Source organism: Agrobacterium sp. 22-221-1, assembly GCF_053522445.1.
Genome location: NZ_JBNWCL010000017.1, coordinates 57,672 through 100,242 on the forward strand (window position 1 = coordinate 57,672; position 42,571 = coordinate 100,242).

37 protein-coding genes and 1 riboswitch (1 of these 38 running past the window's edge) are annotated in these 42,571 nt (G+C 61.0%); of the genes, 22 read left to right on the top strand and 15 right to left on the bottom strand.

Annotation, left to right across the window (positions count from 1 at the left end; genetic code table 11):
• The 7 genes from uca to ACQZ5N_RS21255 form a co-directional block, all read right to left on the bottom strand.
• A protein-coding gene (uca, locus tag ACQZ5N_RS21225) for an urea carboxylase (protein WP_448734019.1) crosses the window boundary here: on the bottom strand, nucleotides 1-984 show its 5' end (the start). The gene continues 2,553 nt to the left of window position 1, outside the view; only the first 984 of its 3,537 coding nucleotides appear in the window; the start codon lies at nucleotides 982-984; the stop codon falls past the left edge of the window.
• A gap of 4 nt (nucleotides 985-988) precedes the next feature.
• Nucleotides 989-1,639, bottom strand: a complete 651-nt coding sequence (locus tag ACQZ5N_RS21230) for an urea amidolyase associated protein UAAP2 (RefSeq protein ID WP_448734020.1) — start codon at nucleotides 1,637-1,639, stop codon at nucleotides 989-991.
• A gap of 16 nt (nucleotides 1,640-1,655) precedes the next feature.
• Nucleotides 1,656-2,471 (bottom strand): urea amidolyase associated protein UAAP1, encoded by an 816-nt coding sequence (locus tag ACQZ5N_RS21235; RefSeq protein ID WP_448734021.1) that lies wholly within the window; start codon nucleotides 2,469-2,471, stop codon nucleotides 1,656-1,658.
• 163 nt (nucleotides 2,472-2,634) lie between these two features.
• Nucleotides 2,635-3,381, bottom strand: a complete 747-nt coding sequence (locus ACQZ5N_RS21240) for an ABC transporter ATP-binding protein (protein WP_004432675.1) — start codon at nucleotides 3,379-3,381, stop codon at nucleotides 2,635-2,637.
• Nucleotides 3,378-4,196 carry an ABC transporter permease gene (locus tag ACQZ5N_RS21245; RefSeq protein ID WP_269828158.1) on the bottom strand — a complete coding sequence of 273 codons (819 nt, stop codon included), beginning with the start codon at nucleotides 4,194-4,196 and terminating at the stop codon, nucleotides 3,378-3,380. The genes ACQZ5N_RS21240 and ACQZ5N_RS21245 overlap by 4 nt, the downstream gene beginning before the upstream one ends.
• A gap of 60 nt (nucleotides 4,197-4,256) precedes the next feature.
• On the bottom strand, nucleotides 4,257-5,330 hold the full coding sequence (locus tag ACQZ5N_RS21250; RefSeq protein ID WP_059760649.1) for a putative urea ABC transporter substrate-binding protein: 1,074 nt from the start codon (nucleotides 5,328-5,330) through the stop codon (nucleotides 4,257-4,259).
• Nucleotides 5,331-5,403: 73 nt separating this feature from the next.
• Nucleotides 5,404-5,513, bottom strand: a riboswitch (guanidine-I (ykkC/yxkD leader).
• Nucleotides 5,514-5,778: 265 nt separating this feature from the next.
• Nucleotides 5,779-6,498, bottom strand: a complete 720-nt coding sequence (locus ACQZ5N_RS21255; protein WP_448734022.1) for a FadR/GntR family transcriptional regulator — start codon at nucleotides 6,496-6,498, stop codon at nucleotides 5,779-5,781.
• Between the two features lie 217 nt (nucleotides 6,499-6,715).
• Here ACQZ5N_RS21255 and ACQZ5N_RS21260 point away from each other — a divergent pair, with 217 nt between their 5' ends.
• The 4 genes from ACQZ5N_RS21260 (at nucleotide 6,716) to ACQZ5N_RS21275 (ending at nucleotide 11,276) form a co-directional block, all read left to right on the top strand.
• Nucleotides 6,716-7,915: a mandelate racemase/muconate lactonizing enzyme family protein gene (locus tag ACQZ5N_RS21260; protein WP_035236078.1), complete on the top strand. Its 1,200-nt coding sequence runs from the start codon at nucleotides 6,716-6,718 to the stop codon at nucleotides 7,913-7,915.
• An 11-nt stretch (nucleotides 7,916-7,926) separates the two neighbouring features.
• Entirely contained in the window at nucleotides 7,927-8,694 is a 768-nt protein-coding gene (locus ACQZ5N_RS21265) for an SDR family oxidoreductase (protein WP_448734023.1), read from the top strand.
• A 216-nt stretch (nucleotides 8,695-8,910) separates the two neighbouring features.
• Nucleotides 8,911-10,539, top strand: coding sequence for a Ppx/GppA phosphatase family protein (locus tag ACQZ5N_RS21270; protein ID WP_448734024.1), 1,629 nt, complete (start codon nucleotides 8,911-8,913; stop codon nucleotides 10,537-10,539).
• Complete coding sequence (locus ACQZ5N_RS21275; RefSeq protein WP_304982201.1) at nucleotides 10,536-11,276, top strand: RlmE family RNA methyltransferase; 741 nt, start codon at nucleotides 10,536-10,538, stop codon at nucleotides 11,274-11,276. The genes ACQZ5N_RS21270 and ACQZ5N_RS21275 overlap by 4 nt, the downstream gene beginning before the upstream one ends.
• On the opposite strand, the gene ACQZ5N_RS21280 is transcribed toward ACQZ5N_RS21275, so the two are convergent.
• Nucleotides 11,277-12,674 carry an MDR family MFS transporter gene (locus ACQZ5N_RS21280; RefSeq protein ID WP_448734025.1) on the bottom strand — a complete coding sequence of 466 codons (1,398 nt, stop codon included), beginning with the start codon at nucleotides 12,672-12,674 and terminating at the stop codon, nucleotides 11,277-11,279. It abuts the gene before it with no gap.
• 209 nt (nucleotides 12,675-12,883) lie between these two features.
• Here ACQZ5N_RS21280 and ACQZ5N_RS21285 point away from each other — a divergent pair, with 209 nt between their 5' ends.
• From ACQZ5N_RS21285 to ACQZ5N_RS21305, 5 genes are all read left to right on the top strand, one after another.
• Nucleotides 12,884-13,885, top strand: a complete 1,002-nt coding sequence (locus ACQZ5N_RS21285) for an MBL fold metallo-hydrolase (protein ID WP_448734026.1) — start codon at nucleotides 12,884-12,886, stop codon at nucleotides 13,883-13,885.
• Nucleotides 13,886-14,169: 284 nt separating this feature from the next.
• Complete coding sequence (guaB, locus tag ACQZ5N_RS21290) at nucleotides 14,170-15,675, top strand: IMP dehydrogenase (protein ID WP_448734027.1); 1,506 nt, start codon at nucleotides 14,170-14,172, stop codon at nucleotides 15,673-15,675.
• Between the two features lie 112 nt (nucleotides 15,676-15,787).
• Nucleotides 15,788-16,189 carry an MAPEG family protein gene (locus ACQZ5N_RS21295; protein WP_448734041.1) on the top strand — a complete coding sequence of 134 codons (402 nt, stop codon included), beginning with the start codon at nucleotides 15,788-15,790 and terminating at the stop codon, nucleotides 16,187-16,189.
• A 149-nt stretch (nucleotides 16,190-16,338) separates the two neighbouring features.
• Nucleotides 16,339-17,367 (top strand): alcohol dehydrogenase AdhP, encoded by a 1,029-nt coding sequence (adhP, locus tag ACQZ5N_RS21300; protein ID WP_004440101.1) that lies wholly within the window; start codon nucleotides 16,339-16,341, stop codon nucleotides 17,365-17,367.
• 118 nt (nucleotides 17,368-17,485) lie between these two features.
• A complete protein-coding gene (locus ACQZ5N_RS21305; RefSeq protein ID WP_448734028.1) occupies nucleotides 17,486-18,361 on the top strand; it encodes a dienelactone hydrolase family protein in 876 nt (291 codons plus the stop codon).
• A 218-nt stretch (nucleotides 18,362-18,579) separates the two neighbouring features.
• Here the strand turns inward: ACQZ5N_RS21305 and moaB are convergent, their stop codons facing one another.
• The 4 genes from moaB to ACQZ5N_RS21325 form a co-directional block, all read right to left on the bottom strand.
• On the bottom strand, nucleotides 18,580-19,125 hold the full coding sequence (gene moaB / locus ACQZ5N_RS21310; RefSeq protein ID WP_448734029.1) for a molybdenum cofactor biosynthesis protein B: 546 nt from the start codon (nucleotides 19,123-19,125) through the stop codon (nucleotides 18,580-18,582).
• Between the two features lie 108 nt (nucleotides 19,126-19,233).
• Nucleotides 19,234-20,118, bottom strand: coding sequence for a 4-(cytidine 5'-diphospho)-2-C-methyl-D-erythritol kinase (locus ACQZ5N_RS21315; RefSeq protein ID WP_448734030.1), 885 nt, complete (start codon nucleotides 20,116-20,118; stop codon nucleotides 19,234-19,236).
• Nucleotides 20,119-20,124: 6 nt separating this feature from the next.
• On the bottom strand, nucleotides 20,125-22,020 hold the full coding sequence (locus ACQZ5N_RS21320; RefSeq protein ID WP_448734031.1) for a tetratricopeptide repeat protein: 1,896 nt from the start codon (nucleotides 22,018-22,020) through the stop codon (nucleotides 20,125-20,127).
• A gap of 142 nt (nucleotides 22,021-22,162) precedes the next feature.
• Nucleotides 22,163-23,179 (bottom strand): polyprenyl synthetase family protein, encoded by a 1,017-nt coding sequence (locus ACQZ5N_RS21325; RefSeq protein ID WP_035261923.1) that lies wholly within the window; start codon nucleotides 23,177-23,179, stop codon nucleotides 22,163-22,165.
• A 111-nt stretch (nucleotides 23,180-23,290) separates the two neighbouring features.
• On the opposite strand from ACQZ5N_RS21325, the gene ACQZ5N_RS21330 reads away from it, so the two are divergent.
• From ACQZ5N_RS21330 to ACQZ5N_RS21380, 11 genes are all read left to right on the top strand, one after another.
• Nucleotides 23,291-23,521 (top strand): putative signal transducing protein, encoded by a 231-nt coding sequence (locus tag ACQZ5N_RS21330; RefSeq protein ID WP_020813603.1) that lies wholly within the window; start codon nucleotides 23,291-23,293, stop codon nucleotides 23,519-23,521.
• 6 nt (nucleotides 23,522-23,527) lie between these two features.
• Entirely contained in the window at nucleotides 23,528-24,328 is an 801-nt protein-coding gene (locus ACQZ5N_RS21335) for a tRNA1(Val) (adenine(37)-N6)-methyltransferase (protein ID WP_448734032.1), read from the top strand.
• Nucleotides 24,329-24,419: 91 nt separating this feature from the next.
• Nucleotides 24,420-25,286 carry a S49 family peptidase gene (locus tag ACQZ5N_RS21340; protein WP_448734033.1) on the top strand — a complete coding sequence of 289 codons (867 nt, stop codon included), beginning with the start codon at nucleotides 24,420-24,422 and terminating at the stop codon, nucleotides 25,284-25,286.
• Between the two features lie 20 nt (nucleotides 25,287-25,306).
• Nucleotides 25,307-25,501: an NfeD family protein gene (locus ACQZ5N_RS21345; protein ID WP_020813606.1), complete on the top strand. Its 195-nt coding sequence runs from the start codon at nucleotides 25,307-25,309 to the stop codon at nucleotides 25,499-25,501.
• 100 nt (nucleotides 25,502-25,601) lie between these two features.
• A complete protein-coding gene (locus tag ACQZ5N_RS21350; RefSeq protein ID WP_035236061.1) occupies nucleotides 25,602-26,564 on the top strand; it encodes a glycine--tRNA ligase subunit alpha in 963 nt (320 codons plus the stop codon).
• Between the two features lie 98 nt (nucleotides 26,565-26,662).
• On the top strand, nucleotides 26,663-27,055 hold the full coding sequence (locus tag ACQZ5N_RS21355) for a hypothetical protein (protein ID WP_059760684.1): 393 nt from the start codon (nucleotides 26,663-26,665) through the stop codon (nucleotides 27,053-27,055).
• 119 nt (nucleotides 27,056-27,174) lie between these two features.
• A complete protein-coding gene (locus ACQZ5N_RS21360) occupies nucleotides 27,175-27,726 on the top strand; it encodes a LemA family protein (RefSeq protein ID WP_020813610.1) in 552 nt (183 codons plus the stop codon).
• Nucleotides 27,727-27,813: 87 nt separating this feature from the next.
• Nucleotides 27,814-29,091, top strand: a complete 1,278-nt coding sequence (aroA, locus tag ACQZ5N_RS21365) for a 3-phosphoshikimate 1-carboxyvinyltransferase (RefSeq protein WP_448734034.1) — start codon at nucleotides 27,814-27,816, stop codon at nucleotides 29,089-29,091.
• Nucleotides 29,092-29,113: 22 nt separating this feature from the next.
• Nucleotides 29,114-31,051, top strand: coding sequence for a DUF2207 domain-containing protein (locus tag ACQZ5N_RS21370; protein ID WP_448734035.1), 1,938 nt, complete (start codon nucleotides 29,114-29,116; stop codon nucleotides 31,049-31,051).
• A 100-nt stretch (nucleotides 31,052-31,151) separates the two neighbouring features.
• Nucleotides 31,152-33,518: a glycine--tRNA ligase subunit beta gene (glyS, locus tag ACQZ5N_RS21375; RefSeq protein ID WP_448734036.1), complete on the top strand. Its 2,367-nt coding sequence runs from the start codon at nucleotides 31,152-31,154 to the stop codon at nucleotides 33,516-33,518.
• Nucleotides 33,519-33,760: 242 nt separating this feature from the next.
• Nucleotides 33,761-34,246, top strand: a complete 486-nt coding sequence (locus tag ACQZ5N_RS21380) for a DUF523 domain-containing protein (RefSeq protein WP_448734037.1) — start codon at nucleotides 33,761-33,763, stop codon at nucleotides 34,244-34,246.
• A 117-nt stretch (nucleotides 34,247-34,363) separates the two neighbouring features.
• Here ACQZ5N_RS21380 and ACQZ5N_RS21385 read toward each other — a convergent pair whose 3' ends face one another.
• The 3 genes from ACQZ5N_RS21385 to purD all read right to left on the bottom strand — a co-directional run bounded on the left by ACQZ5N_RS21385 (nucleotide 34,364) and on the right by purD (nucleotide 38,451).
• Nucleotides 34,364-36,187: a methyl-accepting chemotaxis protein gene (locus tag ACQZ5N_RS21385; protein ID WP_448734038.1), complete on the bottom strand. Its 1,824-nt coding sequence runs from the start codon at nucleotides 36,185-36,187 to the stop codon at nucleotides 34,364-34,366.
• 325 nt (nucleotides 36,188-36,512) lie between these two features.
• Nucleotides 36,513-37,022: a plant virulence effector HPE1-like domain-containing protein gene (locus tag ACQZ5N_RS21390; RefSeq protein WP_142778740.1), complete on the bottom strand. Its 510-nt coding sequence runs from the start codon at nucleotides 37,020-37,022 to the stop codon at nucleotides 36,513-36,515.
• Between the two features lie 157 nt (nucleotides 37,023-37,179).
• Complete coding sequence (gene purD / locus ACQZ5N_RS21395) at nucleotides 37,180-38,451, bottom strand: phosphoribosylamine--glycine ligase (RefSeq protein ID WP_448734039.1); 1,272 nt, start codon at nucleotides 38,449-38,451, stop codon at nucleotides 37,180-37,182.
• A gap of 213 nt (nucleotides 38,452-38,664) precedes the next feature.
• Between purD and ACQZ5N_RS21400 the strand changes: the two genes are divergently transcribed.
• A complete protein-coding gene (locus ACQZ5N_RS21400) occupies nucleotides 38,665-40,983 on the top strand; it encodes a Tex family protein (protein WP_448734040.1) in 2,319 nt (772 codons plus the stop codon).
• Nucleotides 40,984-41,151: 168 nt separating this feature from the next.
• The gene (locus tag ACQZ5N_RS21405; protein WP_174022391.1) at nucleotides 41,152-42,408 is read left to right on the top strand and encodes an SAM-dependent methyltransferase; all 1,257 of its coding nucleotides are present in this window, start codon (nucleotides 41,152-41,154) and stop codon (nucleotides 42,406-42,408) included.
• Nucleotides 42,409-42,571 lie beyond the last annotated feature (163 nt).

Below are 42,571 nucleotides of genomic sequence, written 5' to 3' on the forward strand. Positions count from 1 at the left end.
CAGCTCCTCTGCACCGGTCAGAACATCGTCGCCGGCGGCCTGACGGATCATCCATTCCACCAGATCGATGCCGAAGACGGCTTCGGTCACCGGGTGCTCCACCTGCAGCCTCGTATTGACCTCCAGGAAATAGAATTCCTCGCGGGCCGGATCGTAAATGAACTCGACCGTGCCGGCGGAGCGATAATTCACCTGTTTTCCGAGCGAGACGGCCGCCGCGTGCAGGCGCGCCCGAACCTCATCGGAAAGCCCGGGGGCGGGTGTCTCCTCGATAACCTTCTGGTTGCGGCGCTGAAGCGAGCAGTCGCGTTCGCCAAGCGCGATCACGCGTCCCTTGCCGTCGCCGAATATCTGCACTTCGACATGGCGGGCCTTCGCCACGAACCGCTCCAGATAGACGCGGGCGTCGCCAAAGCTCGCTTTCGCCGTTCGCTGCACGCTCTCGAAGGCCGCTTTCAGCGCGGCATCGTCGGCGCAGAGCTGCATGCCGATGCCGCCGCCGCCGGCGGTGGATTTCAGCATGACCGGATAACCGACGGCTTCCGCGGCGGCGAGCGCCTCTTTGACCGAGCCAAGCAGCCCGGAGCCCGGAAGCAGCGGCACACCGCTTTTCTGCGCCAGTTCCCGGGCGGTGTGCTTCAGGCCGAAATCGGCGATGTTTTCCGGTGTCGGGCCGATGAAGACGATGCCTTCGGCCGCCAGCCTTTCGGCAAAGCCGATATTTTCGGAAAGAAAGCCATAACCGGGATGGACTGCTTCCGCCCCCGTCTTTTTGCAGGCGGCAATCACCGCTTCGACATCGAGATAACTTTCTGCGGAGGGCGCCGGCCCGAGGCGTATCGCTTCGTCGGCCGTCAATGCCGCCCTGGCGAAGCGGTCGGCATCGGAATAGACCGCCACGGAGGCAATACCCATGTCCCGGAGCGTCCTGATGACGCGGACGGCGATTTCGCCACGATTGGCGATGAGGACTTTCTTGAACATCGGCTCAATCCTCCCCGTTCCAAACGAGCACCCGGATCGGCGTCGGATCGAAACCATTGCAGGGATTGTTGATCTGCGGGCAGTTGGAAATGACCAGCAGCACATCCATCTCGGCTACCAGTTCGACGTAGTCGCCGGGCGAGGAAATGCCGTCCACGATGGTCATGCCGCCATTGGGCGAGATGGGCACATTCATGAAAAGGTTGATATTGGAAACGACATCGCGTTTGCCCATGCCGTATCTGGCGACCTCGGCGACGAAATTGTCCCGGCAGGCATGAAGATATTTCGTCCCGTGGCCGAAACGCACCGTGTTGCTTTCGCAGGAGCAGGCGCCGGCGGAGGTATCGTGACGGCCGCAGCTGTCGGCGGTCACGGTCAGCATCACACGGCCTTCGCTCGACATGATTTTCGTGCCGGTCGAAATATAGGCCGCGCCCTGCGCCCGCACCGTATCCTGACTGGAGTAGCGTTCGGAAAAGTCTCCAGCGTTGTAAAACAGCGTATCGATGGCCTGCTGGCCGTAAGTGTCTTCGATACGAACCGTGGCGCCCTTGCGGATGAAGGTGGAGAAGGGTTTTTTAGCCGGGACGTAGTGGTTTTGCGCTGCATTTTCACATGTGCGCGACGAAACGGTTTCAATGAAATCGGTCATGTTCGTTTCTCCCGGCTCAAAGGTTGGAAAGCGCGTTGTTCTCGAAACCGCGCACGGCCTCGGCGGTGGCGGTCCGGCACAGGTCGTCGGCGGCAACCGGAGCGGCCGCAAGGCGGGTGACCGTCACCGGGGTTGGCGCATAGGCCGGGTTGGGATCGAGCGGATGCGGGCAATTGGAAAAACCGACCAGCATGTCCATTTCCGCACGCAGTTCCACATAGTCCCCGCCGTTGAGGAGGGCCGGGTTCCAGAAAAAACGGCCTTCGGCATCAACACGCACGGGCGCGAAAAGCGTCAGCGCGGCGGGAATGTCACGGCGGTCGAGGCCGAGCTTCATCGCCAGCTTGATGAAATTATCGCGCGTGTCGCGCAGATGTGCGCCCTCATAACGGGCGTTGCTCTGCGCGTTCGAGCCGCCGACAAGGCAATCATGCGCGCCGGAACTGTCTTCGGTAATCGAAAACATCACACGCCCCATGTCGGAAAAGATGACGCGACCTTTGGAAAGCCCCGTCGTCCACTGCACCTTGATCGTGTCGGGCAGATTGATGCGTTCCGAGGTGTCGGCGGCATTCCAGGCGATGAGCGCAATCGAAGAGAAGCCGTGGCTGAGGCTGATGCGCAGCACCTCTTCCCTGCGCAGCCTGGTCGTCCAGTACCAGCCGCCGGGAATGATTTCGCGGTGAAGGATTTTCGTTTCGTCGAGCGTGGGTTCGGGCAGGAGGCTGAAGCCGGGCAGCGCCTTGGGCGCGAATTCCAGCCCCTTTTTCTGGTGATCTTCATAACGGGCGCGGTTGGCGGCGATTTCTTCGGGCGAACGTCTTTGGTGCATAAGGTGCTCCATGGCGGTTGAGTTCGGGTCGTCCCGGTGTCTGCCCTTGTTTGCCGGGTCGTCCCGGCGGGCCGTCGGAAGCAATTCCGGCAGGGGTTTTGAGCCGCCCCTCTATCCGCAACTGCGCAGTCGACATCAGGGCTTGGCCCTGATGCATATCGTTTCAGGCGGCGACGCCGCCGGCCCGGCGCGGCGGCCAGATCGAAATGTCGCGGGTGACCGTTGCGCCATAGCGCAGTTTTTCCTCCGGGCGGTCGCGTGGGCGCTCGAAAGCGATGACGCGAGTGGCAAGCGTGAAGGCCTCGCGCATGTCGTGCGTCACCATCACCACCGTCATCTGCGCTTCGTTCCACAGCCGTTTCATCAGCTGGTGGATTTCGGCGCGAATGCCCGGATCAAGTGCGCCGAAGGGTTCGTCGAGCAGCAGGATTTTCGGCCGCATCAGCAGCGTCTGGGCAAGCGCCAGGCGCTGCTGCATGCCGCCGGAAAGCTGGGCGGGATATTTGTCTTCCGACCCTGAAAGGCCGACATCGGCGATCATGGTGCGGGCCTCGTCGATCGCGGCCCGGCGGGCGGCGCCGAACAGCCTGCCGCTGACGGGCGAGGCGGCAAGTTCCTTGCCGATCAGGACGTTACCGAGCACGGTCAGATGCGGAAACACCGAATATTTCTGGAACACGACGCCGCGGTCCGGTCCCGGTTCGTCGGGCAGCGGTTTGCCGTCGAGAAGGATCGTGCCGCGGCTCGGCCGCTCCTGGCCGAGGATCATGCGCAGGAAGGTGGTCTTGCCGCAGCCGGACGGACCGACAAGCGCGACAAAAGCGCGGGATTCGATCTCGAGCGAAACATTCTCGAGCACGATCTGGTCGCCATATTCCTTCCAGACATTGTCGATGGTGAGCGTGCTCATGCCTTGTTCTCCGTTGCCGACCACGGAAAGACGGCAAGGCGCAGCCGGTCCAGCAGCCAGTCGGTCAGCACGGCGATAAGCGTGATCCAGATGACATAGGGAAAAATCACATCCATCGCGAGATAACGGCGAACGAGGAAGATGCGATAACCGAGCCCCGCATCGGACGAAATCGCTTCCGCCGCGATCAGGAAAAGCCAGGCCGGTCCGAGCTGGAGACGCAGACAGGTGATGAGCCGCGGCAGGACCTGCGGCAGCACCACGCGCAGCGCGATCTGCCATGAGTTTGCCCCGAGCGTCTCGGCCTTGATGATCTGCTCGCGCGGCAGTTCGATAGCCCTGAGCGCCAGATCGCGGATCATCACGGGCGCCACACCGATGACGATGAGTGCGATCTTGGAAATTTCGCCAAGGCCGAGCAGGATGAAAAGGATGGGCAAAAGCGCCAGCGGCGGCACCATGGAAATGGCGCTAACGAAAGGCGAAAGCAGCGACCGTGCGTAAGGCAGCATGCCGATAAGCATGCCGATGGCCAACGCCATCGCGGTCGCTATCCCCAGCCCCGAAAACAGGCGGACGAGGCTTGCGGCCGTATCCGTCCATAGAAGAATATCACCCGTGCGGGCATCGGGGATGACGGCCAGCCGGTTGATGGCGTCGGCAAGGCCGGCAAAGCCCGGCAGAAGCTTGTCATTGGCGTTTTCGGCAAGCCGTGCCGCCGAGCCGACCGTGTAAGCGATCAGCACGGCCGCAAAGGGCAGGACGGCAAGTCCAAGACGGGCGCCGTTCGAAGGACGCGAATTGATCCAGCGCATGGGAAACTCCGGGGTGATGGCAGGGTGGAAGACCGCGCCGGTGCGCGGTGCGGCTGGTCCTCAGAGCATTCCCTTGGCCGCTTCGGCCATGTAGTCCGTCGTGAAGCGGAACTTGACGTTGGACGTGTCGCCGCGGACGGCCCCATCCGGAAACGCGATGCCGATTGCGTCCGCCGATGACGCGCCGTTGCCAAGCAGGCCCTTGTCGAACAGGAAGTGCCGCACCCGGTCCATGGTCTTCGGCAGGTCCGGCGAAGCCGTGAAGGCGACCGCGTCCGCCGGCTTGTCGAACAGCTTGGTGGCCGCCATCTGGGCTTCGAAACCGGCAAGATCCGTGCCGGATGCCTTGCCCATCGCCTCACGCGCCGCCTTGCCTTCCGCGCTCTCGGCGGTCATCACCTTCATCGTATCGTACCAGATGCCCGCGAGCGCCTTGCCGAAATCGGGATTATCCTTCAGCACATCGGTATGGGCGACCATCAGATCGATGATCTCGCCGGGGACTTTGGAACTGTCGAAAACCTTGTTGGCCGAGGAATTCTGGAGAATGGTCGAAACCAGCGGATTCCACGTTACGACAGCGGAAACCTCCGGTGTCTGATAGGCGGCGACCATGTCCGCGTCGGACGTATTGACGACTTTCACATCGCGTTCGGATGAGCCGATGGTTTCGAGCGCCCGTGCAAGCAGATAATGCGACACAGAGAACTCTACGAGATTGATGTTCTGGCCCTTGATCTCGGCAAGGTCTTTTTTGTCCTTGAGGATGACGGCATCGTTTCCATTGGAGAAGTCGCCGACGATGACGGCGGTTGTATCGACGCCGCCGGCAGCGGGAATGGACAGGCCGTCCATGTTGGTCAGCGTCACGGCATCATAGGCGCCCGCTGTATACTGGTTCATCGATTCCACATAATCGTTGAACTGCGTGACCTCGATATTGATGCCGTATTTGTCGGCCCATTTCTTGACGATGCCATGGTCGGCGGCATAGCCCCAGGGCATCCAGCCGACATAGATCGACCAGGCGACCTTGAAATCCTTTTTGGGCGCAGCATCCGCTGTCGAAACCAGCGGGAGCGCAAGAAGGCCCCCCAGCGCGGAAATGGAAATGATTGTTCTGAAAGTCTGCATTGGTATTCCCCTTTTGCTTGTTCTCAAAAAGGGATCGGCATAGACCAACGCCGCCAATCCCTTGGCTAACGAGGTCTCCCGGGCTTTTGTCCCGCCGTGCATCCGTGCGAGATTTCTCCTCGCACAGTGGCTGCTCTCGGACCAGTCATGCAAACCTGCACCGGAACCCTAGCGGCCAACTCAGAATAAACGAAGCAAACCGCGTGCCAGATTGGATTTCGGGCTTTGCCGCGCGATTTCGTCAAAATGCGAAGAAGAGTGCCCGATTTGTGTTCTTGCCGATGGGCTTTCAAGCATATTTTTTAGGCGCAGCTTGGCGCAATCCACTCTGGCGTCATCACGATGGCAGTCTCGTCGGATGGTAACGCCTGTTTCGATCGCGCAGATGCGCGCCATGACTGGACGGCGTCCGGTCGCGGCGACAGGCGATGGCCATCGCATGGCTTCGTCAATTGACGCCCGCCCGAAGCAGGACGCCGACGGCCGAGTCGAAATGTTCGGTCATGGCGGCCTCCGCCATCTCCATATTCTGGAGGCTGATCGCTTCGGCGATCCTCTGATGGCAACGGATGTTTTCCGTGCGGTTCTCCAGAGTGGCGCGGCTGCGCCAGCCTATGTGCCAGGTCTGCTGGGTTACGACGCGGAAAGAGCCGACGATGATTCCATAAAGAGAGTTGCCCGAAGCCTGGGCGATCAGTTCGTGGAAGCGAATGTCGAGCTCCATCAACGCCTCGGGTGTTTCGAGCGCGTTGAACATGTCTTCCACGATCTGGAGAAGCTCCCGCGCCTGGGCATCCGTACGGCGCAGCGACGCAAGGCTTGCCGTGCGCAGCTCAAGCGTGCGCCGCACATCCAGAACCTGCTGAACGCTGAGCTGCTTCGTTGTCACGGTATGATCGAGAATCATGCTGAGCGGTATCGCATCCGGTGCCGCAACCCGCGCCCGGCGACCGGAGCTGACCTCGAGGATCCCGAGTGCAGCAAGGGCACGGAAGGCCTCCCGCGTCACGGATCGGGAAACATCGAGCCTGGCGGCCATGGCCGTTTCGCTGGGCATGGGGCTGCCCGGCCGAAGCTGGTTTTCGCGCATATAGGCGCGCACATCGACAATGGCCCGTTCAACGAGGCCTATATCTTCTTCGCAAACCTGTCCTACATCTTTTGTCATTTCGGAACATTACTTTCGCATTTTCAGTTGACAGGATTATACGAGACTGGCAGAAATTCTGCCATAAAAATCGGGCGGAAAGAAACGTCAGTCAGACTTCGATGGAGAAACAGGGCCGCATGCTCTCGTATGCGATCGATGGATTTCCTTTGCCTCTGCGGTTTTCCCGCTGAAATGGCGGCTTGGCGAAAGTCGGGCGGATTGAACGGAAGCAATGATGAAAATAACTGCGATCAAGACTTTTCGAGCAGAAGAGTTCTCCAACGTTCTCTGGGTGCATGTGGAGACCGATCAGGGCGTTACCGGTCTCGGCGAAACCTTTTATGGGGCGGCGGCCGTCGAGGCCCACATCCACGATACGCTGGCAAGCCGGCTGGTGGGCCGTAACCCGCTTCATATAGAAGCCCTTCACCGGGAAATGCTCAACCTGCCGATGGCCCATGCCTCGACGGGGGCGGAACATCGGGCGGCTTCCGCAGTCGACATCGCGCTGTGGGATATTTTCGGCAAGGTATGCGGGCAGCCTGTTCACCAGATGCTGGGCGGGCTCTGCGTGGAGAAGATGCGTGTCTACAATACCTGCGCCGGAAGCCGCTATGTGCGGACGAAGAAGATCAAGCCGGTCGATACATGGAATTTGGGTGAGGAAGCCGGTCCCTACGAAGACCTCGACGGTTTCATGAACCGGGCGGGCGAACTGGCGGAAGACCTCCTGTCGAACGGCATCACGGCCATGAAGATCTGGCCGTTCGATCCTCCGGCGATGGAAAACCGCGGTCTGTTCATCACGGCGGAACAGATGAAGACGGCGATCAAGCCGTTCGAGCTGATCCGCAAGGCCGTCGGCGACAAGATGGATATCATGGTCGAGTTCCACTCGCTGTGGAACCTGCCGGTTGCCAAGCAGATCGCGCGGGCGCTCGAGCCGTTCAAGCCCACATGGTACGAAGATCCGATACGGATGAATTCGCCGCAGGCGCTTGCCGAATACGCGCATTCCACCGATGTTTGGACCTGCGCCTCCGAAACGCTCGGCACCCGTTTTGCCTATAAGGACTATCTCGACCGCGACGCCGCCCATGTCGTCATGGCCGACCTGTGCTGGACGGGCGGCCTGACCGAGGGCCGCAAGATCGCGGCCATGGCGGAGACCTATCACCGGCCTTTTGCCCCGCATGACTGCATCGGCCCGGTCGGCTTCGCCGCCGCCATCCACATGAGCTTTTCGCAGCCCAACACGCTTATCCAGGAAAGCGTGCGCGCTTTTTACAAGGGCTGGTATCGCGAACTGGTGACGGAGGTTCCGCGTATCGAGGGCGGCTTCGTTTATCCGATGGAAGGCCCCGGTCTCGGCACTGAACTGCAACCATCCTTCTTCGAACGCTCGGATCTGTCCGTCCGCGTCTCTGAACTCTGAGGGGAATCGTCATGAGCGTTTCACTATTCGATCTCAGCGGCAAGACGGCGCTGATCACCGGTTCGTCCCGCGGTTTGGGGCGGGCCTTTGCCGAGGGGCTGGCGAATGCCGGCGCCCGGGTGATCCTCAATGGCGTCGATGCCAAGCGACTGGAAGAGGCGGCCACGGCGATGCGCTCGACAGGTCGTGAGGTGCTGACGGCGGCGTTCGACGTGACCGACGAAGCCGCTGTCATCGCAGCCTTCGAGCGGTTCGACCGGGACGGTATCCGGGTGGATATCCTCGTCAACAATGCCGGCATCCAGTTCCGCAAGCCTATGCTGGAGTTGGAGAGCGCCGACTGGCGAAGGGTGATCGACACCAATCTGACGTCGGCCTTCCTCGTCGGCCGGGAGGCGGCCAGGCGGATGGCGGAACGCGGTTCCGGCAAGATCATCAATATCGGATCGCTGACCTCCGAACTTGCCCGGGCAACGGTTGCGCCTTACACCGTGGCGAAAGGCGGCATCAAGATGCTGACCAAGGCCATGGCGGCCGAGTGGGCCGAAAAGGGCATTCAAGCCAATGCGATCGGCCCCGGCTACATGATCACCGATATGAACGAGGCCCTGCTCGCCAACCCGGAATTCGACGCCTGGGTCAAGGCGCGCACGCCGGCGCGACGTTGGGGCCGGCCCGAAGAACTGGCGGGAACCGTCATTTATTTTGCGTCCGCCGCATCCGACTACGTCAATGGCCAGATCGTCTATGCCGATGGCGGCATGATCTCCGTGTTGTAGGCGAGCGCCCGCAATTGGTTTCGTCACGCTTGGGGAGAGCGTGACGGGCTCAAGCAAACGAGCGGAGGAGCAACATGAAACTCCTATCGATGAAGCGTGCATTCGGCGCGGGCGTCACGCAACCTTGGTGACGTGTGAGCCTTTGCCACACGCCGCCCGGCAAAAACCATTTGGCTAAAATCGCTTGCGCTGGTATTGTCCGCCCAACGAAACCTTATGAAAGCCAGCAGCATAGCGTCTACGCTTGTGCGCGGCGAAATGGACAAGACAGTGATCGACCCCGGAAACGGCCCAAAGCCGTCGGAACAAGGGGCGTCGGTGGCGAACAAAGGGAAAGCGAAGCGATCCCGCCGTGGCAAGAAACACAAGCGTGACGGTCAGCCCCGTGACGCTGCTGTGCTGTCGCATGATGTTGCCGCGGATGTTCCGGCCGGTTCCTCCTATGTATCGGCTCTTGAGCCGGATGCCGAGCCGCGCAAGAGAAAGCGCCGCAGGCGCTCTCGCGGCAAGGGTGCGTCTCAGCAGGCTGCCCCAGCTTCCACCGTGCAGACGCAGGCTCCAGCCGCAACAGATGCTGCCAATCCATCCTCCGTGCCGCCGGGCGCAGGGCGAAAGTCGCGCCACCGCAAGCGTGGTCACCGCGATCCACGCGGTCGCGATCCACAGGGCCGTCCGCTGGTTCCCACGCATGCGCCGAAACACGTCGGCAAGCAGAATGGCCGCGCCAATGGGGCCGGACAGGAACCGCACCGGCAATCCGAAATATCCGCTCGCCACGCAGGCCGCCAGCATGAGCATGGCCAGGAGCCGCCGGCGGATATGTATGCCGCGCTCGATCTCGGCACCAATAATTGCCGCCTATTGATTGCGCAGCCGACGCGGCCCGGCCAGTTCCGGGTCGTCGATGCCTTTTCGCGCATCGTCCGGCTGGGCGAGGGGCTGGTGTCGAGCGGCCGGCTGTCCGACGACGCCATGGATCGAGCTGTCGAGGCGCTGAAAGTCTGCTCCGCGAAACTCTCCGGTCGTCCGATCAGGCGCATGCGGCTCATCGCCACCGAGGCCTGCCGCGCTGCGTCGAATGGCGAGGAATTTCTGGCGCGGGTTACGCGGGAAACGGGACTGAAGCTCGAAATCATCAGCCGCGAGACGGAAGCCCGCCTTGCGGTGTCTGGCTGTGCCTCTCTCGTCGGGCGCGAAGCACGCTCCGTCGTGCTGTTCGATATCGGTGGCGGATCGTCGGAAATCGCCGTCATCAAGGTCGGGGAAAACCGCTCGAACCGGCTCGCCAACCACATCACCCACTGGACCTCGTTGCCGGTCGGTGTCGTCACGCTTTCGGAACGCCATGGCGGGCGCGATGTGACGCCGGACGTCTTCGCCGCCATGGTGCGGGAAGTCGAAGGGCTGCTCGATGCCTTCCATTGCCCGCCTCTCGCACCGCAAACCCATCACGAGGATTTTCACCTGATCGGGACCTCGGGCACGGTGACGACGCTTGCCGGCGTCCATCTCGATCTGCCACGATACGATCGCCGCAAGGTGGATGGCCTGTGGTTGTCGGACGCCGAGGTGACGGCGATGCAGGACAAGCTTCTGGCCTGGGATTTCGCGGGTCGCGCCGCCAATGCCTGCATCGGGCCTGACAGGGCCGATTTGGTTCTGGCCGGCTGCGCCATTCTCGAGGCCATTCGCCGCCGCTGGCCGGCACGCCGCATGCGCGTGGCGGATCGCGGCCTTCGCGAAGGCCTTTTGACGGACATGATGGCGGATGACGGCGCATGGCGGCGCAACCGCATTAGGCGCATGCAGATGACACGGCAGGACAGGACGGAAGGTTTGACATGAGCAAGGCGCCGACAAGCAACAACCGCACCGGCCGCAAGATCGGCCAGAAGGTCAAGAAGACCAAGCTCAAGGCCTCGTCGCGCCGCTGGCTGGAACGTCATATCAACGACCCCTATGTGCAGCGCGCCAGGCTTGAAGGCTATCGCGCCCGCGCCGCCTTCAAGCTTTTGGAAATCAACGACAAGCACCAGATCCTGAAAGGCGCGCGCCGCATCATCGACCTTGGTGCCGCCCCCGGCAGCTGGTCGCAGATCGCTTCCAAGGTGACGGATTCCACCGAGGACGATATCCGCGTCGCGGCTATCGATTTCCTCGAGATCGATCCCATTCCCGGTGTGAAAATTCTGCAGCTCGACTTCCTCGATCCGAGCGCGCCGGAAAAGCTGATGGAGGCCGTTGGCGGCACGCCCGATCTGGTGCTGTCGGACATGGCCGCGCCCACCACCGGGCACCAGAAGACCGACCATATCCGCACCATGCATCTGTGCGAAGTCGCGGCCGATTTCGCCGTTCAGGTGCTGGCGGAAGGCGGTCACTTCCTTGCCAAGACCTTCCAGGGCGGCACGGAAAAGGCATTGCTGGATATGCTGAAGAAGAACTTCAAGCAGGTTCTGCACATCAAGCCGGCGTCCTCACGCTCGGAATCGGTGGAAATGTTCCTGCTTGCCAAGCACTTCAAGGGCCGCAAGAGCGAGCCGCACGTCGATGCGGAAGCCGAAGAGGTTTCCGAAGACTGATCACTCCGCCGGTTGTGAGACCTTGCCGTGGTGGCCGGAGACGGCCGCCCCGGCATTGCTGTCCATGCGGATGATCGGCACGATGGCGAACAGCGATACCAGTGCCACGATGGTGAAGGCGATGTGGAAATCGGCGAGCTGCAGATGCGTGCCGGACATCATGCTGCTGACTTCCAGAATGGAGGCGGCGAAAGCCACGCCCAGCGCCAGGCTGATCTGCTGCAGCACCGACGCCATCGAGGTCGCCTGGCTGGCCTGACTGTCCTCGATATCGGAATAGCTGAGCGCGTTCGATCCGGTGAAGAAGAAGGACCGGGCAAATCCCGCTGTCACAAGGAAGATCATGATCAGCGGATAGGGCGTTTCCGGGGTGAAGAAGCTGTTGGCGAGAGTAGTGCAGGCGCCGACGATGCCGGCCCCGATCAGTGTCGAGCGGAATCCGGTTGCCGCAAACACCCGCTTGGCCATGAACTTGGTGGTGATCGCGCCGATTGCGCCGGCAAAGGTGATCATGCCCGACTGGAACGGGTTAAGCCCGAAACCGATCTGCAGCATCAGCGGCATCAGGAAGGGTATGGCGCCCGTGGAAATGCGGAAAACGGTGCCGCCGACGGACGCCGCCCGAAAGGTCGCGTTCTGGAAAATGCGAAAATCCAGAATGGGGGCAGGGTGGCGCGCGGCGTGGCGCAGATAAAGAAAACCGCAGATAAAACCGATGATCGTCGAGGCGATGCCGATGGCCGGCGGCAGCGCCGGCAGGCTGACGACGGAGAGGCCGAACACCACGCCGGAGGCGGCGATGCCTGAAAGCACGAAGCCCTTGCCGTCCATCGGCGGCGGGTTGGTGGTTTCGATTTCGGGCAGGAAGATCGTTGAGAGCCAGATGCCGATGACGCCGATCGGCACATTGATCAGGAAAATCCAGTGCCATGAAAAATAGGTGGTGATGAAGCCGCCGATAGGCGGGCCGGTCAGCGGTCCCACCAGCCCCGGAATTGTCAGCAGCGCCATGGCGGAGACGAGTTCGCTGCGCTTGGTCGTGCGCAAAAGCACGAGGCGGCCAACGGGCGTCATCATCGCCCCGCCCATGCCCTGCAGGAAACGCGAGAGCACGAATTCGAACACCGAGGACGACACCGCGCAGCAGATCGATCCCACCACGAAGACGCCGATGGCGAAACGGAAGATTTTCTTCGCGCCATATTTATCGGCCATCCAGCCGCTGATGGGAATGAAGATCGCCAGCGCCACCATATAGGCCGTCAATGCGAGCTTGAGCGTGATCGGGCCGACATGAAGGTCGGCGGCAATTGCCGGCAGCGAGGTGGCGATGACGGTGGAGTCCATCTGCTCCATGAAGAGAGCGACTGCCAGTATGAGGGGAATGATGCGGTTCATGAGGCTGCCTGCGGCTTTCCGCTGCGACAAAGGATATCGCCGTTCCTCCTACGCCTGATAAGCGGGCTTGCCAACACGTTAATTATCAATTTCTCAAGTTCCGATCAAACCTGCGTGAGGCCGGTTTTCTTGCAACTTTCTCGCTCTATTGTCCGTTGGCATGGTTCAGTTGGCGATCACGGCCAGTTGGCGATATCGGGAGAAATATAATGACCCAATCCTTGAGCATGAGCAGACGTGGCCTCATCGGTGCGGCGGGCGCAAGCGTTCTCGGTGCGCCGCTGTTGATGGCGCGCACGGCAACGGCCCAGACCAGCCAGCCGCAAACCTCCATGGAGATAGAACACGCGATGCCGCCTGAAACCAACCGCTTCAAGCTCGGCAATTTCGAAGTGCTGGTGGTGAAGGATGGCGCGCGCGCGGCCCCCAATCCCGGCGAGACCTTCGGCACCGACCAGTCTGCGGAGACGGTCGGAAAATTGCTGGAAGACAATTTTCTGCCGAAGGAGCAATTCGTCAATTCCTTCTCGCCGGTCCTCGTCAATACCGGCACCGATCTCGTGCTGTTCGATACCGGTTTCGGTGAGGCCGGGCGCGGTGCGGGCAATGGCCGGTTGATCGAGGGCATGGCGGCCGCCGGCTATACGCCGGAAGATGTGACCGTGGTGGTGCTGACCCACATGCATGGCGACCACATTGGCGGGCTGATGGAAAAGGGTGCTCCGGCTTTTTCCAAGGCGCGCTACGTGTTCGGCCAGGCGGAATATGATTTCTGGACGGATGAGAAGCGCGTCGGCACGCCTGCCGAAGGCGGCCACAAGGGCGCTCTCACGAACGTCAAGCCGCTGGCGGAAAAGGCGACCTTCATTGGCGACGGCGCCAGTGTCGTATCCGGGATTACCGGTGTGGCGGCCTTCGGTCATTCGCCTGGTCACATGATTTTCCGTGTCGAATCGGAAGGCAAACAACTCATCCTGACGGCGGATACGGCCAACCATTTCGTCCTTTCCCTGCAGAAACCAGACTGGGAGGTGAAATTCGACATGGATAAGGCGGCGGCCGCCGCGACCCGTAAGAAGGTCTATGACATGATCGCCACCGACCGTTTGCCTTTCCTTGGGTATCACATGCCTTTCCCGGCGGTCGGTTACGCGGAAAAGCTGGATACCGGCTATCGTTTCGTGCCGAAATCCTATCAGTTCGACATCTGATGCATGTCGCGCAAAAGTGTTAAGCGGTTTTGCGATAACGACATGCATGAAAACAAGCAGTTAGAGCGCGTCGCATGGAACAGGAATCCACACGACGCGCTCTAACGTCTGCTGCAATGCAGCAACAGAAAAAGCCCGGAAGCCGATTCCGGGTTTTTTCTATTCCCTTCCTGTCATGAACGTGTTACCAGCCCTCGCCAACTTCCAAGCAATCCTTGCAGGGCGCCGGGGTGAACTTTTCGTTCCGGAACGGCCACGCATTTTCAGTATGAAGGAATTTGGTCATGGCACGCATCATTCAAACACCCACTGGTTTGGACGCTCTCACATTTGACGATGTGTTGCTGCAACCCGGACATTCCGAAGTCATGCCGGGACAGACGAATATCGCCACCCGCATCGCCCGCGATATCGATCTCAACCTGCCGATCCTGTCTTCCGCCATGGATACGGTTACCGAAGGCCGCCTCGCCATCGCCATGGCCCAGGCCGGTGGCATCGGCGTCATCCACCGCAACCTGACCCCCATCGAACAGGCCGAAGAAGTACGGCAGGTGAAGAAGTTCGAAAGCGGCATGGTCGTCAACCCGGTTACCATCGGCCCGGATGCGACGCTTGCTGAAGCACAGGCCTTGATGAAGGCGCATGGCATTTCCGGTATTCCGGTCGTGGAAAACGGCGGTTCCGGCGGCCACAAGAACGGCCGTCTCGTTGGCATTCTGACCAACCGCGACGTGCGCTTCGCCTCCGATCCGCAGCAGAAAATCTACGAACTGATGACCCGCGAAAACCTGGTCACGGTCAAGGAAAGCAGCGTCGATCAGCAGGAAGCGCGCCGCCTGCTGCACAAGCACCGCATCGAAAAGCTGCTGGTGGTGGATGGAAAGGGCAATTGCGTCGGCCTCATCACCGTCAAGGATATCGAGAAGTCGCAGCTCAATCCCAACGCCACCAAGGATGCGCAGGGTCGCCTTCGCGCCGCTGCCGCCATCAGCGTCGGTGCTGACGCCATCGAGCGCGCCGAGCGTCTCATCGATGCCGGCGTCGACCTTCTGGTTGTCGATACCGCGCATGGCCATTCGCAGCGCGTGCTGGATGCCGTTTCGCAGGTCAAGAAGATGTCGAACTCGGTTCGCATCATCGCCGGCAATGTCGCCACCGCCGACGGCACCAAGGCGCTGATCGATGCCGGCGCCGATGGCGTCAAGGTCGGTATCGGCCCCGGCTCCATCTGCACCACCCGCATCGTCGCCGGCGTCGGCGTTCCGCAGCTTGCGGCCATCATGTCGTCGGTCGAAGTGGCCAATGCGGCTGATATTCCTGTTATCGCCGATGGCGGCATCAAGTTCTCGGGCGATCTGGCCAAGGCAATCGCCGCCGGCGCTTCCGCCGTCATGATCGGCTCGCTGCTTGCCGGCACGGATGAAAGCCCAGGCGAAGTGTTCCTCTATCAGGGCCGTTCCTTCAAGGCCTATCGCGGCATGGGCTCCGTTGGCGCCATGGCGCGCGGTTCGGCTGACCGTTATTTCCAGGCCGAAGTGCGCGACACGCTGAAGCTCGTTCCGGAAGGCATCGAGGGCCAGGTTCCCTACAAGGGTCCGGTCTCCGGCGTCCTGCACCAGCTGGCAGGTGGCCTGAAGGCCGCCATGGGTTATGTCGGCGGCGGCAACATCAAGGAATTCCAGGAGCGCGCCACCTTCGTTCGCATCTCCAGCGCGGGCCTGCGCGAAAGCCACGCCCATGACGTGACGATCACCCGCGAAAGCCCGAACTACCCCGGCACGGTTTGATCTTTCGAGGCGAATCCGTAAAAGGATACTGAGTATTTGGCGCTCCCCGATTCATGCCGGATCGGGGAGCGTTTTCATGATTGGAGAAGAAAGCATGTCACCCACGACCGCAATGTTCTGGCCGATGATCGCCCATGTCTTTCTGGTCTTCTGGCTTTACGGGCTTCTGATCGTCCGGCGCAACAAATACACCTTCAAGGATCGCGAATCGGCGATCAAGCTGCGCGACCGGGGCGAGGAGGCGCGCGAAAGCCATCTGGTGAACCGCAACATCGCCAACCAGTTCGAACTGCCGGTGCTGTTCCACATCGCCTGCCTGCTGCTCTACATCACGGATGCGGACAATATCGTCACCGTCGTTCTGGCATGGCTGTTCGTGCTCTCGCGTTATACCCATTCCTATGTCCACGTCACCAGCAACCGCCTGCGTCAGCGTGGCGCATTGTTCGGCATCGGCTTTGCGCTGGTCGTCTGCCTGTGGGCATGGCTCGCCATATGGTTGGCGCTGGAGTAAATCAGCACCGTGAGGTTGCCTCATAACTGAGACAATCCCGCCTTGCAAAATGCTCCGATTTGCGATGGGTCAATTCCATGACGCCCCATCCCCGTTAATCTCTGCCTGCCGTCGAGGATTTCAGGCGAGCAGAGATTAGGGAGTATGTCATGGCTAAGACAATGAAGGCAGCCGTCGTCCGCGCGTTTGGAAAACCGCTGACCATCGAGGAAGTGGCGATACCGGATCCCGGCCCCGGTGAAATTCTCATCAACTACAAGGCGACGGGCATTTGCCACACCGACCTGCACGCCGCAACCGGCGACTGGCCGGTCAAACCCAATCCGCCTTTCATCCCCGGCCACGAAGGCGTGGGTTATGTCGCCAAGATCGGCGCTGGCGTCACCGGCATCAAGGAAGGCGACCGTGCCGGCACGCCCTGGCTCTACACCGCCTGCGGATGCTGCATTCCCTGCCGCACGGGCTGGGAAACGCTCTGCCCGAGCCAGAAGAATTCCGGCTATTCCGTCAATGGCAGCTTTGCCGAATACGGCCTCGCCGATCCGAAATTCGTCGGCCGCCTGCCGGATAATCTCGATTTCGGCCCGGCCGCACCGGTGCTCTGCGCCGGCGTCACCGTCTATAAGGGGCTGAAGGAAACCGAGGTCAGGCCCGGTGAGTGGGTGGTCATTTCAGGCATTGGCGGGCTTGGCCACATGGCCGTGCAATATGCCAAGGCCATGGGCATGCATGTCGTTGCCGCCGATATTTTTGACGACAAGCTGGCGCTTGCGAAAAAGCTCGGAGCCGATGTCGTCGTCAATGGTCGCGCGCCTGACGCGGTGGAGCAGGTGCAGAAGGCGACCGGCGGCGTCCATGGCGCGCTGGTGACGGCGGTGTCGCCCAAGGCCATGGAGCAGGCTTACGGCTTCCTGCGCTCCAAGGGCACCATGGCGCTTGTCGGCCTGCCGCCGGGCTTCATCTCCATTCCGGTGTTCGACACGGTGCTGAAGCGCATCACGGTGCGCGGCTCCATCGTCGGCACGCGGCAGGATCTGGAGGAAGCGCTGACCTTCGCCGGCGAAGGCAAGGTGGCGGCCCACTTCTCCTGGGACAAGCTCGAAAACATCAACGATATCTTCCACCGCATGGAAGAGGGCAAGATCGACGGCCGTATCGTCGTGGACCTCGCCGCCTGATGTGAAAACTGGCTGGCGGCGCTCACGCAAATGTGTGACGCCGCTTGCCCCCGCCTCGTTCCCCGCGGGGCGATCTGCGCTATCCTTCCGCATCCGTGCGTTCAAGGAGGATAGAGCGATGGACAAGCCCAAGATCACGCAGGCCATGATCGACGCTTACGATGAATATACCCATCTCAGCCTCGATCGCCGCAAATTCATGGAAAAGCTCACCGTGCTGGCCGGGTCGGGCGCAGCTGCGGCGGCCATCGCCCCGCTTCTTTCGGCCAACAGCGCCCGTGCGGCGGTCATCGCGGCCGATGACGACAGGATCGTCGCCGAGGAGGTGACCTATCCCGCCCCCGGCGGCGAGATGAAGGGTTACCTCGTTACGCCGAAATCCGTTTCCGGTTCCATCGGCTCGGTCATCGTCATCCACGAGAACCGTGGTCTGAACGACCATATTCGTGACGTGGCAAGACGGGTGGCGCTCGCCGGTTTCCGGGCGCTTGCTGTCGATTTCCTCTCACCGCAGGGCGGTACGCCTGCCGATGAGGACAAGGCGCGGGAAATGTTCAGCGGCCTCGACATGGACGCAACGGTCGCCAATGCCGAAGCGGGCCGGGTGTGGCTCGCGGCCCGGCAGGGGACGAATGGCAAGGTCGGTGCAGTCGGCTTCTGCTGGGGCGGCGGACTGGTCAACCGTTTCGCCACCAAATCGGCGGGCCTGAATGCCGGCGTCGCCTATTACGGCCAGCAGGCCCCGGCGGCCGATGTACCGGCCATCAAGGCGCCGCTGCTCTTGCACTATGCGGGTCTCGACGAGCGCATCAATGCTGGCATCGATGCCTATAAGAAGGCGCTGGAGGAAAACGGCAAGACCTTTGAAATCTTCGTCTATGACGGCGTCAACCACGCTTTCAACAATGACACGTCCTCGGCGCGCTACGACAAGGCGGCTGCCGATCTCGCCTGGGGCCGGACGACGGAGTTTTTCAAGAAGTATCTGGCGTGATGGGGGTTTTGGGCGGGCATTGTCTGCAAACCGGAGGTGCGTGGGGCTTCACCCCCCTCTGCCCCTCAAGGGGGGAGATCGATCTGCGGCGATGTCTCGTCCATCTTGAAGATTGAGAATGAAGCGACAAGAGGGCCTCTTGCCGATCTCCCCCCTTGAGGGGGAGATGCCCGGCAGGGCAGAGGGGGTGAAGCCCCACGCACCTCCGGTCCGCTGATCTAAACGCCCCCAGCCCCACGCTTCAAATGCTCGTCGAGCCTCGGCATGATCTCCACGAAATTGCAGGGCAGGTGGCGATAATCGAGCTGGGCTTTCAGAATACCGTCCCACGCATCCTTGCACGCACCCGGCGAGCCGGGCAGCACGAAGATGAAGGTCGCGTTCGCCACGCCGCCGGTCGCGCGTGACTGGATGGTGGCGGTGCCGATCTTGTCATAGGAGATGCGGTGGAAGAGGGCGGAAAACCCATCCATGCGCTTTTCGAACAGCGGCTCCAGCGCTTCGGGCGTCACATCGCGGCCGGTAAAACCGGTGCCGCCGGTGGTGATCACCACATCCACGCCTTCAGCGAGCGTCCAGTCGCGCACGGTACCGGCAATCGCTGCCCTGTCATCAGGCACGATGGCGCGGGCCGCGAGCCTGTGGCCCGCTTCCTCCAGCCTTGCGACGAGCGTATCGCCGGATTTGTCGTTCTCCATCGTGCGGCTGTCCGAAACGGTCAAAACCGCAATGCCAAGGGGAATGAAGGGTCTTTCGCCTGCCATGGCCTTATCCTCGAATGCCGGGAGCATCGGACCGAAAAGTGTGTTGCGGTTTTCGGAAAATCCGATGCTCAAACAAAACTGGGAGCGGCGGGCCCGCCGCTCTAATCCTCAAATGGTCCGCGTCGCCTGAAAATACCAGCCGGGGCGCTTCTTCCGAAGCGATGTTTCCGCTTTCCTGGCCGCTTCAAGGGAATGAAAAATCCCGAAACAGGTTGCCCCTGAACCGGACATGCGCACAAGCGCAGTCCCCTCTTGCGACAGCAACCCAATGATTTCCCCGATCTCCGGTAGAAGCGCCTGAGCCGGCGGTTGCAGATCGTTACGGCTTTGCGCGAGAAAATCCATCCAGCCGATTGTCGCAGAGGCGGGCAGGGGCGGATTGGTCTTGTTCTGCAATCGCCGGAAAATCTCCGGCGTCGAGACCGCCTTCAGCGGATTGGCCAGAACCATCGCCAGTTCCGGCAGATCGGTGAGCGGTTCGATGTCCTCGCCGATGCCGCGCGCGATCAGGGATCGGCGCTCAAGGCACATCGGCACATCCGCCCCGAGCGTGAGCGCCATGGATGCAAGCGTATCCGGTGCGATCCCGGCACGCCAGTGCCGCAAAAGCCCGCGCAGTGTCGCCGCCGCATCCGCCGAGCCGCCGCCGATACCGGAAGCCACCGGCAGGTTCTTTTCAAGATGAATGGCGACCGGGGGTACAGGTTGACCTGTCGATGCAAGCGCATCGCGCAACAGGTCCCTGGCGCGGGTGACGAGGTTATCGCCGCCATCGTCCGCGCGCAAAAGATCGCCGAAAGGGCCTGAGATGGAGAAACTGTCGGCATCGGCGTCGCGAATACGGATCGTGTCGCCGGCTTCGGTAAAGGTCACCAGCGTTTCGAGCAGATGATACCCATCCGCTCGCTGGCCGGTCACATGCAGCGCCAGATTGATCTTGGCCGGGGCCGCCTCGATGGTCTCGGTGGCCCCGAAAACGTCATGCCCGCGCATGCGGCGTCAGGATTTCTTGTCCGGAGTGGCAGCCGGTGCCGGTGCCGGAGGAGCCGGCGGCACCGGCGCGACGTCCTTCTTGGCGGTATTTTCGGCATCTTTTTCCACCGGCGGCAGGCCGTTGGCGATCTTTTCCTTCACCTTGGCCTTGTCCACGTCGTCGCTGTCGCCGATCAATGCGCGGTTCCACTGATAGACCGCCTCGATCTTGCGGCCGACCCGCCAATAGGCGTCGCCCAGATGGTCGTTGATGGTCGGATCGCCGGCTTTCAGTTCGATCGCCCGCTCCAGCTCGGTCACGGCTTCATCGAAAGCGCCGAGGCGATAATGTGCCCAGCCAAGCGAATCGACGATATAGCCGTCATTCGGCCGAAGCTCGACGGCGCGGCTGATCATCTTCATGCCTTCATCGAGATTGATGCCCTTGTCCACCCAGGAATAGCCCAGATAGTTCAGAACCTGCGGCTGCTCCGGGTTCAGCTCCAGCGCCCGCTTGAAATTCGGTTCGGCCTTGTCCCATTCCTTCAGCCGCTCATAGGCGATGCCGCGCTGGAAGAAGACGGACCAGTCGGATTTCTGCGGCACGGAGCCGATTACCTCAATGGCCTTGTCGTAGTTCTCGGCCATCGCCTGGTAGTCCTTGGCGTCCGAAAGCACGCTGCCATAGGCGAGATAGGAACGGATATCCTTCGGATCGGATTCGAGCAGGGATTTGAGATGCTTGCGCGCCTCGTCCACCTTGCCGGTCTGCGCAAGCGTCAGTCCGAGCTGCAACTCGGAGATGCGATACATCGGCGAATCCTTCGGGACCTCGCGGTAGAAGGCAATGGCGCGGTCAGGCTGTTTCAGCGCTTCGGAAAGGCCGCCGAGAAGGATGAGCGTATCCGGGCTCTTCGGATCGAGCGCGCGCGACGTCTGCAGATAAAGCGTCACGATCTCTTCGGCGCCTTCGCGGTTCAGCGCGCCGGCGATGGAGAACATGACGCTGGCAGCACCTTCCACGGCATTGGTGATCTGCTGTTCCGGCTTTTCACCATTTTCGATGGACTGGCGAAGCGCTTTCAGCGGCGCGTAATTCGGTGCGAAAGTGTCTCCGACCGCAATCGCATCCAGCGCCTTCTGCTTGTTGCCGGCGGAAGCCTCCAGCCGGGCAAGCGCCATCACAGCGCGCATATAGGTATCGGAGGCGGTTGCCCCGCCTTCGCGGTCCGTCACCGCTTCGTTCAGGCTCTTGCGGGCGGCCTCGTTGTTGCCGGAAACAAGGGCGATGGCCGCCGCATTGTATTTCTGGAAGATCGAAATCCAGCCCGGGCCCTTCATATTGTTGACCAGCGCCAGCGCTTCCTTCGGCTTGCCGGAGCCGGCGCGCGCCCAAGCGGTCAACAGCGTGTTGACCATGCGGTCGAGATCGTTCGGACCGGTATATTTCAGGATCTTCTCGGCCTTGGCGAATTCCTTGTCCTTGATGGCGTCGAGACCGCGCACGATGGTCGTCACGCGCTCCACCGAGGTATCGTCCTTCATCGAATCGGCGATCTTGGCGCCGGCCTCGAAATTGCCGCTCAGAAGTTCGGCGATCATCAGCCGCTGGCGGATTTCCGTATTGGCCGGGTCGAATTCCAGCGCCTTTTTGTAAAGCGAAATCGCGGTGGGATAATCCTGATCGACATCGGCATTGCGCCCGGCGAGGAAGGCGCCGGAGAAGGTGTTCACCTTGCCGGGATCGAACGTAACGGCCTTGTCTTCCGGTGTCGCCTTCGTCTCCGCAAAGCCGGGGCTTGCAGCCGCGCCGATTGCGAGAGCAGCGGCAAGAGCCGCGCTGCAGAGAAGACGGAGTGCTGGTTTACGCCGCATGAGGGAACCTTTGCCTTTGTGCAGAAGCACGGAAAAATCAGTTTCCATTGTTGGTCACGATAGAATGGCTTTTTTGAAGCAACGCCGCAAGAAATTATGGCCCCGGCCACAATCACGCCTTGCGGAGAAGCTGGCCCGGAACCCTGGGCGGATGGTCTTTATCCATCCGCCTTTCGCCCGGCCTGCGGCGTCAGTTCAGACGCTCGATGCAGAAGTCGATCACTTCCAGAAGCGCATCTTTCCACGGGCTCTGCGGCAGCGGTGCGAGCGCGTCGCGGGCGATGGTGCCGTAATGCGTGGCGCGGCCGATCGTATCGCCAAGACCGTTGTATTTGGTGATCAGGCCCAACGCCTTTTCAAGGTTCTCGTCGCTGCTTTCACCCTTTTCGATGGCGTTGCGCCAGAAGGCGCGCTCATCCTGCGTGCCGCGACGATAGGAGAGGATGACCGGCAGCGTGATCTTGCCTTCGCGGAAATCGTCGCCGGTATTCTTGCCGAGATCGGCGGACTTGCCGCCGTAGTCCAGCACGTCGTCGACAAGCTGGAAGGCGAGGCCGAGATTCATGCCGTAGGATTTCAGCGCGCTGCGGGTCGCCTTGTCGGTCTTGGCGACGATGGGGCCGACTTCCGCCGCCGCCGCAAAAAGGGCGGCCGTCTTGGCGCGAATCACCTGCAGATAATCGTCTTCCGTCGTTTCCATGTTCTTGGCGACCGAAAGCTGCAACACCTCGCCCTCGGCGATCACCGAGGCGGCGGTGGACAGCACGTCGAGCGCATCGAGAGAGCCGACATCCACCATCATGCGGAACGCCTGGCCGAGCAGGAAGTCGCCGACGAGAACGCTCGCCTGGTTGCCCCAGATGGTGCGGGCGGTGGATTTGCCGCGGCGCAGATCGCTTTCGTCCACCACATCGTCATGCAGAAGCGTCGCCGTGTGCATGAATTCGACGCTGGTGGCGAGCTTGATGTGGTTGTCGCCCTCGTAACCGAACATCGAGGCCGAGGCGAGCGTCAGCATCGGCCGCAGGCGCTTGCCGCCGGAAGAGATGAGGTGGTTGGCCACCTCGGGTATCATCTGGACATCGGAACCGGCCTTGGAAAGGATAAGCTGGTTCACCCGTTCCATATCGGGGCGGGTCAGGTCGACAAGCGGCTTGACGGATGCGAGTTTGTTTTTGCTTTCTTCAAGCGGTATGACGACGCCCAAGGGACAGGACTCCAGTTCGAATTTGAATTCGACAATAAAAACTGACGCCTTGCGCGGCAAGGGGCGAATTGCCGCTAGCCATTCAAAAAGATGGGAATTTAAGGTCTATCCATGCGTGAACTGATCCGTACCAACGATGCCGTGCTGCTCTCCTTCGCCGAAAGCCTGATGAGGGATGCCGGCATCCATTGCCTCATCGCCGATCAGGCGATGAGCATTCTGGAAGGATCGCTCGGTCTTTTGCCGCGAAGATTTCTGGTGGAGGAAGATCGGGCCGATCAGGCCCGCCGCATTCTCATCGATGCCGGGCTCGGCGACGAGTTACGCAATGAAGAGGCTTGAACGGCAGTGGGCGACGGCATTTCCGAAACGATCGACGCCTTTCACCGGGGCCGGTTTCACATCATCCAGCCGAAGGGCAGGGGGCACCGGGCCGGCATGGACGCCATGCTCCTGGCGTCATTGGTGGCGGATGAGCGTGCCTGCCGGATCGCCGATCTCGGCGCGGGTGCGGGTGCGGCCGGCATGGCGGTTGCCGCGCGGCTCGAAAAGGCCGAGGTGACGCTGTACGAACGCTCGCCGGAAATGGCGCAATTTGCCCGCCGCAGCCTCGAACTGCCTGAGAATGCTGCCTTTTCTGCCCGCGTCAGCGTGCGCGAAGCCGATGTGACCCTGCGGGCGAAAGCACGCGCCGAAGCGGGGTTGCCCGATGATCATTTCCATCACGTCATCATGAACCCGCCCTATAACGACGCGGGCGACCGCCGCACGCCGGATGCCCTGAAGGCCGAAGCGCATGCCATGACCGATGGCCTGTTCGAAGACTGGATCAGGACCGCAGGCGCGATCATGGTGCCGGGTGGGCAGCTTTCCCTGATTTCAAGGCCGCAATCGGTGGCGGAGATCATCGCCGCCTGCGGCAGCCGTTTCGGCGGCCTCGAGATCACCCTCATTCATCCGCGCCCTGGCGAGGACGCGGTGCGTATGCTCCTCACCGCCATCAAGGGTTCACGGGCGCGGCTGTCCTTCCGCGCGCCGCTCATCATGCATGAGACCGGCAGCCATGCCTTCACCCCATTCGTCGATGACCTGAACAATGGCCGCGCCGCCTATTCGCGTAATGTAAGGGCAATCCGGACCGCGTCATAAATATCGCCGTTCCGCCGCTCGCAAACCATTGTGTTTTCCGGGGCGATACATACATCCCTGACGAACGGATAAATGCTGCGAGGATTGAGTAGTGGGTTTTCTGAAGTATCTGGTGCCGAAACGCTTTCGTAAAAAAGAGCTCGTCATCCCGGTGGTGCGCATGCACGGCGCGATCATGGCCGGCGGCAACCAGTTCCGCCCCGCCCTCAATCTCGCCTCCTATGCGCCGCTTCTGGAAAAGGCCTTCGCCGTCAAGGATGCCCCGGCTGTCGCCATTTCGCTCAACTCGCCCGGCGGTTCGCCGGTGCAGGCGCGGATGATCTATAACCGCATCCGCCAGCTCGCCGAGGAAAAGGAAAAGAAGGTCCTGATCTTCGTGGAGGACGTTGCAGCCTCCGGCGGCTACATGATCGCGCTTGCCGGCGACGAGATTATTGCCGATCCTACCTCCATCGTCGGTTCCATCGGCGTCGTTTCCGGCGGCTTCGGTTTTCCGGAAATGCTGAAGAAGATCGGCGTGGAGCGCCGTGTCTATACGGCCGGCGAGAACAAGGTCATCCTCGATCCCTTCCAGCCGGAAAAGGAAGGCGATATCGATTACCTGAAGTCGCTTCAGGTCGAAATCCACAATGTTTTCATTGATATGGTCAAGATGCGCCGCGGCTCGAAACTGAAGGGCGACGAGGCGATCTTCTCCGGCCTGTTCTGGACCGGCATGCGCGGCCTCGACCTCGGCCTGATCGACGGGCTGGGCGACATGCGCGAGGTTCTTCGCCGCCGTTACGGCGAGAAGGTCAAGCTCCAGCTCGTCAGCGGCGGGCGCACTCTGTTCGGCAAAAAGGTGCCGGGCGTGAATGCTGCTCTGAACCTGAATGCCGAAAGGCTGGCCGCCGGTGCCGTCTCGGGGCTTGCGGAGGTTGCCGAAGAAAAGGCATTGTGGTCGCGTTTCGGTCTATGATGTCTCGGGAATAAAGCCTTATGGCGCAGCTCATTACAATTCTTCTTCTGGTGGTGGGATCCGTCATCCTATACCGCCGCTTTGTCCGCGATGCGGAAAAGCTCTCGGCGAAATCGAAACAGCGCGAGAAGGAACGCGAGACCGGCGCCATCGGCACGCTGATCAAGGACCCGGAAACCGGCGAATACCGCGTGAAGCGCGAGGATGAGACCTAAGGCGGCGTCTCCACGCATAAAACCTTGACCCTCACGCCATGCCGTGGCACCAGTCCGCATCCGAAGTAAGTCAATGCTTACTTGTCCTCCTAACGCCGCGATGACTGCAATGACCGATGTTCCCGACCATATGAACCCGAAGCGTTCCTTTCAGGCGCTGATCCTGACGCTGCATAATTACTGGGCCGACAAGGGCTGCGCGGTGCTGCAGCCCTACGATATGGAAGTGGGCGCGGGCACGTTTCATCCGGCGACGACGCTTCGCGCGCTTGGTCCCAAGCCATGGAAGGCCGCTTATGTGCAGCCCTCGCGCCGCCCGTCGGACGGCCGTTACGGCGAAAACCCCAACCGCCTGCAGCATTATTACCAGTATCAGGTCATCCTGAAGCCCAACCCTTCCAACCTGCAGGAACTCTATCTGGGTTCGCTGAAGGCGATCGGCCTCGATCCGCTGCTGCACGATGTGCGCTTCGTCGAAGACGACTGGGAAAGCCCGACGCTCGGCGCCTGGGGTCTTGGCTGGGAATGCTGGTGCGACGGTATGGAAGTGTCGCAATTCACCTACTTCCAGCAGGTCTGCGGCATCGAGTGCTCGCCGGTCGCGGGTGAGCTTACCTATGGTCTGGAGCGTCTCGCCATGTATGTTCAGGGCGTCGACAATGTCTATGACCTGAACTTCAACGGCCGCGAAGGCGAAGAGAAGATTTCCTATGGCGACGTCTTCCTGCAGGCCGAGCAGGAATATTCCCGCCATAACTTCGAATTTGCCGATACCGCCATGCTGCATCGCCATTTCATCGACGCCGAAAAGGAATGCCAGGCGCTTCTCGCTGCCGGTGCGCCCGGTGATGACGACAATCAGCGCCTGCACAAATGCGTGTTCCCGGCCTATGATCAGTGCATCAAGGCCAGCCACGTCTTCAACCTTCTGGATGCACGCGGCGTAATTTCGGTCACGGAACGCCAGAGCTATATCCTGCGCGTGCGCACGCTGGCGAAAGCCTGCGGCGAAGCCTTCCTGCTGACGGATGCGGGCGGGCTGAACTGGAACAGGGCCGCCTGATTTTTGAAGGCAGATTCAAGCCGAAGCTTCTAATGAATTTGAAAGGCCGTTCTTGACGGCCTTTTATTTTGTGTTGATTGGTTATGTGAAACATCGTGATGGATTTGATTATGAATATTAGAAGCTTAGTTTTTTTGCCTGTATTGATGCTTGCATGTTTCCTCGGTAACGCTGCGGCTGCCGAAACGACTGAATGGATGAGCGGCAATGATGCCTTTCGCCGAGCAGACAAGCTGCGTAGTTTCGGAATGATCGTCACCCGCATGGATTGCAAGGACAGCGGCCAACGGACGCTCGATGTCGGTAGCGCGCTTGTCCGCATGCACTACACGCAAAACTCGAAAATGCTCGACTGGAGAATAGACGGCTGGAATCATCTGGGTGAGAACAAGGACTATTGGGCCGAACGCGGCTACAGGCTTGCCTCACACACCGTTTTTGTAAGGAAAACATCCGGTCTGCGATTATACTGCACCGTCTACAATAAATGACGCGCAGCACTGGTCGCGGTTTTATCCTCTCGGCAAAAACGGACAGAATGAGCGAAGCCCCATGACTTTGCGGCGATGAGCGGCTATCGTGCGCGCAACGAAGCTGGGAATCGCAATTCATGTTCATCACGCTGGCAATCATCGCGGCAATCGCGCTTTATGTCGTTTTCATCTATAACGGCCTCGTCAAGGCGCGGCAGATGAAGGAAGAGGCGTGGTCGGGCATCGACGTGCAGCTGAAACGCCGCGCCGATCTCATTCCCAACCTCATCGAGACCGTGAAGGGTTACGCGGCGCATGAAAAGAGCACCTTCGAGGAAGTGATCGCCATGCGCAACCGGGCGCAGGCCGTGCCGGCGGGCGATGTCGAAGGCCGCGCCCAGGCGGAAGGCCTGCTATCGCAGGCGCTCGGCAAGCTCTTTGCGCTTGCCGAAGCCTATCCCGATCTCAAGGCCAATACGAATTTTCTGGAATTGCAGCGTTCGCTGGAAACCATCGAAAGCGAAATCCAGATGTCGCGCCGTTATTACAATGGCGCCGCCCGCGATCTCAACGTCAAGGTGGAAAGCTTCCCCTCCAATCTGGTCGCAGGCCAGTTCGGCTTTGCCAAGGCGCCCTATTTCGAGATCGAGAACCCGGCCGACCGCGCCGTGCCGACAGTGAAATTCTAAGCGCACTGTTCCCCCGGCGGCTTAAGACCTCCCGTTCAAATTCCGATAATCCGGCCCCGCGCCGCATTCTTTGACAAGACGACAATCATGATCGAACTGACCATCACCCCGCCCGACCATCCGCTCTCCGGCAAGGTCGAGCCGCCCGGCTCCAAATCCATCACCAACCGTGCGCTTCTCCTGGCTGGTCTTGCCAGGGGCAAAAGCCGGTTGACCGGCGCACTGAAAAGCGACGACACGCTTTATATGGCCGAAGCCCTGCGCGAGATGGGCGTCAAGGTAACCGAGCCAGACGCCACCACCTTCGTGGTGGAAGGCACGGGTGTATTGCAGCAGCCGGAAAAGCCGCTTTTCCTAGGCAATGCCGGCACCGCCACACGATTCCTCACCGCTGCTGCCGCGCTTGTGGATGGCGCCGTCATCATCGATGGCGACGAGCACATGCGCAAACGCCCGATCATGCCGCTGGTGGAGGCTCTGCGCTCCCTCGGTGTCGAGGCGGAAGCGCCGACCGGTTGTCCGCCTGTCACCGTCTGCGGCAAGGGCACAGGGTTCCCGAAGGGCAGCGTCACCATCGATGCCAACCTTTCCAGCCAATATGTGTCCGCACTTCTGATGGCGGCCGCCTGCGGCGACAAGCCTGTCGATATCATCCTCAAGGGCGAGGAAATTGGCGCGAAGGGTTATATCGACCTCACCACATCGGCCATGGAAGCCTTCGGCGCGAAGGTGGAGCGGGTCAGCAACGCCATCTGGCGCGTGCATCCGACGGGTTATACAGCGACCGATTTCCACATCGAGCCGGATGCCTCCGCCGCCACCTATCTCTGGGGCGCGGAGCTTCTGACCGGCGGCGCGATCGATATCGGCACGCCCGCCGATAAATTCACCCAGCCGGATGCCAAGGCCTATGAGGTCATGGCCAAGTTTCCGCATCTGCCCGCCGAAATCGACGGTTCGCAGATGCAGGACGCCATTCCGACCATCGCGGTTCTGGCCGCCTTCAACGAGACGCCGGTGCGTTTCGTCGGCATCGCCAATCTGCGCGTCAAGGAATGCGACCGTATCCGCGCCGTCTCGCTCGGCCTCAACGAAATCCGTGACGGTCTGGCGCATGAGGAGGGCGACGACCTGATCGTGCATGCCGATCCGGCTCTTTCGGGCCAGACAGTCAAGGCTTCCATCGATACCTTTGCCGACCACCGCATCGCCATGAGCTTTGCGCTGGCGGCGCTGAAGATCGGCGGCATTGCCATCCAGAATCCGGTCTGCGTTGGCAAGACCTATCCCGGTTACTGGAAAGCGCTCGCCTCGCTGGGCGTCGATTACACCGAAAAGGAAAGCGCTGCCGAGCCGCAGCACTGAGCCATTGAGGAGGGACCGCCCCGTGAAGACCATCGCCGCAAGACTTCTCGCGCTGTTCGTCTTCCTGGGCGCGGCCTTCCCGGCCTTCGCGGAGGAATTCATCCGCTCCTACCATTCCGTCATCGAGGTGGCGGCGGATGGCAAGCTGACGGTGACGGAAACCATCACCGCCCGTGCCGAGGGCCAGAACATCAAACGCGGCATCTTCCGCGATTTCCCGCTTTATGCGCTGGATGCGAATAACCGCCGCACGAAGGTGGATTTCAACGTCGTTTCGGTGGAGCGCGATGGCGCGCCGGAAAACTGGCGCACCGAGAATATCGATGGCGGCATCCGCATCTATACCGGCAGCGCCGACCGCTTTCTGCCGACCGGCGAGCATATCTTCCAGATCACCTACACCACCGCCCGGCAGATCCGCTATTTCAGCGATTATGACGAGCTGACCTGGAATGTCACCGGCAATGGCTGGCAATTCCCCATGGGTGAGATTTCCGCCACCATCACGCTGCCGCAGGGCGTCAGGGCCACCGATACAGCGGTCTTCACCGGTCCGCTTGGTGCGAAGGGCAAGGATGCGCGCATTCTGAACGAAGGCAACGAGGTGTTCTTTGCCTCCACCCGCCCGTTTACGGTTGGCGAGGGCATGACGGTCGCCGTCAAGCTGCCCAAGGGCGCGATTGCCGCACCTGACACTTCGCAGGAGGCGGGCTGGTGGTTGCGGGATAATCTCGCCATTCTGCTTTCGGGCGGCGGGCTTTTCGCCGTGCTGCTCTATTACCTGCGGGCGTGGTTCGCCGTCGGCCGCGATCCGGCGAAGGGCGTGGTCGTGCCGCGCTGGGATGCGCCGGAGGGGCTTTCTCCGGCTCTGGTCAATTACGTCGATAATCGCGGTTTTTCGGGCGCTGGCTGGACGGCGCTCTCTGCCTCGGCCCTTGATCTTGCGGTAAAGGGTTATGTCGTTCTGGAAGATTTGAAGAACGCCATCGTCATTCGCCGCACGGAAAAGGCAGCCGCCACCGATCTGCCGACCGGCCAGAAGACGCTGCTTGCCTCCATCGGCAGTCCGGGCGAGACGCTGACCATCGACAAGGCCCATGGAGCGGAGGTGGAAAAGGTAGGAAAACAGTTCCGCGCGGCGATAGAGAAAGAACATCGCGGCAAATATTACCGCAGCAATGCCGGTTACACCGTCTTCGGCATCTTCCTCAGCATCGCCCTCATCGTCGCGACGTTGATCTTCGGCGATCTGGATGAAAGCGCCATTGCCGCCGTCCTCGTCTTCGGCTTTTTCGCCTTCTTCTTCAGCATTCTTTCGATCGGCATCGGCCGCCAATTCTCGCGCGGCGCGCCGTTGCGCAAGCGGATCGGCGGCATCGTCATGCTGGCTTTTGCCGGTTTCGTGGCCTTTTCCGCCATTGGCGGCATCGCCACGCAAATCCTGCTGGATGTGACGCATGACACCAAGTCGCTGGCGCTGGCCGCCATCGGCGGCATCGTGCTCACCAATGCGCTGTTCCTGTTCCTGATGGGCGCGCCGACGCCGCTCGGCCGCAAGCTGATGGATGGCATTGAGGGCCTCCGAACCTATCTGACGTTGGCGGAAAAAGACCGGATGAACATGGCTAGTGCGCCCGCCATGTCGCCGCAGCATTTCGAGACATTGCTGCCCTATGCCGTGGCGCTCGGCGTCGAAAAACCTTGGAGCCGCACCTTCGAGGCCTGGCTCGCAACGGCCGCTGCCGGTGCCGCTGCTGCAAGTTATACGCCCGGCTGGTATGCGGGCAGCAATTACGGAACCTTTGGCGACAGGATCGGCGGCTTTTCCACCTCCATGGCCAATACCATCGCCTCCACCATTCCCCAGCCCGTCAGCTCCTCCGGCTCCAGCTTTTCGGGCGGTGGCGGCGGCGGTTTTTCAGGCTCCGGCGGCGGTGGTGGCGGCGGCGGCGGCTGGTAACGCCCGCCGGCGGTAATTTAACCGAATGCCTTGGTGACTTTTGCCGCGTTGCTTGCTAAGCCGACCGCAAACGTCCGACAACAGATAAAGTCCTGATCCCATGCCCGATCTTCTGCTTGAACTCCGCTCCGAGGAAATCCCTGCCCGCATGCAGCGCAAGGCGGCGGGCGATCTGAAGAAACTCGTCACCGATGCCTTGGTGGAGAGAGGGCTGACCTATGAGGGTGCGCGCGAATATTGGACGCCGCGCCGCCTGACGCTGGATATTCGCGGCCTCAACGCCCGCTCCGCCGATGTGCGTGAAGAAAAGAAGGGCCCGCGCACCGACGCCAACGAAAAGGCCATCGAGGGCTTTCTGCGCGGCGCCGGCCTCAACGACATTTCGGAAGCACAGGTCGTTTCCGATCCGAAGAAGGGCGATTTCTACATCGCCATCATTAACAAGCCCGGCCGTCCGGCGGAAGAGATCATCGCGGAAGTGATGCCCGGCATCATCCGCTCCTTCCCCTGGCCGAAATCCATGCGCTCCGGCCCGGCCTCCATGCCGAAGGGGTCCAGCTATGCCGGTATCGAAGGCAAGGGCTCGGAAAGCCTGCGCTGGGTGCGCCCGCTGCAATCCATCGTCTGCCTCTTCGGCCCCGAACATGACGAAACCCAGGTCATTCCATTTGTGATCGACGGCATCGTCGCCGGCAACGTCACCTATGGCCATCGTTTCCATGCGCCGGGCCCGATCACCGTGCGCCGTTTCGAAGATTATGTCTCGAGCCTCGAAAAGGCGAAGGTCATTCTCGATGCCGAACGCCGCAAGGATATCATCCTGCACGACGCCAAGGATCTGGCTTTCGCCAACGGTCTGGAACTGGTGGAAGATGAAGGCCTGCTGGAAGAAGTCTCCGGCCTCGTCGAATGGCCGCAGGTGCTGATGGGCACCTTCGAAGAGGATTACCTGCAAATCCCGGCGGAAATCATCCGCCTCACCATCAAGACCAACCAGAAATGTTTCGTCACCCGCAATCAGGGTGCGGAGGAAGGTCTTTCCAACCGTTTCATCCTGATCTCGAACATCGAGGCGAGCGATGACGGCAAGGAAATCATCCATGGTAACGGCAAGGTCGTGCGCGCCCGCCTGTCGGATGCCCGCCATTTCTGGAACCGCGATCAGGGCGATCTGCCCGATCTCGAAACGCTGAAAGATTCGGCTGCGAAATTCGGCCTCGATCTCAAGAAGCCGCTCGACCAGCGCATGGCGAAGCTCGATGCGCTGAACGTTACCTTCCATGCCAAGCTTGGGACGCAGGGTGAGCGCGTGGCGCGTATTCGCGAACTGGCGAAGGCGCTGGCCCCGGTTGTCGGCGCCGATGCCGATCTGGTGGACCGCGCCGTGGTACTGGCCAAGGCCGACCTGCGCACCGAAGCTGTCGGCGAATTCCCCGAGCTTCAGGGCCTGATGGGCCGCAAATATGCGACGCTGCAGGGCGAAAACGAAAGTGTGGCCGCTGCCATCGAAGACCACTACAAGCCGCAGGGTCCCTCGGACCGCCTGCCGGCCGACAAGGTGGCGATCACGGTCGCTCTGGCCGATAAGCTTGATACGCTCGTCGGTTTCTGGGCCATCGATGAAAAGCCGACCGGCTCGAAGGACCCATTCGCGCTGCGCCGCGCGGCGCTGGGTGTGGTCCGCATTCTGCTGGAACGGAATGTGCGTCTGCCGCTAAGTGAAGCAATTCGAATTCCAATGATTTTGATCATGATGGAAATCGAGAATAAAGATCGTGAAGCTCGATTCCCGATACAGCAGTACTTTGATATCGCGTTTGCAAAACGACGTGAATGGACTGACGCTGAGCGCGCGGAAGAAGTTTCTCGGGTGTATGCCGATTATGTGAAGTTTACAGATGCACCCGATGACGGAGGAGAGTTCCTTAGGAATGTGGCTGAGCGCCCCAGCGACCTTCTCTCCTTCTTCCATGATCGCCTGAAAGTTTACCTCCGTGACCTCGGCGCGCGTTACGATCTGATCGACGCCGTTTTGACGCCGGAATCCGACGATCTCCTGATGATCGCCCGCCGTGTCGAGGCGCTCACCGCCTTCATCACCGGCGAGGATGGCCGCAACCTTCTGGCAGGCGCCAAGCGCGCCACCCAGCTTCTGGCTGCCGAGGAAAAGAAGGGCACGGTAGTGGCCGATGGCGTTTCGGAAGAGCTGTTGAAGCTCGATGCCGAAAAGGCGCTTTATGCGGCGATCAAGACCGCCTCTGCCGACGCTGCGAAGACTGTTGCGGGCGAGGATTTCCGCTCCGCCATGCAGGCGCTCTCCACACTTCGCGCACCGGTCGACAAGTTCTTTGAGGATGTGCTCGTTAATGACGAGGATGCGGCCATCCGTGCAAACCGTCTGGCGCTGCTGAAGGCTATTCGCGAAGCGACTGGAACGGTTGCGGATTTCTCGAAGATTACGGGGTGAGGGGGTTCGGGGTAGCCAGGTGTGTCAGCGTGCTTGGTTCACCCCCCTCTGCCCTGCCGGGCATCTCCCCCTCAAGGGGGGAGATCGGCAAGACGGTGGCTCCCCGCTAAAATTTGCAACGTCGACGATGATCGACACGTTGCCACGATTCGATCTCCCCCCTTGAGGGGGAGATGCCCGGCAGGGCAGAGGGGGGTATTTTCGGCTTCCACGTTTGCCGGGATCGTTTTAGATTGATCGACATGACCCCCAAAATCCTCATCAGCGCCTGCCTCCTCGGCCAACCTGTCCGTTATGATGGCAGAGGCAAACCCTTCTCCCACCCGGCGATAGACCGCTGGCGAAGCGAGGGCAGGATGGTGACGATCTGTCCGGAGATGGCGAGCGGCATGCCCGTGCCGCGCCCACCGGCGGAAATCGAGAAGGGTGCCTCCGGCGTCGATGTGCTGGAGGGCCGCGCCCGCGTGCTGGAAATGACCGGCGGCGATGTCACGGCGCAATTTATCGCCGGTGCGGAAAGAGCGCTGGCCTTCGCCAGAGCCAATGGCTGCATATACGCGCTTCTGATCGACGGCAGCCCGTCCTGTGGGTCGGTTGCGATATATGACGGTTCGTTTTCTGGCGTCAAACATGCGGGCAATGGGGTTACGGCGGCGCTGCTCGAAAAAGCCGGCATTGCCGTATTTTCACCTGCCGATATCGACCGGCTGGATGCGCTGACCCGTTAGAGTGTTTTGGCGCATTTCCGGACGGAAAACCGGGTTCCACTTTTCCTGGAAATGCTTGAAAAGAAAAGCGCCGGAGTTTCCCCCGGCGCCGTCGTTCATCGATAGCTCTCGGGCCTGTCACCCCGCCATACGCATCTGCTCTGCCATGCCATGAAGCTGGTGGCCGGAAGAGACGCGGAAGCCGCGGATGAGGTTCAGCAGTTCCTCGGTGTCGACGGCGAGCGCTTCCGCCGAAGCCGTGGTTTCTTCCGCCATCGCCGCATTGTGCTGGGTGGCGACATCGAGCTGGTTGAGCGACGAGGAGATCGAGCGCAGCGTCGTATCCTGTTCGGCGGCCGAATGGGCGATCTTGCTGACGATCTCGTTGGCGGATTTGATCTGGTCCGAAATCCGTTTCAGCGCATCGCCGGCCTCGCCGACAAGGCGCACGCCGTTTTCCACCTGGGCGGAGGAGCGGGCGATCTGGTCCTTGATCTCCTTGGCGGCGGCGGCGGATTTCTGCGCCAGTTCGCGCACTTCCTGCGCTACCACGGCAAAGCCCTTGCCGGCCTCACCCGCACGCGCCGCTTCCACACCGGCATTCAGTGCCAGAAGGTTGGTCTGGAAGGCGATGTCATCGATCACGCCGATGATGTTGGAAATCTGGTCGGATGACTGTTCGATGCCGCTCATCGCGGTGATCGCCTCTTCCACCACCCGGTCGCTGCGCATGGTTTCGGAGCTGACGGTGGTGACGCGTTTGGCGGCGTCGGCCGCCCCTTCCGCCGTCTGGCGCACCGCAACCGTCAATTCATCGAGAGCGGCCGAGGTTTCTTCCAGATTGGCAGCCTGCCGTTCGGTGCGCTGTGAAAGCTCGTTGGAGGCCTTGCGGATTTCTTCCTTGGAGCCGCCGATGTCGATGCTCTTGGAGTTCACCTTGGCCATGGCGGCGTCGAGATGGATCAGGGCCTCGTTGAAATTGTCGCGCAGCGCCGCATAACGGTTGCCGAGATCGCCGCAACGTACGGTCAGATCGCCGCCCGCCAGCTTTTCCAGCGCCTCGCCGATGGTGGTGACGACACGCGCCTGCAATTCCGCCTCGTCGCGCTGCATGTCGAGATTGTTCTGGCGCTCCGCATTGAGCTGCCGCTGCTGTTCTTCCTCACGGCGCTGCATGGCATGGCGCTCACGCACCTTGTCCTGAAGCGAGGCGGTGGCTTTCGCCATCATGCCGACCTCGTTGGTCAGGCCGGTATGGGGAATGGCGAGCGAGACGTTTTCATTGGCCACTTCACCGAGCGCACGGTGAATGTCGCCAAGCGGCTTCGAAATGCCACGGATGACGTAGAAGGCGGCGGCAAGCGCCAGTACGAAGATGGCGGCACCGATGGACAGCGCCTTCATCACCTCGCCGCGCACCTGCGCGTTCAGATCGTCAATATAAACGCCGGTCACGACCACCACCTGCCACGGCTCGAAGGCAAGCGCATAGGAGCTCTTGGCGTAGTCATTGCCTTCCATGCCGGGCTTCGGACCATAAAAATCCGTCTGGCCGCCGCCATTGCGGCCAAGCCGCACCAGCTCGTCGCGATAGGCGAAACCCTTGCTGTCTGGCTTGCCCTTGAAGCTTTCGCCGACGCGCTTGGCATCGGGATGGAACTTCATCGTCACGTCGTAGTCGTAACCGAACAGATAGCCGTCCGGCGTGAAGCGCATGGCGCTGACAGTCGCGTAAGCCTGTTTCATGGCCTCGTCGCGCGAAAGCGTTCCGGCCTTTTCCTTGTCGTGGAAGGATTGCAGGATGGAGATCGCCGATTGCACCTGCGTCCGCAGCATGCCGTAGCGTTCCTCATAGATCGCATCGGTGGCGGATTTCAGCTGGTAAAACGTCGCCACGGCGAAGGCGGCCATCAGGGCCACCACGAGAACGATCAACTGACGGGAAATGGAAAGGTTCTTCATGGGCGCTCACAAGCGTTTGGGATCGCGCGCCTGAAAACGCCGCGCGGTACCGATGTTTCGGAGAAGGAAGAGGCGCATGATGCGCGATAAAAGGGCCAAAAAGCGCGTGTCCGCGCCGTGGCCTCATCCTGTGCTGCATCGCACTATAGACGCACTTAGCGGCTAAAAATTTGAATAAATATTTAATTAGCGAAAGCTTTATCAGGCCCGACAGGCAGAATAAGCGGGGGAAAAGCAATATTCCCCGCATGGTTGCGGCGCCATTTCGGGAATGCAGCGATGACGCGATTATTTGACCTTCGTCATGAAATGCGTCATCGGCCGGTCAATTGCCGCGCAATTTGAAATCCGGGAACTGGGGGGCGCCGATCACCGAGGCGCTGGCCGGTTCGGCTGCGTTTTCGGGGGAAATTTCCTTGACGGCTGCCGTGGTCGTCGTCACGTCGATGCCGGCCGGTGTCGAAACCGTCTCAGCGGGATGTGCCACGGGTTCTGCGTCGTCATAGGTCGCGATGGCGGTGCTGGAGGTTTCCGCCATCCATGCGGGATTGGTGCTGACGAAGGTAACGGGCGCGCCGCCAAGCCAGGCTTCTGTGCGCAGCAGGGTGCGCTTGCCGTCGACTTCGCGCATTTCCGTGTGTTGCGTGCCCGGCTCAATGGAGGGAACGGCATAACCCTGCGCCACGGCTTTGCCCTTCATGGGCTTGCAGCCCGCGCAATCGCGACGAATGAAGCTGCCATTGGCCACATGCACGCCGTTTATATATTCGATGGAAGACGCCATCGCCGACCCGCCGGTCAGCGCGACAATCGCTGTCAGAAAAAGACGACGCATCGAAAAACCCCCGAAATGACGGCGCGGCCTCGTGATCGAGACACAATGCGCCATTCAATGTTCCGGCAAGTATTACCGATGTTTCGTTTCCATCGGGTCAGCAAACTTGGTAAAAATTGAACGAAATATTCGCGCCCAATCCCGTTTGCTTTAAGGATCAGGCCTTCTCGCGCGCGACTGCCTGCCAGCCGATATCGCGGCGGCAGAAGCCGTTTTCCCACTCCACCTTGTCGGCCAGCGCATAGGCGCGTGCCTGCGCTTCCGTGACGGTCTTTCCAAGGGCGGTGACGTTCAGCACGCGTCCGCCCGTCGCCACCAGCCCGCCGTCCTTCAGCGCGGTTCCGGCATGGAACACCTTCGCCTCTTCGCTGGCCTCGGGAATATGGGCGATCGGCGTGTTCTTGTCGTAAGCGCCGGGATAACCCTTCGAAGCGAGAACGACGGTCAGCGCCGCATCGTCGCGCCATTCCGCCTCCACCTTGTCCAGCGTGCCGGTGGCGGTGGCGTAGAGGATCGGCAGCAGATCGCTTTTCAGGCGCATCATCAGCACCTGGCATTCGGGATCGCCGAAGCGGACATTGTATTCGATCAGTTCCGGGCCCTTGGCGGTAATCATCAGGCCTGCGAAAAAAACACCGGAGAAGGGATTGCCATCCTTGGCCATGCCCGAGATCGTCGGCTCGATGATCTCCTTCATGGTGCGCTCCACCATGGCCGGTGTCATCACAGGGGCAGGGGAATAAGCGCCCATGCCGCCGGTATTCGGGCCGGTATCGCCATCGCCGACGCGCTTGTGATCCTGCGCGGTGGCGAGCGCCAGCGCGGTCTTGCCATCGGAAAGGCAGAAGAAGCTCGCTTCTTCGCCATCGAGGAAGGCCTCCACCACCACTTCGGCGCCGGCTGCGCCGAAAGCACCGTCGAAGCAGTCGTCAATCGCGGCAAGCGCTTCGGCTTCCGTCATGGCCACGGTCACGCCCTTGCCGGCGGCAAGCCCGTCCGCCTTGATGACAATCGGCGCGCCCTGTTGACGAACATAATCCTTGGCCGGTTCAGCGGATTTGAAACGCTGGTAAGCGCCGGTCGGAATATCGTAGCGTGCGCAGAGATCCTTGGTGAAACCCTTGGAACCCTCAAGCTGGGCGGCTGCCTTCGAGGGGCCGAAAGTGGCAATGCCGGCGGCGCGCAGATCATCCGCAAGACCGGCAACCAGCGGCGCTTCCGGGCCGACGACGACGAAGTCGATTGCCTTTTCCTTGGCAAAGGCGATGACGGCCGCATGGTCTTCCACGTTCAGCGCCACCAGCGTCGCATGGTCGGCAATGCCGGGATTGCCGGGGGCGGCATAAAGCTCATCGAGCAGGGGAGACTGGGCGATTTTCCACGCCAGCGCATGTTCGCGTCCGCCGGAACCGATCAACAGAACTTTCATGGTCAATACCCCTGCAAATTCGCCAGTAACGTTGTGTCAGGGGCGTTAAGGGCAGGGGGGCGAAAGGTCAAGGAGAAAGCGCCGCAAATGCCCGTCTTTCCCTTGAACGCCGCCTTTCCTGTGGAATCGTTGCCGCCTCTTGTTGTCACGCCACAATCAGACATTATGTTCGCCGCTCCAGATGTGACATCAGAGAACCCCCAAGAGTCCCCTATGACCGCAGACAATGCCCGCCTCGCCTCGCTCATCGCCTCCGAAATCAACGCCCGCCCCGATCAGGTGAAGGCGGCGGTAGCCTTGCTGGATGAGGGCGCGACTGTTCCCTTCATCGCCCGTTACCGCAAGGAGGTGACCGGAGGGCTGGATGACACGCAGCTTCGCACGCTTTCGGAACGCCTCGTCTATCTGCGCGAACTCAATGCGCGCCGCGCTTCCATCGTCGATTCCATCACCGGCCAGGGCAAGATGACCGATGAACTGATGGTCAAAATCATGCAGGCGGGCACTAAGGCGGAGCTGGAAGACCTCTATCTGCCCTATAAGCCGAAACGCCGTACCCGTGCCGAAATCGCCCGTGAACGCGGTCTCGGCCCGCTGGCAGAAGCCATCTGGGAAAACCGCGCCGCCGATCCGGCGAAACTGGCGGAAGCTTATGTTCAGGGCGAGGTGGCCGATGTGAAGGCGGCACTTGAGGGCGCGCGCGACATCGTGGCGGAAACCATGACGGAAAATGCCGATCTTCTCGGCCGCCTGCGCGACTACATGCGCCAGAACGCCACTTTCCGCGCCAAGGTCGTGGATGGCAAGCAGGCGTCGGGTGAGAAATTCTCCGACTATTTCGATCATTTCGAGCGCTGGGCGACGGTGCCGGGCCACCGGGCGCTGGCCATGCTGCGCGGCTGGAACGAGGAAGTGCTGACGCTGACGATCGATGTCGATGCGGACGATCCCTCACCGGTGAAACCCGCACAGCGCACCATCGCCGCCGCCTTCGATATCCGCAATGCCGGCCCCGCCGACCAATGGCTGATGGAAGTGGCAGGCTGGACGTGGCGGGTAAAGCTTTCCATGTCGCTTTCGCTCGATCTGATGCGCGAATTGCGCGAGCGCGCGGAAGAAGAGGCGATCCATGTTTTCGCCCGCAATCTCAAGGATCTGCTGCTGGCCGCACCGGCCGGCTCCCGCGCCACCATGGGTCTCGATCCGGGCATCCGCACCGGCGTCAAAGTGGCGGTGGTGGATGGCACCGGCAAGTTGCTTGATACCACGACGGTCTATCCCTTCCCGCCGAAGAACGATGTGCGCGGCACGCAGGCGGAACTTGCTGTCCTCATCCGCAAGCACAATGTCGAGCTGATCGCCATCGGCAATGGCACCGGCAGCCGCGAGACGGAAAAGCTGGTCGCCGATCTTCTGGCGCAGATGCCCGCTTCGGGCGCAAAGCCCACCAAGGTCATCGTCTCGGAGGCGGGCGCTTCGGTCTATTCCGCTTCGGAACGGGCGGCGGCGGAATTCCCCAACCTCGATGTTTCGCTGCGCGGCGCCGTCTCCATCGCCCGCCGCCTTCAGGATCCGCTGGCGGAACTGGTGAAGATCGAGCCGAAATCCATCGGCGTCGGTCAGTACCAGCATGATGTCGATCAGGGCCGTCTCAGCCGCTCGCTCGATGCTGTCGTGGAAGATGCGGTGAATGCCGTCGGTGTCGATCTCAATACCGCCTCTTCGCCGCTTCTGGCGCGGGTGTCCGGTCTTGGCAGCTCGATTGCCGATGCCATCGTCGCCCATCGCGACCAGACCGGCCCCTTCGCCAGCCGCAAGGAGTTGCTGAAGGTGCCGCGCCTCGGCCAGCGCACCTTCGAGCAATGCGCCGGCTTCCTGCGCATCCCGAACGGCAAGGAGCCGCTGGATGCTTCCTCGGTTCACCCGGAAGCCTATGGCGTAGCAAAAAAGATCGTCGCCGCCTGCGGTCGCGATCTGCGCTCGCTGATGGGCGACAGCGCCGCGTTGAAGGCGCTCGATCCGAAGACGTTCATCGACGAGCAATTCGGCCTGCCGACCGTGAAAGACATCATCGCCGAACTGGAAAAGCCCGGCCGCGACCCGCGCCCGAGCTTCAAGACCGCGACCTTTGCCGAGGGTGTGGACGAGATCACCGATCTGAAGCCGGGCATGCTTTTGGAAGGCACCGTCACCAATGTCGCCGCCTTCGGCGCTTTCGTGGATATTGGCGTGCATCAGGACGGGCTAGTGCATGTCTCGCAACTCGCCGACCGTTTCGTGAAGGACCCCCATGAGGTCGTGAAGGCGGGCGATGTGGTCAAGGTGCGGGTCGTGGAAGTGGATGTGAAGCGCAAGCGCATCGGTCTCACCATGCGCAAGGATGGCGGCGAGGCAGCGCCGCAGCCGATGCGCGAAAAGGGCAATGCCAGCGCCATGCGGCACGCGACATCCAAACCGAAAGAGCGCAACGAGGGGTCGCAAACCGGTGGTGCGCTTGCCGCCGCTCTGGCTGAAGCCATGAAGCGACGCTGACCTGCGGTTGAAATGATTTTTTACTAAAAAGCCCCGCCGCACACCCCGGCGGGGCTTTTTGCTTGATGAAATCGTTCAATTTTTTTGAAATAAGACTATCTTGAAACTTGTGCCGAAAGGAATACGGTCAGCGAAATTGATAAGTGAGACTTAGCAATTGGGGGTGCCATGGCGTCGTCTCTGCATGTTCTTCTCGAAAAGATAATCAAGACCGGTGATCTCACCGTCAACAGCCCGGGCGGCAGCCGTACATTCGGCAACGGCGCGGGAAAAAAGGTGGTTCTGAACTTCACCGACGAAGCCGCCATGCAGGAGATCGCCGCCGATCCGGCGCTGAAGCTGGCTGAAATGTATATGGAAGGCCGGGCGAAGGTCGCGGAAGGCGACATCTACGATTTTCTGGCGCTGGTCAAAGGCAATACGCTGAGCGAGGCCCTGTCCTTCGGCATGATCTGGCGCGGCATGGCGCGCATCATCGCCGCCCGCATCAAGATGCATCTGCCGGTCAACCACAACAAGAGCAACGTCGCCCATCATTACGATCTGAGCGCCAAGCTGTTCGATCTCTTCCTCGATGAGGACTGGCAATATTCCTGCGCCTATTTCAATCCGCCTGGCATCAGCCTCTATGAGGCGCAGGTTGCGAAAAAACGGCACATAGCCGCCAAGCTGATGACCGAGCCGGGCCAGAGCGTGTTGGAAATCGGCTCCGGCTGGGGCGGCATGGCGATGTATATTGCCGAAAGCGCCGGTGCGGATGTGACCGGCATCACGCTCAGCGAAGAACAGCTGCGCGTTTCCCGCGACCGCGCCGCCAAACGCGGCCTTGCGGCAAATGTCCGTTTCGAATTGCAGGACTATCGCTACCTGCCGGCTTCGAAAAAATACGATCGCATCGTCTCCGTCGGCATGTTCGAACATGTCGGGCCGACCCATTATCGCGACTATTTCGACAAGGTGGCGGAGGTGCTGGACGACAGGGGCGTGATGGTGCTGCATTCCATTGGCCAGCCCTATCCGGCGCTGGCGACCAATCCCTTCATCGAAAAATATATTTTCCCCGGCGGTTATATTCCCTCGCTTGCCGAGGTGCTGCCGGCCATCGAAAAGTCACGGCTGCTGGTGAAGGATATCGAAATCCTGCCCATGCATTACGCCCATACGCTTCGCCACTGGCGGGAGCGTTTCGTGGCGCGCAGGGCCGAAGCGGTAGCGCTTTATGACGAACGCTTCTTCCGCATGTGGGAGTTTTATCTGGCGGGGTCGGAAATGGCCTTTACCCACGAAAACTTCCACATTTTCCAGATCCAGATCGCCAAGGATCGCGATGCCGTGCCGCATAGTCGCGACTACATTGCGCAGAACGAGGCGAAGCTGCTGGAATTCGAGAAGACGCGCGCGCCGCTGGAGAAGGTGACGTTCTGACCACGGCGTAGGTGACGGGCGACCGAATTGTGGAGATTGTTGACAAACATCTCCGCAATCTCGGCGTCATCCTCGGGCTTGTGTGGAGGATTTGTGGTTTACTGGATGCATCAGCCGGGCATCGCAAACCCGGCTGATGCAGGCAGGCGGCCGTTTTTTCGGG

Coding starts and splice junctions, on each gene's coding strand:
- ACQZ5N_RS21245 (WP_269828158.1), bottom strand. CDS start 4,196: ATGCGCTGGATCAATTCGCGTCCTTCGAACGGCGCCCGTCTTGGACTT.
- adhP (WP_004440101.1), top strand. CDS start 16,339: ATGGCTAAGACAATGAAGGCAGCCGTCGTCCGCGCGTTTGGAAAACCG.
- ACQZ5N_RS21330 (WP_020813603.1), top strand. CDS start 23,291: ATGCGTGAACTGATCCGTACCAACGATGCCGTGCTGCTCTCCTTCGCC.
- ACQZ5N_RS21275 (WP_304982201.1), top strand. CDS start 10,536: ATGAGCAAGGCGCCGACAAGCAACAACCGCACCGGCCGCAAGATCGGC.
- ACQZ5N_RS21285 (WP_448734026.1), top strand. CDS start 12,884: ATGACCCAATCCTTGAGCATGAGCAGACGTGGCCTCATCGGTGCGGCG.
- ACQZ5N_RS21265 (WP_448734023.1), top strand. CDS start 7,927: ATGAGCGTTTCACTATTCGATCTCAGCGGCAAGACGGCGCTGATCACC.
- ACQZ5N_RS21255 (WP_448734022.1), bottom strand. CDS start 6,498: ATGACAAAAGATGTAGGACAGGTTTGCGAAGAAGATATAGGCCTCGTT.
- ACQZ5N_RS21360 (WP_020813610.1), top strand. CDS start 27,175: ATGTTCATCACGCTGGCAATCATCGCGGCAATCGCGCTTTATGTCGTT.
- ACQZ5N_RS21320 (WP_448734031.1), bottom strand. CDS start 22,020: ATGGAAACTGATTTTTCCGTGCTTCTGCACAAAGGCAAAGGTTCCCTC.
- ACQZ5N_RS21315 (WP_448734030.1), bottom strand. CDS start 20,118: ATGCGCGGGCATGACGTTTTCGGGGCCACCGAGACCATCGAGGCGGCC.
- guaB (WP_448734027.1), top strand. CDS start 14,170: ATGGCACGCATCATTCAAACACCCACTGGTTTGGACGCTCTCACATTT.
- ACQZ5N_RS21240 (WP_004432675.1), bottom strand. CDS start 3,381: ATGAGCACGCTCACCATCGACAATGTCTGGAAGGAATATGGCGACCAG.
- purD (WP_448734039.1), bottom strand. CDS start 38,451: ATGAAAGTTCTGTTGATCGGTTCCGGCGGACGCGAACATGCGCTGGCG.
- ACQZ5N_RS21230 (WP_448734020.1), bottom strand. CDS start 1,639: ATGACCGATTTCATTGAAACCGTTTCGTCGCGCACATGTGAAAATGCA.
- ACQZ5N_RS21380 (WP_448734037.1), top strand. CDS start 33,761: ATGACCCCCAAAATCCTCATCAGCGCCTGCCTCCTCGGCCAACCTGTC.
- aroA (WP_448734034.1), top strand. CDS start 27,814: ATGATCGAACTGACCATCACCCCGCCCGACCATCCGCTCTCCGGCAAG.
- ACQZ5N_RS21260 (WP_035236078.1), top strand. CDS start 6,716: ATGAAAATAACTGCGATCAAGACTTTTCGAGCAGAAGAGTTCTCCAAC.
- ACQZ5N_RS21295 (WP_448734041.1), top strand. CDS start 15,788: ATGTTCTGGCCGATGATCGCCCATGTCTTTCTGGTCTTCTGGCTTTAC.
- moaB (WP_448734029.1), bottom strand. CDS start 19,125: ATGGCAGGCGAAAGACCCTTCATTCCCCTTGGCATTGCGGTTTTGACC.
- ACQZ5N_RS21345 (WP_020813606.1), top strand. CDS start 25,307: ATGGCGCAGCTCATTACAATTCTTCTTCTGGTGGTGGGATCCGTCATC.
- ACQZ5N_RS21355 (WP_059760684.1), top strand. CDS start 26,663: ATGGATTTGATTATGAATATTAGAAGCTTAGTTTTTTTGCCTGTATTG.
- ACQZ5N_RS21305 (WP_448734028.1), top strand. CDS start 17,486: ATGGACAAGCCCAAGATCACGCAGGCCATGATCGACGCTTACGATGAA.
- ACQZ5N_RS21385 (WP_448734038.1), bottom strand. CDS start 36,187: ATGAAGAACCTTTCCATTTCCCGTCAGTTGATCGTTCTCGTGGTGGCC.
- ACQZ5N_RS21280 (WP_448734025.1), bottom strand. CDS start 12,674: ATGAACCGCATCATTCCCCTCATACTGGCAGTCGCTCTCTTCATGGAG.
- glyS (WP_448734036.1), top strand. CDS start 31,152: ATGCCCGATCTTCTGCTTGAACTCCGCTCCGAGGAAATCCCTGCCCGC.
- ACQZ5N_RS21390 (WP_142778740.1), bottom strand. CDS start 37,022: ATGCGTCGTCTTTTTCTGACAGCGATTGTCGCGCTGACCGGCGGGTCG.
- ACQZ5N_RS21270 (WP_448734024.1), top strand. CDS start 8,911: ATGAAAGCCAGCAGCATAGCGTCTACGCTTGTGCGCGGCGAAATGGAC.
- ACQZ5N_RS21405 (WP_174022391.1), top strand. CDS start 41,152: ATGGCGTCGTCTCTGCATGTTCTTCTCGAAAAGATAATCAAGACCGGT.
- ACQZ5N_RS21400 (WP_448734040.1), top strand. CDS start 38,665: ATGACCGCAGACAATGCCCGCCTCGCCTCGCTCATCGCCTCCGAAATC.
- ACQZ5N_RS21235 (WP_448734021.1), bottom strand. CDS start 2,471: ATGCACCAAAGACGTTCGCCCGAAGAAATCGCCGCCAACCGCGCCCGT.
- ACQZ5N_RS21250 (WP_059760649.1), bottom strand. CDS start 5,330: ATGCAGACTTTCAGAACAATCATTTCCATTTCCGCGCTGGGGGGCCTT.
- ACQZ5N_RS21350 (WP_035236061.1), top strand. CDS start 25,602: ATGACTGCAATGACCGATGTTCCCGACCATATGAACCCGAAGCGTTCC.